Annotated in this window: 40 protein-coding genes and 1 tRNA gene; 12 read left to right on the top strand and 29 right to left on the bottom strand. The window is 62.5% G+C overall.

What is annotated here, in order from left to right; genetic code table 11:
• The 10 genes from rpoC to GSQ88_RS10290 all read right to left on the bottom strand — a co-directional run.
• Positions 1-3,294: DNA-directed RNA polymerase subunit beta' (gene rpoC / locus GSQ88_RS10335; protein WP_159007623.1), on the bottom strand; the 3,294-nt coding region annotated here is incomplete at its 3' end.
• A 154-nt stretch (positions 3,295-3,448) separates the two neighbouring features.
• Positions 3,449-7,570 carry a DNA-directed RNA polymerase subunit beta gene (rpoB, locus tag GSQ88_RS10330; RefSeq protein WP_159007622.1) on the bottom strand — a complete coding sequence of 1,374 codons (4,122 nt, stop codon included), beginning with the start codon at positions 7,568-7,570 and terminating at the stop codon, positions 3,449-3,451.
• A 502-nt stretch (positions 7,571-8,072) separates the two neighbouring features.
• Positions 8,073-8,444, bottom strand: a complete 372-nt coding sequence (gene rplL / locus GSQ88_RS10325) for a 50S ribosomal protein L7/L12 (protein WP_159007621.1) — start codon at positions 8,442-8,444, stop codon at positions 8,073-8,075.
• A gap of 55 nt (positions 8,445-8,499) precedes the next feature.
• The gene (rplJ, locus tag GSQ88_RS10320; RefSeq protein WP_159007647.1) at positions 8,500-9,018 is read right to left on the bottom strand and encodes a 50S ribosomal protein L10; all 519 of its coding nucleotides are present in this window, start codon (positions 9,016-9,018) and stop codon (positions 8,500-8,502) included.
• Positions 9,019-9,572: 554 nt separating this feature from the next.
• Positions 9,573-10,526, bottom strand: coding sequence for a 2-hydroxyacid dehydrogenase (locus GSQ88_RS10315; RefSeq protein ID WP_159007620.1), 954 nt, complete (start codon positions 10,524-10,526; stop codon positions 9,573-9,575).
• Between the two features lie 109 nt (positions 10,527-10,635).
• Positions 10,636-11,328 carry a 50S ribosomal protein L1 gene (gene rplA, locus GSQ88_RS10310; RefSeq protein ID WP_159007619.1) on the bottom strand — a complete coding sequence of 231 codons (693 nt, stop codon included), beginning with the start codon at positions 11,326-11,328 and terminating at the stop codon, positions 10,636-10,638.
• Positions 11,329-11,333: 5 nt separating this feature from the next.
• Positions 11,334-11,762 carry a 50S ribosomal protein L11 gene (gene rplK, locus GSQ88_RS10305; RefSeq protein WP_159007618.1) on the bottom strand — a complete coding sequence of 143 codons (429 nt, stop codon included), beginning with the start codon at positions 11,760-11,762 and terminating at the stop codon, positions 11,334-11,336.
• A 136-nt stretch (positions 11,763-11,898) separates the two neighbouring features.
• A complete protein-coding gene (nusG, locus tag GSQ88_RS10300; protein WP_159007617.1) occupies positions 11,899-12,429 on the bottom strand; it encodes a transcription termination/antitermination protein NusG in 531 nt (176 codons plus the stop codon).
• Entirely contained in the window at positions 12,429-12,620 is a 192-nt protein-coding gene (gene secE / locus GSQ88_RS10295; protein ID WP_079603871.1) for a preprotein translocase subunit SecE, read from the bottom strand. The genes nusG and secE overlap by 1 nt, the downstream gene beginning before the upstream one ends.
• A 738-nt stretch (positions 12,621-13,358) precedes the next feature.
• Positions 13,359-13,434: transfer RNA gene (locus GSQ88_RS10290), tRNA-Trp, on the bottom strand.
• Between the two features lie 216 nt (positions 13,435-13,650).
• Between GSQ88_RS10290 and GSQ88_RS10285 the strand changes: the two genes are divergently transcribed.
• Positions 13,651-14,889 (top strand): serine hydrolase domain-containing protein, encoded by a 1,239-nt coding sequence (locus tag GSQ88_RS10285; RefSeq protein ID WP_159007616.1) that lies wholly within the window; start codon positions 13,651-13,653, stop codon positions 14,887-14,889.
• A gap of 38 nt (positions 14,890-14,927) precedes the next feature.
• Here GSQ88_RS10285 and GSQ88_RS10280 read toward each other — a convergent pair whose 3' ends face one another.
• From GSQ88_RS10280 to GSQ88_RS10270, 3 genes are all read right to left on the bottom strand, one after another.
• On the bottom strand, positions 14,928-16,913 hold the full coding sequence (locus GSQ88_RS10280) for an AI-2E family transporter (protein WP_159007615.1): 1,986 nt from the start codon (positions 16,911-16,913) through the stop codon (positions 14,928-14,930).
• A 126-nt stretch (positions 16,914-17,039) separates the two neighbouring features.
• A complete protein-coding gene (locus tag GSQ88_RS10275; RefSeq protein WP_159007614.1) occupies positions 17,040-17,807 on the bottom strand; it encodes an SDR family NAD(P)-dependent oxidoreductase in 768 nt (255 codons plus the stop codon).
• A gap of 117 nt (positions 17,808-17,924) precedes the next feature.
• Positions 17,925-18,644 carry a histidine phosphatase family protein gene (locus tag GSQ88_RS10270; protein ID WP_159007613.1) on the bottom strand — a complete coding sequence of 240 codons (720 nt, stop codon included), beginning with the start codon at positions 18,642-18,644 and terminating at the stop codon, positions 17,925-17,927.
• 179 nt (positions 18,645-18,823) lie between these two features.
• On the opposite strand from GSQ88_RS10270, the gene GSQ88_RS10265 reads away from it, so the two are divergent.
• Complete coding sequence (locus GSQ88_RS10265) at positions 18,824-19,609, top strand: SDR family NAD(P)-dependent oxidoreductase (protein WP_159007612.1); 786 nt, start codon at positions 18,824-18,826, stop codon at positions 19,607-19,609.
• Positions 19,610-19,736: 127 nt separating this feature from the next.
• On the opposite strand, the gene GSQ88_RS10260 is transcribed toward GSQ88_RS10265, so the two are convergent.
• Both GSQ88_RS10260 and GSQ88_RS10255 read right to left on the bottom strand, forming a co-directional pair.
• Entirely contained in the window at positions 19,737-20,795 is a 1,059-nt protein-coding gene (locus tag GSQ88_RS10260) for a phosphotransferase family protein (RefSeq protein WP_159007611.1), read from the bottom strand.
• A gap of 51 nt (positions 20,796-20,846) precedes the next feature.
• Entirely contained in the window at positions 20,847-22,085 is a 1,239-nt protein-coding gene (locus GSQ88_RS10255) for an acyl-CoA dehydrogenase family protein (protein WP_159007610.1), read from the bottom strand.
• A gap of 188 nt (positions 22,086-22,273) precedes the next feature.
• Between GSQ88_RS10255 and GSQ88_RS10250 the strand changes: the two genes are divergently transcribed.
• On the top strand, positions 22,274-22,942 hold the full coding sequence (locus GSQ88_RS10250) for a TetR/AcrR family transcriptional regulator (RefSeq protein ID WP_159007609.1): 669 nt from the start codon (positions 22,274-22,276) through the stop codon (positions 22,940-22,942).
• An 804-nt stretch (positions 22,943-23,746) separates the two neighbouring features.
• On the opposite strand, the gene GSQ88_RS10245 is transcribed toward GSQ88_RS10250, so the two are convergent.
• Together GSQ88_RS10245 and GSQ88_RS10240 are read right to left on the bottom strand one after the other, a co-directional pair.
• Positions 23,747-25,654, bottom strand: a complete 1,908-nt coding sequence (locus GSQ88_RS10245; RefSeq protein ID WP_159007608.1) for a sulfotransferase — start codon at positions 25,652-25,654, stop codon at positions 23,747-23,749.
• A 424-nt stretch (positions 25,655-26,078) separates the two neighbouring features.
• The gene (locus GSQ88_RS10240; RefSeq protein WP_159007607.1) at positions 26,079-26,471 is read right to left on the bottom strand and encodes a RidA family protein; all 393 of its coding nucleotides are present in this window, start codon (positions 26,469-26,471) and stop codon (positions 26,079-26,081) included.
• 191 nt (positions 26,472-26,662) lie between these two features.
• On the opposite strand from GSQ88_RS10240, the gene GSQ88_RS10235 reads away from it, so the two are divergent.
• Complete coding sequence (locus GSQ88_RS10235) at positions 26,663-26,908, top strand: hypothetical protein (RefSeq protein ID WP_502706715.1); 246 nt, start codon at positions 26,663-26,665, stop codon at positions 26,906-26,908.
• Here the strand turns inward: GSQ88_RS10235 and GSQ88_RS10230 are convergent.
• Positions 26,881-28,161, bottom strand: coding sequence for an FAD-dependent monooxygenase (locus GSQ88_RS10230; RefSeq protein ID WP_159007605.1), 1,281 nt, complete (start codon positions 28,159-28,161; stop codon positions 26,881-26,883). The two genes, GSQ88_RS10235 and GSQ88_RS10230, sit on opposite strands and share 28 nt — an antisense overlap.
• Before the next feature lie 109 nt (positions 28,162-28,270).
• Here GSQ88_RS10230 and GSQ88_RS10225 point away from each other — a divergent pair, with 109 nt between their 5' ends.
• Together GSQ88_RS10225 and GSQ88_RS10220 are read left to right on the top strand one after the other, a co-directional pair.
• Complete coding sequence (locus GSQ88_RS10225; RefSeq protein ID WP_159007604.1) at positions 28,271-28,849, top strand: TetR/AcrR family transcriptional regulator; 579 nt, start codon at positions 28,271-28,273, stop codon at positions 28,847-28,849.
• A 136-nt stretch (positions 28,850-28,985) separates the two neighbouring features.
• On the top strand, positions 28,986-30,398 hold the full coding sequence (locus GSQ88_RS10220; protein ID WP_159007603.1) for an amidase: 1,413 nt from the start codon (positions 28,986-28,988) through the stop codon (positions 30,396-30,398).
• Positions 30,399-30,419: 21 nt separating this feature from the next.
• Here the strand turns inward: GSQ88_RS10220 and GSQ88_RS10215 are convergent, their stop codons facing one another.
• Genes GSQ88_RS10215 through GSQ88_RS10205 form a run of 3 tightly spaced genes read right to left on the bottom strand, consistent with a single transcriptional unit; the run spans position 30,420 to position 34,262 of the window.
• Positions 30,420-32,690, bottom strand: coding sequence for a xanthine dehydrogenase family protein molybdopterin-binding subunit (locus GSQ88_RS10215; RefSeq protein ID WP_159007602.1), 2,271 nt, complete (start codon positions 32,688-32,690; stop codon positions 30,420-30,422).
• Positions 32,680-33,738, bottom strand: coding sequence for an FAD binding domain-containing protein (locus GSQ88_RS10210; RefSeq protein WP_159007601.1), 1,059 nt, complete (start codon positions 33,736-33,738; stop codon positions 32,680-32,682). Before GSQ88_RS10210 ends, GSQ88_RS10215 begins: the two co-directional genes overlap by 11 nt.
• A complete protein-coding gene (locus GSQ88_RS10205; RefSeq protein WP_159007600.1) occupies positions 33,735-34,262 on the bottom strand; it encodes a (2Fe-2S)-binding protein in 528 nt (175 codons plus the stop codon). Before GSQ88_RS10205 ends, GSQ88_RS10210 begins: the two co-directional genes overlap by 4 nt.
• A 155-nt stretch (positions 34,263-34,417) precedes the next feature.
• Here GSQ88_RS10205 and GSQ88_RS10200 point away from each other — a divergent pair, with 155 nt between their 5' ends.
• On the top strand, positions 34,418-35,056 hold the full coding sequence (locus GSQ88_RS10200) for a TetR/AcrR family transcriptional regulator (RefSeq protein ID WP_159007599.1): 639 nt from the start codon (positions 34,418-34,420) through the stop codon (positions 35,054-35,056).
• A gap of 5 nt (positions 35,057-35,061) precedes the next feature.
• On the opposite strand, the gene GSQ88_RS10195 is transcribed toward GSQ88_RS10200, so the two are convergent.
• Positions 35,062-36,021, bottom strand: coding sequence for an aldo/keto reductase (locus GSQ88_RS10195; protein WP_159007598.1), 960 nt, complete (start codon positions 36,019-36,021; stop codon positions 35,062-35,064).
• Positions 36,022-36,174: 153 nt separating this feature from the next.
• Here GSQ88_RS10195 and GSQ88_RS10190 point away from each other — a divergent pair, with 153 nt between their 5' ends.
• Positions 36,175-36,474, top strand: a complete 300-nt coding sequence (locus GSQ88_RS10190; protein ID WP_349628212.1) for a winged helix-turn-helix transcriptional regulator — start codon at positions 36,175-36,177, stop codon at positions 36,472-36,474.
• On the opposite strand, the gene GSQ88_RS10185 is transcribed toward GSQ88_RS10190, so the two are convergent.
• On the bottom strand, positions 36,458-37,168 hold the full coding sequence (locus tag GSQ88_RS10185) for an NUDIX hydrolase (RefSeq protein ID WP_246735197.1): 711 nt from the start codon (positions 37,166-37,168) through the stop codon (positions 36,458-36,460). The two genes, GSQ88_RS10190 and GSQ88_RS10185, sit on opposite strands and share 17 nt — an antisense overlap.
• A 118-nt stretch (positions 37,169-37,286) precedes the next feature.
• Here GSQ88_RS10185 and GSQ88_RS10180 point away from each other — a divergent pair, with 118 nt between their 5' ends.
• Together GSQ88_RS10180 and GSQ88_RS10175 are read left to right on the top strand one after the other, a co-directional pair.
• The gene (locus GSQ88_RS10180; protein ID WP_159007595.1) at positions 37,287-38,333 is read left to right on the top strand and encodes an SPFH domain-containing protein; all 1,047 of its coding nucleotides are present in this window, start codon (positions 37,287-37,289) and stop codon (positions 38,331-38,333) included.
• The gene (locus GSQ88_RS10175) at positions 38,317-39,252 is read left to right on the top strand and encodes a diacylglycerol kinase catalytic domain-containing protein (protein ID WP_159007594.1); all 936 of its coding nucleotides are present in this window, start codon (positions 38,317-38,319) and stop codon (positions 39,250-39,252) included. The genes GSQ88_RS10180 and GSQ88_RS10175 overlap by 17 nt, the downstream gene beginning before the upstream one ends.
• A 32-nt stretch (positions 39,253-39,284) precedes the next feature.
• Here the strand turns inward: GSQ88_RS10175 and GSQ88_RS10170 are convergent, their stop codons facing one another.
• The gene (locus GSQ88_RS10170; RefSeq protein ID WP_159007593.1) at positions 39,285-40,532 is read right to left on the bottom strand and encodes an amidohydrolase family protein; all 1,248 of its coding nucleotides are present in this window, start codon (positions 40,530-40,532) and stop codon (positions 39,285-39,287) included.
• Positions 40,533-40,610: 78 nt separating this feature from the next.
• The gene (locus tag GSQ88_RS10165) at positions 40,611-41,507 is read right to left on the bottom strand and encodes an AraC family transcriptional regulator (RefSeq protein WP_159007592.1); all 897 of its coding nucleotides are present in this window, start codon (positions 41,505-41,507) and stop codon (positions 40,611-40,613) included.
• 106 nt (positions 41,508-41,613) lie between these two features.
• Between GSQ88_RS10165 and GSQ88_RS10160 the strand changes: the two genes are divergently transcribed.
• The gene (locus GSQ88_RS10160) at positions 41,614-42,990 is read left to right on the top strand and encodes a cytochrome P450 (protein WP_159007591.1); all 1,377 of its coding nucleotides are present in this window, start codon (positions 41,614-41,616) and stop codon (positions 42,988-42,990) included.
• 15 nt (positions 42,991-43,005) lie between these two features.
• On the opposite strand, the gene GSQ88_RS10155 is transcribed toward GSQ88_RS10160, so the two are convergent.
• The 3 genes from GSQ88_RS10155 to GSQ88_RS10145 all read right to left on the bottom strand — a co-directional run bounded on the left by GSQ88_RS10155 (position 43,006) and on the right by GSQ88_RS10145 (position 47,494).
• Positions 43,006-43,890, bottom strand: coding sequence for a beta-keto acid cleavage family enzyme (locus GSQ88_RS10155; RefSeq protein ID WP_159007590.1), 885 nt, complete (start codon positions 43,888-43,890; stop codon positions 43,006-43,008).
• Positions 43,890-45,119 (bottom strand): CaiB/BaiF CoA transferase family protein, encoded by a 1,230-nt coding sequence (locus tag GSQ88_RS10150; RefSeq protein WP_159007589.1) that lies wholly within the window; start codon positions 45,117-45,119, stop codon positions 43,890-43,892. Before GSQ88_RS10150 ends, GSQ88_RS10155 begins: the two co-directional genes overlap by 1 nt.
• A 680-nt stretch (positions 45,120-45,799) precedes the next feature.
• Positions 45,800-47,494 carry a porin gene (locus GSQ88_RS10145; protein WP_159007588.1) on the bottom strand — a complete coding sequence of 565 codons (1,695 nt, stop codon included), beginning with the start codon at positions 47,492-47,494 and terminating at the stop codon, positions 45,800-45,802.
• Between the two features lie 442 nt (positions 47,495-47,936).
• Between GSQ88_RS10145 and GSQ88_RS10140 the strand changes: the two genes are divergently transcribed.
• Positions 47,937-48,419 carry a MarR family winged helix-turn-helix transcriptional regulator gene (locus GSQ88_RS10140; protein ID WP_159007587.1) on the top strand — a complete coding sequence of 161 codons (483 nt, stop codon included), beginning with the start codon at positions 47,937-47,939 and terminating at the stop codon, positions 48,417-48,419.
• A 70-nt stretch (positions 48,420-48,489) separates the two neighbouring features.
• On the opposite strand, the gene GSQ88_RS10135 is transcribed toward GSQ88_RS10140, so the two are convergent.
• Entirely contained in the window at positions 48,490-49,713 is a 1,224-nt protein-coding gene (locus GSQ88_RS10135; protein WP_246735195.1) for an alpha/beta hydrolase family protein, read from the bottom strand.
• Positions 49,714-50,161 lie beyond the last annotated feature (448 nt).

Genomic DNA, 50,161 nt, shown 5'->3' with positions numbered 1-50,161 from the left:
CGCGTCGACCGAAAGCATGTAGCGGGCATCACCGCCGCGCGCGAGCTTGAGGATCTTGCCATCCTTGCCCTTGACGACGATGGCCGGGCGCAGATCCGCCCCGCCCCGCGACGACCGCCAGTCGATGACGACGCGCTTGGCGATACCGGTGGATTCGTCGAGCGTCTCCGAGATCGACTGGCCCTCGACCAGATCCTCGAACCCGATCGAGCCTTCAACCTCGGTCAGAACGGGCCGTGAATACGGATCCCATTCCGCGATCCGCTGGCCACGCTTGATCATATCGCCTTCGTCGACGTGCATGCGCGCGCCGTACTGAATGCGATGCGTCGCCCGCTCGGTGCCATCGGCATCGGTGATCGCAACCACCATGTTGCGAACCATCGCGGCCAGATGACCGTCGCTGTTCTTCGAGATCGCCTTGTTCTTGATCGTCACCTTGCCGTCGAAATTCGACTCGATGAACGACTGCTCGTTGATCTGCGCTGCGCCGCCGATGTGGAAGGTACGCATCGTCAGCTGGGTGCCGGGCTCACCGATCGACTGCGCGGCGATGACGCCGACAGCTTCACCGTGGTTGACCGGCGTGCCGCGGGCCAGATCGCGGCCGTAGCACTTGCCGCAGATGCCGTTGACCAGTTCGCAGGTCAGCGCCGAGCGGATCTTCACTTCCTGGATGCCGGCCTGCTGGATGGCGTCGACATGCGTCTCTTCCATCAGCGTGCCGCGCTTGACCACGACCTTGTTGGTCGCGGGATCGCGCAGATCCTCGCCCGCGGTGCGGCCGAGAATGCGCGAGGCCAGCGATGCCACGACCGTGCCGGCATCGATGATGGCGCGCATCTTGATGCCGAGCTTGGTGTTGCAATCGTCCTGCGTGATGATGCAGTCCTGCGCCACGTCGACCAGACGACGGGTCAAATAACCCGAGTTCGCCGTCTTCAACGCGGTGTCGGCGAGACCCTTGCGGGCGCCGTGGGTCGAGTTGAAGTACTCGAGAACCGACAGACCTTCCTTGAAGTTGGAAATGATCGGCGTCTCGATGATCTCACCCGACGGCTTGGCCATCAGGCCGCGCATACCGGCGAGCTGACGCATCTGCGCCGGCGAACCGCGCGCACCCGAATGCGCCATCATGTAGATCGAGTTGATCTCCGATTCGACGCCCTTGGCGGACTTCTTGGTCGAGGAGATTTCCTTCATCATCTCCTTGGCGATTTCTTCCGTGGCCTTCGACCAGGCGTCGACCACCTTGTTGTACTTCTCGCCGTGGGTGATCAGACCGTCATTGTACTGCTGCTCGAAATCCTTCGCCAGCGCACGCGTGTTGTCGACGATCTTCCACTTGCCGTGCGGCACCACCATGTCGTCCTTGCCGAACGAGATGCCGGCCTTGAACGCATTGTAGAAGCCGAGCGCCATGATCCGGTCGCAGAAGATCACCGTCTCCTTCTGACCGCAGTGACGATAGACCTGGTCGATCACGCCCGAGATTTCGCGCTTGGTCATCAGCTTGTTGATGACGTCGTACGAAATCTTCGGCGATTTCGGCAGCACGTTGCCGAGCATCACGCGACCAGCAGTGGTCTCGATCCAGCGCTTGGAGATCTTGCCGGTTTCGTCGATGCCTTCCCAGCGATACCTGATCTTGGTGTGGAGGTGGATGACCTTCGAGTGCAACGCATGCTCGAGCTCGGCCATGTCGCCGAAGATCTTGCCTTCGCCGTGCAGGCCTTCGCGAACGATCGAGAGATAATACAGACCGAGCACGATGTCCTGCGACGGCACGATGATCGGCTGACCATTGGCCGGATGCAGGATGTTGTTGGTCGACATCATCAGCACGCGCGCTTCGAGCTGCGCTTCGAGCGACAGCGGAACGTGCACGGCCATCTGGTCGCCGTCGAAGTCGGCGTTGAACGCCGCGCAAACCAGCGGATGCAGCTGGATCGCCTTGCCTTCGATCAACACCGGCTCGAACGCCTGGATGCCCAGGCGATGCAGCGTCGGCGCGCGGTTCAACAGCACGGGATGCTCGCGGATCACCTCGTCGAGGATATCCCAGACCTCCGGACGCTCTTTTTCGACCAGCTTCTTGGCCTGCTTCACCGTGGTGGACAGACCCTTGGCGTCGAGCCGCGAATAGATGAACGGCTTGAACAGCTCGAGCGCCATCTTCTTCGGCAGGCCGCACTGATGCAGCCGCAGTTCGGGACCGACCACGATCACCGAACGGCCGGAATAGTCGACGCGCTTGCCGAGCAAGTTCTGCCGGAAGCGGCCCTGCTTGCCCTTGAGCATGTCGGCCAGCGACTTCAGCGGACGCTTGTTGGCGCCGGTGATGACGCGGCCACGGCGGCCGTTGTCGAACAGCGCGTCGACGGCCTCCTGCAGCATGCGCTTTTCGTTGCGGATGATGATGTCCGGCGCGCGCAGCTCCATCAGCCGCTTCAAGCGGTTGTTGCGGTTGATGACGCGGCGGTAGAGGTCGTTGAGATCCGAGGTGGCAAAACGGCCGCCGTCGAGCGGCACCAGCGGCCGCAGGTCCGGCGGAATCACCGGCACCACGGTCAGGATCATCCACTCCGGCTTGTTGCCGGAATAGCGGAAGGCCTCGACGATCTTCAGGCGCTTGGCGAGCTTCTTGTGCTTGATGTCGGATTCAGTCTCCTGCATCTCGACACGCAGCTGCGCATCGAGCTTTTCAAGCTCGAGGCCCTTCAGCAGTTCGCGGATCGCCTCGGCGCCGATCATGGCGGTGAAGCTGTCCTGGCCGTATTCGTCCTGCGCCTTCAGATACTCGTCTTCCGACAAGAGCTGACGGTCCTTGAGCGCGGTGAGGCCCGGCTCGAGCACGACGTAATATTCAAAGTAGAGAATCCGCTCGAGGTCTTTCAGCGTCATGTCGAGCAACTGGCCGATGCGCGACGGCAGCGACTTCAGGAACCAGATGTGCGCAACCGGAGCCGCCAGTTCGATATGGCCCATGCGCTCGCGCCGGACCCGCGACAGCGTCACTTCGACCGAGCACTTTTCGCAGATGATGCCCTTGTACTTCATCCGCTTGTACTTGCCGCACAGGCACTCGTAATCCTTGATCGGCCCGAAGATGCGGGCGCAGAACAGGCCGTCGCGCTCGGGCTTGAAGGTACGGTAGTTGATGGTCTCCGGCTTCTTGATCTCGCCGTAGGACCACGACAGAATCTTTTCCGGTGACGCGATCGAAATCCGGATCTGGTCGAAGACCTGAGCCGGCGTCGTCGGATTGAAGAGATTCATAATTTCTTGGTTCATGGTCTTCTCCTCGCGTGCCGATCGTCATCGGCAGCAAATTCGAAATTCTTTTAGGTGCCACACACCTTGCTCAACGTCCGGGCGAGGCGTGGATACCCGGCCATCCGCATGAAGGCGCGCTTCATGCTTTTGGCCGGGCATTGGATCTTTCGCGTTACTCGGCCGCCTCGGATGTCGTGCCGCCGACCTTGGAATTGTGCAGGTCGACGTTGAGGCCGAGCGAGCGCATTTCCTTGACCAGCACGTTGAACGATTCCGGGATACCCGCTTCGAACGTGTCGTCGCCACGCACGATCGCCTCGTACACCTTGGTACGGCCGGCGACGTCGTCCGACTTCACGGTCAGCATTTCCTGGAGCGTGTACGCCGCGCCGTAAGCCTCGAGCGCCCACACTTCCATTTCGCCGAACCGCTGGCCACCGAACTGCGCCTTGCCACCCAGCGGCTGCTGGGTCACGAGCGAGTACGGACCGATCGAACGTGCATGGATCTTGTCGTCGACGAGATGGTGCAGCTTGAGCATGTAGATATACCCAACCGTCACCTTGCGGTCGAAGGTGTCGCCGGTACGGCCGTCATAGACGGTCGATTGTCCGGAGGCATCGAGGCCCGCAAGCTTCAGCATCTCTTCGATGTCGGCTTCCTTGGCACCATCGAACACCGGCGTCGCGATCGGCACGCCGTGGCTCAGATTGCGCCCGAGTTCCATCAACTCGGTGTCGTTGAGCGACTTGATGGTCTCGTCGTCGCCGTAGATCTTCTTCAAGGTCTCCTTCAGCGGCTTGAGGTCCTGCTTGGCGGTGGCAAGGTAGGCATCGACCGTCTGGCCGATCCGCTTGCCGAGGCCCGCGCAGGCCCAGCCGAGATGGGTTTCGAGAATCTGACCGACGTTCATGCGGCTCGGCACACCCAGCGGGTTGAGCACGATATCCGCATGGGTGCCGTCTTCAAGGAACGGCATGTCTTCGATCGGAACGATCTTGGACACCACGCCCTTGTTACCGTGACGGCCGGCCATCTTGTCGCCGGGCTGGATCTTGCGCTTCACCGCGACGAAGACCTTGACCATCTTCATCACGCCGGGCGGCAATTCGTCGCCACGCTGCAGCTTCTCGACCTTGTCGAGGAAGCGCTGTTCAAGGCCCTTCTTCGATTCGTCGTACTGCTTCCGCATCGCCTCGATTTCAGCCATCAGCTTGTCGTTGGGCGAGGCAAACATCCACCACTGCGAGCGCGGATGCTCGTCGAGCACGGCACGCGTGATCTTGGTGTCCTTTTTGAAGCCCTTCGGGCCGGCGATGCCCTGGCGGTTTTCCAAGAGCTCGGCGAGGCGGTTGTAGACGTTGCGGTCCAAAATCGCCTGCTCGTCGTCGCGGTCCTTGGCCAGACGCTCGATCTCTTCCCGCTCGATCGCCAGAGCACGCTCGTCCTTGTCGACGCCGTGCCGGTTGAAGACGCGAACTTCGACGATGGTGCCCTGCACGCCCGGAGGCACGCGGAGCGAGGTATCGCGAACGTCGGAGGCCTTTTCACCGAAGATGGCGCGCAACAGCTTCTCTTCCGGCGTCATCGGGCTTTCGCCCTTCGGCGTGATCTTGCCGACCAGGATGTCGCCGGCGCGGACTTCGGCGCCGATGTAGACGATGCCGGCTTCGTCGAGGTTCTTCAGCGCTTCTTCCGAAACGTTCGGAATGTCGCGGGTGATTTCCTCCGGACCAAGCTTGGTGTCGCGGGCCATCACTTCGAATTCCTCGATGTGGATCGAGGTGAAGACGTCGTCCTTCACGATCCGCTCGGAGAGCAGGATCGAATCTTCGAAGTTGTAGCCATTCCACGGCATGAACGCGACCAGCACGTTGCGGCCGAGCGCAAGCTCGCCGAGATCGGTCGAGGGACCGTCGGCAATGATGTCGCCCTTGGCCACCTGGTCGCCAACCTTCACCAGCGGACGCTGGTTGATGCAGGTCGACTGGTTGGAGCGCTGGTACTTCATCAGCCGGTAGATATCGACGCCCGACTTGGTCGGATCGAGATCGTCGGTGGCGCGGATCACGATACGGGTGGCGTCGATCTGGTCGATCACGCCGGTGCGGCGGGCGGCGATCGCAGCGCCCGAGTCACGGGCGACCACGCCTTCCATGCCGGTGCCGACGAACGGCGCTTCGGCGCGCACCAGCGGCACGGCCTGACGTTGCATGTTCGAGCCCATCAGCGCGCGGTTGGCGTCGTCGTTCTCGAGGAACGGGATCAAGGCTGCGGCGACCGAAACCAACTGCTTCGGCGACACGTCCATGTAGTCGACCTTGTCCGGCGTGATCGGCAGCACTTCGCCGGCGTGACGGCAGACGATCAGGTCTTCGGTGAAGCGGCCCTTGGGGTCGAGCGGCACGTTGGCTTGCGCCACGCGATAACGGCCCTCTTCCATCGCCGACAGATACACCACCTCGTCGGTGACGCGGCCGTCCTTGACCTTGCGATAGGGTGTTTCGACGAAGCCGTATTTGTTCACGCGCGCGAACGTCGCAAGCGAGTTGATCAGGCCGATGTTCGGGCCTTCCGGCGTTTCGATCGGGCAGATGCGGCCGTAATGCGTCGGATGCACGTCGCGCACCTCGAAGCCGGCGCGCTCGCGGGTCAGACCGCCCGGCCCAAGCGCCGAAAGGCGACGCTTGTGGGTGATCTCCGACAGCGGGTTGGTCTGGTCCATGAACTGCGACAGCTGCGACGAGCCGAAGAACTCGCGCACCGCGGCGGCCGCCGGCTTGGCGTTGATCAGGTCCTGCGGCATCACAGTGTCGATATCGACGCTGGACATCCGCTCCTTGATCGCGCGCTCCATGCGCAGCAGGCCGATGCGGTACTGGTTCTCCATCAACTCACCGACCGAGCGCACCCGGCGGTTGCCGAGATGGTCGATGTCGTCGATCTCGCCCTTGCCGTCGCGCAGGTCGACCAGCGTCTTGATCACCGCCAGGATGTCTTCCTTGCGCAGCGTGCGATGGGTGTCGGGCGCATCGAGTTCGAGGCGCATGTTCATCTTGACGCGGCCGACCGCGGACAGGTCGTAGCGCTCGCTGTCGAAAAACAGCGACTGGAACATGGTCTGGGCCGAGTCGATGGTCGGCGGTTCGCCGGGACGCATCACGCGGTAGATGTCGAACAGCGCGTCTTCACGCGTCATGTTCTTGTCGGCATGCAGCGTGTTGCGGATGTAGGCGCCGACATTGACGTGGTCGATGTCGAGCAGCGGCAGTTCCTTGTAGCCCTGCTCGTTGAGCGCCTTCAGCGACTTTTCGGTAAGTTCCTCGCCGGCTTCGGCGTAGATTTCGCCGGTCTTCGGGTTGACGAGGTCCTCGGCGAGATAATTGCCGACCAATTCCTCGTCCGACAGCCGCAGCGCCTTGAGGCCCTTTTCCTGCATTTGACGCGCACCGCGCACGGTCAGCTTCTTGCCGGCTTCGAGCACCACCTTGCCGGTGTCGGCGTCGATCAGGTCGTTGATGGTGCTGTAGCCGCGGAAACGGGAGGCGTCGAACGGCACGCGCCAGCCTTCCTTGGTCCGCTTGTAGCCGATCTTCTTGTAGAACGTCGACAGGATGGTTTCGCCATCGAGACCCAGCGCGAACATCAGCGAGGTCACCGGAATCTTGCGGCGACGGTCGATACGCGCGAACACGATGTCCTTGGCGTCGAACTCGATGTCGAGCCAGGAACCGCGATAGGGGATGACGCGCGCAGCGAACAATAGCTTGCCCGACGAATGGGTCTTGCCCTTGTCGTGATCGAAGAACACGCCGGGCGAACGGTGCATCTGCGAGACGATGACGCGCTCGGTGCCGTTGACGACGAAGGTGCCGTTCATGGTCATGAGCGGGATATCGCCCATGTAGACGTCCTGCTCCTTGATGTCCTTGACCGACTTGGCGCCGGTTTCCTCGTCGATATCGAACACGATCAGGCGCAGCGTCACCTTGAGCGGCGCAGCATAGGTCATGCCGCGCTGGCGGCACTCATCGACGTCGTATTTCGGCGGCTCGAACTCATAGCGGACGAATTCGAGCATCGAGGTGCCCGAGAAATCCGAGATCGGGAACACCGACCGGAACACCGCCTGCAAGCCTTCGTCCAGCCGGCCTCCGGCAGGTTCATCGACCATCAGAAACTGGTCATAGGACGCCTTCTGAACCTCAATGAGGTTCGGCATCTCCGCGACTTCCTTGATGTGTCCGAAGAACTTGCGAACGCGTTTGCGACCGGTGAATGTCTGCTGCGCCATCGTGGCCTCTCATTTCGTCGCCCGTCACGGGCGAACCTTCCGAAGCGCGATTGGCATCGCCCCCGGGTTGAATTTCGATTCGCTCCGAAACCCGGAACGCCCATTTCAGGAATTAAGTCCTGAACCGACGCTCCAGACCTTCAAAACGCAAAACGACGCGCGGAGCGCTTCACGCACCCGCCCGTCCAACTGTTTTTGGTCACGGACTGAAAAAGCCCGAAATTGTCTATCTCCCAACGGCTTACGCAGAAACGTCGCCGTTCCCGCCGTCAACCGTGTTTTCCTGCTGCCGCCCCGATATGGGATGGCAATCGTGGAAATTCGAGGGGTAAGTTCCCGAATCCCCACACATTCCTGTGTATAACGTGGCCCGGCCGGAACCCGGCCACGTCTTTGTTAGATATCCCGGGTTTTGGCGCGGCCGTGCCGCGCTTACCCCGAGAAGAAATCGATCCCGGGTCGAGCTGGGCTCGCCCGGGATTTCGCTTCGGTAACCTTGAGGTTACTTGAGCTCAACCTTGGCGCCAGCCTTCTCGAGCTGGGCCTTGATCTTCTCGGATTCGTCCTTGTTGACGCCTTCCTTGACGGCCTTCGGCGCGCCTTCGACGAGGTCCTTGGCTTCCTTGAGGCCGAGGCCCGTGATGGCACGGACTTCCTTGATGACTTCGATTTTCTTTTCGCCGGCGGCGACCAGAATGACCGAGAACTCGGTCTTTTCTTCAGCCGGAGCAGCGGCGGCAGCGGCGGGACCGGCAACCGCAACGGCGGCCGCGGCGGACACGCCCCACTTTTCTTCGAGCATCTTGGCGAGGTCGGCCGCTTCGAGCACGGTGAGGGTCGAGAGTTCGTCAACAATCTTCTGTAAATCAGCCATTGATCTGTTTCCTTAAGCGTATTTGGTTCGAACCAGGTTTAAGTTGTGAAGGGCGTCAGGCCGCTTCGCTCTTTGAGGCATAGGCATGGACGACGCGCGCGAGCTTGGCCGCGGGCGCGGTCGAGAGCTGAGCAATCTTGGTCGCCGGCGCCACCAGGAGGCCGAGGATCTTTGCGCGCAACTCATCGAGTGAGGGCAGCGAGGCAAGTGCCTTCACGCCGTTCACATCCAGGACGGTTTTACCCATCGAGCCGCCGAGAATGACGAACTGTTCGTTCGCCTTGGCGAATTCGATGGCAACCTTCGGCGCCGCTACCGGATCGTTTGAAGTCGCGATCACGGTCGGCCCCTTCAGCAGGGAACCGATGGCAACGACGTCCGTGCCTTCAAGAGCAATTTTGGCGAGACGGTTCTTCGAGACCTTCACCGACGCACCCGCCAGCTTCATCTGCATGCGCAGCTTCTGCATCTGGGCCACGGTGAGGCCGGAATAATGGGCGACGACTGCGACGCTGGTGGTCTTGAAAAGACCGTTCAGCGATTCAACCGCGTCCTTTTTAGCCGCTCTTTCCACAGCAAGCTCTCTCCGGTTGGCGGTCTGTGCCTCAAGGCAGGACCGCCGGGTTACACCCATCGTCCCGCCTGAACCTGACCTCGAGACCTTTCAGTCTCAGGACATTTCGGGGCAGCACGACATATGAAAAGCCTGCCCGCCCGAGCCTCACGGCGCGGGGTGTCGAGGTTCGAACCAAACTGGCTTTAGCGCCGCAGGAAGCGGCGCAAAGCGAAAATCCGGTCTTCACCCGTCTATGCAGGCCATACGATTAAGCCGTTGAAGAAACACGAAGTCTCTACTCGGGCGCCTGCAGTCTTGGACAGGATCAAGGCCATCCGGCACGCCGGAAAACCCCTGCCCGCATCCCCCAAAAGCGACGGCCCCTTTCCTTTCAAGCAATCCATGCGGATGTCCTGAAAGGAATGGTCTCCTATCAAATCTGGTTTTCGGAATGCGTGCACAGACGAGCCAGCAACCGCCAGCACGTCCGGAGGACGCTTGTCTAACGAGTCTTGGCCGGCTTGCCAAGGGCAAAATCACCCCAATTTTCACCGGCAGGCCTCGCCGGATCGTCAGGCCTCGCGGACCGCGTAAGGCAGGGCCATTCCGGCGAAAAACGCTTCCAGATTGGCGATCACGCAATCCTGCATCGCGGTGTGGGATTCCAGGGTATGGCCGCCGATATGCGGGGTCAGCACGACATTCGGAAAAGCGGTCAACGCATCCGGCGGATGCGGTTCCGTCGCATAGACGTCGAGACCGGCGCCCGCGATGACCTTGGCTTCGAGCGCCGCGATCAAGGCCGACTGGTCGATCACCGACCCTCGCGCGATGTTGACGACATAGCCGTCCGCGCCGAGTTTTTGCAGGATTTTGCCATCGACGGCGTGGTGGGTGTCAGCGCCGGCGCGAACCGCGATCACCAGCACGCTGCACCAATCCGCCAGCGCTTCCAGGCTCGGCAAATAATGATAGGGCACGTCGTGCTGGCTACGGCTGAAATAGCCCACTTCGGTCTCGAAGGACGCGACGCGCGCGGCGATCTTGCGGCCGATTTCGCCCATGCCGTAGACGCCGACCTTGCGCCCGCGCATGCCCGCTTGCGGCCGCATCATCGGCGACGGTTTTGTCGCCGCCCAGTCGCCGCTGCGCACATAATGGTCGGCGACGGTGAGCCGCCGGGTCGCCGCCAACATCAAGGTCACCGCGATATCGGCAACCGACGACGCATTGGCGCCCGGACTGTGGCCGACCGCGATTCCGCGCGTGGCCGCGGCCGCCAGATCGACGCCGTCATACCCGGTGCCGTAACAGACGATCGCTTTGAGGTCCGGCATCATGTCCATCATCGCTCCGGGAAGCGGCGTGCCGCCCGCCGTGATCATCGCCCTGACGCCTGTGAGCTGATCCGCCGCGAATACCTCGCGCGGTGCCTTGCCGCCGGCGTCCATCAACTCAAAGCGCTCGCCGATGCGCAGCATCAAGGCTTTGGGAAAGCGCGAATAGATCAGGACTTTTTCCGGCATCTTGTTTTTCTTTCCCGTCATGCGCGCGGCAGATCAAGGCTCGGATTCAACAAAAAGGGCGGAATCGGTTGCCCAATTCCGCCCTGTTTTCTTGTTCGCTCAGAGAACCCTAACCGAGCAGCGTGCCCGGCTCAACCTTGACGCCCGGGCCCATGGTGGAGGAAACCGCCACGCGCTGGATGTAGGTGCCCTTGGAGCCCGCCGGCTTCGCCTTGGAAACCGCATCCGCGAGTGCCTTGACGTTCTGCACGAGCTTCTCTTCGGAGAACGAGGCCTTGCCGATACCGGCCTGCAGGATGCCGGCCTTCTCGACGCGGAACTCAACCGAGCCGCCCTTGGCGCCCTTGACCGCACTGGTGACGTCCATGGTCACGGTGCCGATCTTCGGGTTCGGCATCATGCCGCGCGGGCCGAGCACCTTACCGAGGCGACCGACCAGCGGCATCATGTCCGGGGTGGCGATACAACGATCGAAATCGATCTGACCGCCCTGGACCTTCTCGACCAGGTCTTCGGCGCCGACGACGTCGGCACCCGCCGCCTTGGCTTCTTCAGCCTTGGCGCCACGCGCGAACACGCCGACCCGCAAGGTGCGGCCGGTGCCGTTCGGCAGGTTGACGACGCCACGGACCATCTGGTCGGCGTGACGGGGATCGACGCCGAGATTGATCGCGATCTCGATGGTCTCGTCGAACTTCGACTTGGCGCGTTCCTTGACCATCTTGATGGCATCCGCGAGCGGATAGAGCTTCTCGCGGTCGACACCCTCGCGGGCCTTGCTCAAACGTTTTCCGATTGCCATGACCGTTACCCCGCTACCTCGACGCCCATCGAACGGGCTGAGCCCTCGACCATCTTCATGGCCGACTCGATGGAGTCGCAATTCAAGTCCTTCATCTTTGCTTCGGCGATCTCGCGCACCTGCGCTTTGGTCACCGCGCCGGCCTTGTCGCGGCCTGGCAGCTTCGAGCCAGACGTCAGCTTGGCCGCCTTCTTGATGAAGAAGGACATCGGGGGGGTCTTCATCTCGAAGGTGAACGAACGATCGGCGTAGATCGTGATCACCACCGGGATTGGGGTGTTCTTTTCTTCCTTCTGCGTCTGGGCGTTGAAATTCTTGCAGAATTCCATGATGTTGAGTCCGCGCTGACCAAGCGCGGGACCGATCGGGGGCGAAGGGTTCGCCGCACCGGCCGGCACCTGCAATTTCAGGTATCCGGTCACTTTCTTTGCCATACGTCACTCCTGTTGCGCCGGTCGAAACCGGCTGTTTCAGGTTTCGTGGTTCGGATCGGGACAGTTGGCGACTGCCCTACCCTCCCACGGCCTCTCCAACGCCAAGACGCACCGAAATGCGTTTTGGCTTTTCCGATCAGACCTTCTCGACCTGACCGAATTCCAGTTCGACCGGCGTCGCACGTCCGAAGATCGACACAGCGACCTTCACGCGCGAGCGCGCCTCGTCGATTTCCTCGACCACGCCCGAGAACGACGCGAACGGGCCATCGGCCACCCGCACGTTCTCGCCGATCTCGAAGGAGACCGACGCCTTCGGGCGTTCGACGCCTTCCTGCACCTGGTGCAGGATCCGCATGGCTTCGGCTTCCGAGATCGGCATCGGCTTGTTTTCCGCGCCGAGGAAGCCCGTCACCTTCGGGGTGTTCTTGATCAGATGAAACGCCTCGTCGGTCAGCTGCATCTTGACCAGGACGTAGCCCGGGAAAAACTTGCGCTCGGCGTCGATCTTGCGGCCGCGGCGCACTTCGGTGACCTTTTCGACGGGCACCAGTACCTGCTCGAACAGATCCTCAAGCCCACGCTGCTTGGCCTGCTCGCGGATCGACTCCGAGACCTTCTTTTCGAAGTTCGAATAGGCGTGAACGATATACCAGCGCTTGTCCATTAGTGGATGCCGAGCAAAAAGGTGACGAGATAGCGGATAATCTGATCCGCGGCGAAAAAGAAAATCGAAGCCAGCGCAACCATCACGAACACCATGATCGTGGTGATCGTGGTCTCGCGGCGGGTCGGCCAGGTGACCTTGTTGGTCTCCGAGCGCACTTCCTGCAGGAATTTGAACGGGCTGAAAGCCATCGCTTGTGATCCGCGTCCGTCGTGGGACGATACTTCAAGAGTTCTAGGAAATCCGAACAGCCCTCTAGCGCCCAGCCCTCTTTTGAAGGATGAGCCGCCAAGCGGGCTCGATTGTTCGGGGGAATTCAAAGCCGCGCCGGATATCCGTCGAAGCGGGCCGGCAGCAGGTGCCGGTTATTTACTGCGGGAGGGCCCGAAGGTCAAGGTATGGGTATGCCGAAGCCGCGACCGGATTTCCGTCCAACCGGAGCCGGTTCGATCCGAATACCGCCCGACATCTGAGGCGCCGGCAAGGTCCGGTCAGCGCCCCACCGCTGGGCGCCTACTTATTGACGCATATATATCCCCTGATCGGCTACCTGTGATTTGGCAACGGAGCGGGAAATCGTGATGGCGTCGCATCGGATCTGTTACGGGGGTGCGGCGGCCGCATTCTTTATTCTGCTCCAGACAGCCGCCTTCGCTCAGGGAACCCAGGAGCAGCGCGACGCCTGCACCCCGGACGCGTTTCGGCTGTGCGCGGCCTATATGCCGGACGCCGGTCGGGTCGAGGCGTGTCTTCGCGCCAGCGGGCCGAACCTGAGTCGGCCTTGCTACGATGTGTTCTTTCCGCCGCAACAAGCCCCGGACCCGCAGCCGGCGGGCCGGCAGCGACGCCCCAACAATCCACCGATACAGCTACAACCGCGGCCGCCCGCAGACGACGACGAATAAGCGAGATCAAATCAACGCGTTAAATGGCAGGGGCGGCAGGGCTCGAACCTGCGACAACCGGTTTTGGAGACCGGTACTCTACCAACTGAGCTACACCCCTACAGGGAACCTGCGTCGCGGCGGGTTCGCGCCGTTTCAACCATAAACACCGCCTCGAATGCAAGGGCGAAGCGGTTAACGCTGTGCGATCCGCACAACCGTACCTGGCTGGCGACCGACGTGTCCTTTGCGGGAAATGCCCTGTTCAATCCACGGGTTCTGCGCCAAACTTCAGCCTGCACCCATAACCAACGACAAGAACAACACGGGAGAGACCATGACCGCGCAGACCGCCGCCAAGCCTGCCGCCGCCAAGCCCGCCACCGCCCCGCAGACCCCGTCTTTGCCCCAGGCCAAACCGGAATCGCTTGGACTGTCATCCGTCAGGCTGCAGCGCCTATCCGACGCCTTCAAGCGCGAGATCGACAAGAGCACCCTGCCGGGCGCAACGGTCATGGTGGCGCGGCGCGGCCAGATCGGCTGGTTCGACGCGCTCGGCAAGCAGAGCCCGGCGGCAGCCGCGCCGATGGCGCATGACAGCCTGTTCCGCATCTTCTCCATGACCAAGCCGATCGTCTCGGTCGGCATCATGATGCTGGTCGAGGACGGCCATTTTATCCTTGGCGATCCCGTCGCCAAGTTCATTCCGGAGTTCGCCAACCAGAAGGTTGGTGTCGAGAACAACGGCAAGCTCGACCTGGTCCCGCTGACGCGGCCGATGACGGTGCAGGACCTGTTGCGCCACACCTCCGGCATCACTTACGACCACACCGGCAACAGCCTGGTGCAGCAACAATACCAGCAGTCGCGCCTGCGCAGCCGCAAGATCAGCAATGCCGAGCATGCCGCTTTGGTCGCGAGCCTGCCATTGATGTCCCAGCCCGGCGCGGAATGGAACTACAGCCGTTCCACCGACATCCTCGGCCGCATCATCGAAGTCGTCTCCGGCAAGAGCCTGAGCGCGTTCCTGACCGAGCGCATCCTGGCGCCGTTGCAGATGGCCGAGACCGCGTTCCACACCGGCGAAGAAAACGCCGGCCGCCTCGCCGAGCCGTTCCCGACCGATCCCTGGACCGGCGAGAAGGTGCAGTTGTTCAACATGCTGGAGAAGCCGGTGATGGAATCCGGCGGCGGCGGTCTGGTATCGACCACAATGGACTACGCGCGGTTCTGCCAGATGCTGCTTGGCGGCGGCACGCTCGACGGCACCAGGATCATCGGCCGCAAGACGCTGGAACTGATGGCGTCCAATCATCTCGCCCCCCACGTCAAGGTCGACTCACCCCTGATGCCGGCCGGTCACGGCTTTGGGCTCGGCTTCGCGGTGCGCACCCATCAAGGCATGGCGCCGTTCTCGGGCTCGCTCGGTCAGTTCTTCTGGAGCGGGATGGCCGGTACGTTCTTCTTCATCGATCCGGCCGAACAGCTGTTCACGGTGTTCATGATGCAGGGCCCCGGCCAGCGCGAATATATCCGCTCGGTGCTGCGCGACCTCGTGTACGCCGCGGTGGAGTGATCGCTGGAGGCTGCCGCGCTTGCTCCAGGCACGGCAGGTCACGCGCTGACCAGCAACGGCTTGTCCGCCAAGTCTTTGTCCGCCAGGCCTGGGACGGTATTGCCGTTTGCCGAAGCCACGCACATTCGCGTCGCTTCCCGCAACGATGATGCGAAGAAATCCACGTTGGTGGCCTCGCGGAGTTGCCCTGCCGGTCCGCCGTCATCGGTCCAGCACCCGACCATGATTTTGGCGTGCGGGACCTTGCGGCGAAGGCGCCGTACCGCGTAACGCATGTGCGCGGGATTGCGGGTACCCAGATAACAAAGGCAAATCAGAGCCACGTCCGCAGTTTCCAGGCGAAAGATGTTGGCGGTCGAAAGCACTTCTGGTCCTTCAACGCGCGCCGTCAAACCATGCGCGCTGCAAAGCTGCGCAAAGAGGACGGCCGCCGCTTCATCCAGCTGCGAGCGGCCGCCGATACACAACACGGGATGATCGCCACGCCATTCGGGAGCCAAGTCCGTCTTCGCAAGCGAGGGAACGTCCGGATAGTCGCGGTTCGCTGGTATGCCTTCAACCGCGGCCGCAGCCTCCGCATCATCGGTCGAGCCTTCGCCGACCGGCTCTCGGTCTGCCTGATCGGGGAGATCGGCGGCGAATTCGATCACGGTGTCGCGGATCTTGATCAACCGTGATGGATCAAGTGCCCCGCGATCGAGGTCCGACTGGGCGAGTTGCAAGCCCTTGAGGGCGACCTCCTCATGGTAGGAGGACAGCGATCGCTCCTTGAGAAACTCTTCCGCCTTCTCCGCCGCCTCGGTCGGATCTCCGGCAAGCATGCGCTGATAAAATATTTCAGGGGGCGAAAGTGCGGGCCGGTCACCAAACATCACGTCCAAAAATGAAAGCCGTTCAACGTGGCGGCCAAGTACCACCAGGCATACGGTCAGCGGCGTCGCCAGCACGAGACCGATCGGCCCCCATAATGCGGTCCAGAAAGTGGCCGACACCACTACCGCGACCGGAGACAATCCGGTGCTTCGCCCATAGACCATGGGCTCGATCACCTGCCCTATCCCCGGCTGGATGACGAAAAAGACAATTGCTGTCCACGCCAGCATGGACCAACCCGGGTCAACGGCGACCGCCAGCGCCAACGGAAACGCCGCCGAAATGACCAATCCGATATAAGGAACGAAGCGCAACACCGCCGCCAGAATACCCCAGAGAATTGCCGTCGGGATCCCGATCAACCACAGCCCGGTGCCGATCAGGATGCCGAAGCCGGTATTGATCAAAAGCTGGTTGAGAAACAGCCGGCTGAGCCGGGCGGCGGCATCGTCGAGCGCCGCGGTGGTGCGTTGAAGGTCATGCGATCCCGCCAACCTGATAAACCGATTTCGAAGATCTTCGCGCTGGATCAAAATGAAGATCACGAAGATCACGATGATGCCGGTGGTCGCAAGCGGCGAGATCAGCGGCGCAATCAACGATCTCAGACTTTCCAGTGCGCCCGGATCCGGCTGTAGCACCTGCACGGGAATAGGCTTGACCACTGACGAACCGATAGGGCTGTTAAGAATAGGGCTGGTCGGCGGTGTCGAGGCGTCGATTTTTGGTTTGTCCAACTCCTTGCCTAGATCCTGCAGCATGCCGGCGGCGCGCTCGAGGGTAGAGCTGCCTCCGGCCACGCCGCGAACGGACTGAATCTTGGATTGGATGGTTGTCTGATATCGCGGCAGATCTCCTGCCAGTCCGTTCAGTTGGGTCGCAATCAAGCTACCCAGCGCGAAGATGACCGCAAACGCAATGACGACCACACCGACCACGGCTGCCCCACGCGGGACATGCAGCCGCTGAACCGCGCGCGCCGGCGCGGCCAGCACGAAACTCAGGAGAATGGCCAGAGCTACCGGTACGAAGATGTCCCGGCCGACGTAGAGCGCTGTAACGATAATGACCGCCAAAACCGTGACCGCGACGCCGCCGATGAGCGAGGCGACATCGTCGGCCGTTTGCCGCTTTGCCAATTTCGGGATCATGAGTTGGGTCCTGCCGGTGCCAACTTCCGCACCGTCGGCAAGACCCAACCAATCGGCCGAGTGATTGTTCCGCCGACCATCTGAAACCGCTTTCTCAGCGGCTGCGGCGAGGATGATACAGACGCCTCAGCTAATCGTGGCGCCGCCATCGATGACGATGGTCTGCCCGGTCATGAAGTTGCCGGCGGCCGATCCCATGAAGACGGCGGCACCGGCGATTTCGTCGGGGATGCCGATGCGCAGCAGCGGCGAGCGCGCGGTGGAGGCCTTTAGGGTCTCTGGATTGTCCCACAGCGCCTTGGCGAAGTCAGTCTTGATCAGGCCGGGCGCGATGCAGTTGACGCGAATATTGTGCTGGCCGTATTCGCAGGCCAGGTTGCGCGCGAGCTGCATGTCGGCGGCCTTCGAAATCGCATAGGCGCCGAGCACCGTCGAGCCCTTCAAGCCGCCGATCGACGACACGATGATCACCGAGCCGTCCTTGCGCTCGATCATCTGCGGCACCACCATGCTGGTCAGCCAGTTGTTGGCGACGATGTTGTTGTCGAGGATCTTGCGGAACTGCTCGTCCGAAATACCGCCGAGCGGTCCGTAATAAGGATTGGACGCGGCGTTGCACACCAGCACGTCGATCTTGCCGAAGGCGCGGTTGGATTCGTCGACCAGATGCTGGAGATTTTCCTTGCTGGAAATATTGGCGGCGATCGCCACCGCCGTTGCCTTGCCGAATTTGTCGTTGATCTCCTTGGTCACGGCATCGCAGACATCCTGCTTGCGCGAGGAGACCACCACTTTGGCGCCGTGCTCGGCCATCCGCTCGGCGATGGCGCGGCCGATGCCGCGGGTCGAGCCGGTGATGACGGCGACTTTTCCCGACATGTCGAACAGGGTCATGTGTCTCTCCCAGATGTGATCCGGCGATCGCTGCGCAGATCTTGTTTTTCGAGTTGAGCTTTGTTTTCGAGTTGAGCTAAGCAGTCTTTATAATCTTCGACAACCAGCCAGCGCGGGTCACGCTAGCTTGGTTTCCTTGACCTCCGGCCCGGCCGGCTGATGCATCGCGGCGTGCGCGGCATCCGCGATCCACGGCTGCTGGTTGACCATGGGAAGCCGCCAGTTCGCGTGGCCTGCGCTTGCGAAATGATCGAGCCGCGTCACCGAGCAATTGTCGATGTCGAAGGCGAGACCCTTGTCGGGTAGCCCCCCGAGCGCGAGACCGACCGCCGCCTTGATCGTGCCGCCATGCGCCACCACGATGATATCCTGGCCGGCGTGTTCGCCACCGATGCGCTCGATCGCGCCGCGCACGCGGTTATAGAGATCCATGAAGCTTTCGCCGCCCGGCGCGGGCTCGTCGATCGCGGCGAACCAGTGGCTGCCGACCGGCCGGCTGGCAAGGAACGCCGCGCGGTTCATGCCCTGCCATTCGCCAAGATGCTGCTCGGCGAAAGCTTGCTCATGCGGCATCGTTGCGGGCTTGGGAAATCCGGCGGCCCAGATCGCGTCCGCGGTCTGGTGGGTGCGCTTCAGATTGCTGGAAAACCAGACCGCGTTGCGCGGCAGGATTTTTCCGACCGCGGCGAATACCGGGCGATCGCTGGTGTCGCAGCCGAGATCCTTTTGCCCATAGATGCGCCCGCCGTCCTCGCGCACCGGCGCGTGGCGCACCCACCACCACCGCGTCGCAACCACGCCGTTCTGGGCGGCAACCGATTTGTCGGTGTTGGACATCGCGAGAGCCTTTCAATTCTTTGCAACGGTCTCTGCAATAGTGTTTGCAAAAGCCTTTGACGTCGCTGTACGTCAGAGCAGGGATCGCCTCAAGTCACTTGAGCGTTTGAAATCTTGTTTGAAATTCCGCGCAGCGGCAAGCACGGCATCACATCAATCAGATCACAAGGGAGAAACTCATGGGCCGCCTCGAAGGCAAATCCGTCATCATCACCGGCGCGGGAAGCGGCATCGGGCGCGCGGCCTCGCTGCTGTTCACCAAGGAAGGCGCGAAACTCATCGCGGTCGATCGCAGCGAAGGCGTCAAGGAGACGGTGGAACTGGTGCGCCAGGCCGGCGGCACCGCGGAAGCCGTGATCGCCGACGCCGGTTCGGAGCAGGACGTCATCGCCTTTATCGCCAAGGCAGTGTCGAGCTACGGACGGCTCGATGCGATCTGGGCCAATGCCGGTATCAGCGGCGGGCTGGTGCCGCTCGCCGAGCAGACCGTGGAACATTGGCAGGAAATCCTGCGCATCAATTTGATCGGCCCGTTCCTGGCGATCAAACATTCGATGCCGCACATGATCAAACAAAAATATGGCTCCATCGTCTGCACCGCCTCGGTGGCGGGCTTGAAATCGGGCGCCAGCGGTCATCCCTACGCCTCGAGCAAGGCCGGCGTCATCAGCCTGGTGCAGACCACGGCCTATTCGCTGTCCGGCACCGGCGTGCGCATCAACGCGGTGTGTCCCGGCCTGATCGAGACCGGCATGACCAAGCCGGTGTTCGATCGCGCCAAGGACCGCGGCACCGCCGACAAGATCGGGCAGCTCAATCCCTTGAAGCGCGCCGGCCAGCCGCACGAACTCGCCGCGATGGGACTTTTTCTCGCCAGCGACGATGCATCTTACGTCAACGGCCAGGCGATCCCGGTCGATGGCGGCCTCACCGCATCGATGCCGTATGCGGGCAAGCCGATTTAGGTTACGAACCGTCATGGCCGGGCTTGACCCGGCCATCCTTCCTCTTCGCAAGATTCATGCGAAGGAAGCAGATGGATACGCGGGTCAAGCCCGCGTATGACGGTTTACTTGGTAGCGACGCTCCGTCCTACTTCGCGCCCGCCTTCTGCGCATACTCCCACGACGCCTGCGACAGCGGCACGGTGCGCTTGGCGGATTCCAGGGCCTTGGCGTTGGCGGCGGTGCCGTCGCGAATGCGGCCGGCGATACCCTGCGTGATGCCGGCAAGGCGGAACAGATTGTAGGAGAAATACCAGTTCAGGTCAGGAACAGTGGTTCCGGTGACGTTGCAATAGATTTGCGCCGCCTCTTCCAGGCTCGGAATGTTCAACGCCTTGAGATCGGCGCCGGCAAGACCCGGCATGGTCCATTGCATCAACAGATAGGTGAAGTCGGCCATCGGATCGCCGAGCGTCGACAATTCCCAGTCCAGTACCGCCTGCACGCGAGGTTCGGTGGTATGGAAGATCATGTTGTCGAGGCGATAGTCGCCATGCACGATCGACACCCGCGCCTGCGGCGGCACGGTTTTCGGCAGCCACTCGGCGACCTTTTCGAATTCCGGAATGTGCTGGGTCTCGGACGCCCGATATTGCTTGGTCCAGCGATCGACCTGGCGCGCGAAATAATTTCCCGGCTTGCCAAAATCTCCAAGCCCGATCGCGTCGGGCTCATAGGTATGCAGTTTCGCCAGCGTCTCGATCTTGCTGGTGAAGATCGCACGCCGCGCCTCCGGCGTCTGGCTCGGCAGCGTCGGATCCCAGAACACGCGGCCCTCTTCCATCGACATGATGTAGAAGGCCGAGCCGATCACCGCATCGTCGGTGCACAGGGCATAGGCTCTCGCAACCGGGAACCCCTGCTTGCTGAGCGCTGCGATGACCTTGAACTCGCGGTCCACCGCATGCGCCGACGGCAGCAATTTGCCGAACGGCTTGCGCCGCATCACATAGGATCGCCCTGATGTGTCGAGCCGGTAGGTCGGGTTCGACTGGCCGCCCTTGAATTGCAGGACGACCAGCGGTCCCTGATAGCCCTCGACATGCTCGCGCATCCAGCCGTCGAGCCGCAGCTCGTCGATCCGATGCCGCTCCTCGACCGGCTTGGTACCCGAGAACTCTTCGTCTTTTCTGACGCCGTCAGCCACGATGACGCTCCCTTTTTAGTTTCTTCGAGAGAGCGTCAACGCTCTCATGCTTTAGTGATTGGTGGGAGAATTTGCATACTTCCGAAGTTCAAGTCTGGCAATGGCGCGATTATGCACCTCGTCCGGACCGTCCGCCAGCCGCATCGTGCGCATCGAGGCATAGTCCCGCGCGAGCCCAGCGTCGTCGGAAACACCGGCGGCGCCGTAAGCCTGAATCGCCTGATCAATGATCTTCAATGCCATGTTGGGCGCGGCCACCTTGATCATGGCGATTTCGAGCTGCGCGCTCTTGTTGCCGACCTTGTCCATCATGTCGGCGGCCTTGAGGCACAACAGGCGGTTCATCTCGATATCGGTGCGGGCTTCGGCGATGCGCTGTTCCCAGATCGAAAATTCGATGATCTTCTTGCCGAACGCGGTACGCGACGACAGCCGCTTGACCATTTTCTCCAGCGCCTCTTCGGCCTTGCCGATGGTGCGCATGCAGTGATGGATGCGGCCCGGGCCGAGACGGCCCTGCGCGATCTCAAAACCCCTGCCCTCGCCGAGCAGGATATTTTCGGCCGGCACGCGCACGTTCTCCAGCAGCACCTGGGCGTGGCCGTGCGGCGCATCGTCGAAGCCGAACACCGGCAGCATCTTCTCGACCGTGATGCCCTTGGTGTCGAGCGGCACCAGGATCTGCGATTGCTGCTGATGCCGCGCCAGCGAGGGATCGGTCTTGCCCATCAGGATCGCGATCTTGCAGCGCGGGTCGCCGACACCCGACGACCACCATTTGCGGCCGTTGATCACATAATGATCGCCGTCGCGCTTGATGCTGGTTTCGATGTTGGTCGCATCCGATGAGGCCACCGCCGGCTCCGTCATCAGGAATGCCGAACGGATTTCACCATCCATCAAAGGACGCAGCCATTTGCGCTTCTGCTCCTTCGAGCTGTAGCGCATGAACACTTCCATGTTGCCGGTATCGGGTGCCGAGCAGTTGAACACTTCGGAGGCCCAGCTGATGTGGCCCATCTCCTCGGCGAGCGGCGCGTATTCCAGATTGCTCAATCCCGCGCCGCGGAATTCGTCGTCTTCATGCGCGTTCGGCGGCATGAACATGTTCCAGAGGCCTTCGGCCTTCGCCTTCTTCTTCAGGTCCTCGAGGACCGGGATCACCTTCCAGCGCGCGCCCTCGGCGTCCTGCTGCTTGTAGACCGGCACCGCGGGGCGGACATGCTTGTGCATGAACGACTGCACGCGGTTGAGCCAATCCTTCTGGCGGTCTGACATATTGAAGTCCATGGCACACTCCTCACCTTGGTTTCTCTAAATTGTTTGGCGGCACTGTCTGCCCGCCACCGGTTCACCGCAAGCCTATTCATCGGCCCGATCGGCGGATTGACATTCCAGCCTTCAAACCATAGTTTCATACATGCGTTTGAAATGCAACGCCCCGCTGCACAGGGCCTCGAGCCGCATAGGGTGATGACATGCCGACGGACCACACCAGGAGTGCGATCCTGAGCGCCGCGGAGCGGCTCTATGCCGACCGCGGCTTTGCCGACGTCACGCTGCGCGACATCGTGGCGGCGGCCGACGTCAATCTCGCGGCGGTGAATTATCATTTCGGCTCCAAGGACGAACTGATCGCCGAATTGTTCGTCACCCGCAGCCTCGCCACCAACCGCGAGCGGCTCAACGAACTGAAAGAAGCGGAAGCCGTCGGCGGCGGCCGCGCCGATGTCGAAGCCATCCTCCGCGCGCTGGTCGGCCCCACCGTTCGCGGCTGCCTCGGCCCCAACAATGAACGCTCGACCGCCGCGCGCTTCATGATCCGCGCCTCGATCGAATCGGTGCCGCCGATCCGCCGGATCAAGAACCGCGAAATCGATCATCTGCGAAAATTCTCCGCCGCGATGCGACGCTCGCTGCCCGATCGCAGCGAGGTCGATCTGTATTGGGGCCTGCACTTCGCGCTGGCGATGGCGCACCAGACCATCCGCGACAGCGAGCGGCTGTCCAAATGGTCCGAAGGCACCTGCGACCTCAACGACGTCGAGGGCATCATCGACCGCGTCGTCGCGGTATCGGCGATGGCGCTGGCGGGAAGCGAGCCGGCAAAGGCATCGGCGAAACTGGTCGCGCGCGAGGCGCGGTGAAAAGACTCCCACGTCGTCCCGGCCTTGCGCCGGGACCCATCACCCCTTGATTGTAAAAGAAGGCATCTGCTCCAGTGCCGAAACGAGAACACACGGCGTATGGGTCCCGGCGCAAGGCCGGGACGACGTGGGTGGATGATCGCGATTTAATAAAGCTGACATAACTCCGCGTTCTCGCGACATCATTTGTCCGAGGTTTTCAAAATCTTTCCGCCCCAAAAGATAGAGGGCGCAGGGAAGACCGGGTGCGCGCTGCACCCGCGATCTCATGTGCAAAGGCAAAACAGGAAAACGCACATGAGCATACAGGTTCAGCGGAAGCAGTCCGGCCTTCCCCGCGCAATGGTTTTACAGCTTATATCGTGCTCTCCCCGGCGAGACCTGGCTTGTTTGTCACCGTCATTCCCAGGAGGCGTGAGCCTCCTAGGAATTTGACACCTGCCATCGGGGCGTCAGGACCACACGACTTTGCCGTCCGCGTCACGCGCTGTTCGTCAAAAGCGCATCGGCGTCCACCGCTCCCCGCACCAACGTTCGTGACGATCGCGAAACGCCCCTCTTCGAGGGCACGGGATGGCGAGGATACGAAGGTGATTTGGGTCAAGAGTCAAGGATAATTTCTGAAAATCAGAAATGCCATGGAGGTGTGAAAGGGGATGGACACAACATCGTGTGATTTGCCCCGTCGGGCAGAACCGCATGTGCTCACGTCATCCTGAGGTGCGCGCTCTTGCGCGCCTCGAAGGATGGCCGCGAGCACCGTGCTGAACACCATCCTTCGAGACGCGGCGAAGACGCCGCTCCTCAGGATGACGTCCAAGATAGCTTCATGGGCTCTCGGGATGCCGGTGCCGTTGCCGCCAGCGGCGGCAATTCCGCGAGAAGCGGTCCCAGCATCGATTGATAGGCACGCCGCCGTCCGACCGAACTGGCATAGATCGGCCTTCGCACCTGGGCTGCGCTCGCGGTGCGAACTATTCTTTCGGTGCTGTGGAAGTCGAGACAACGCGCGTCCCACGGCAGGCCGCAATGCGCCACGATGCGACGCGCCACGCCTTCGAGGTCGGCGACCGTGTCCTCATAGGCCACGTCGAGGATGCGCCCGGACGGCAAAACCTGTTGCCAATGCGCCATCAGGGCCTGGTAGTGCCGGTAATAACGTCCGAGTTCGGCGAGATCATAGCTGTGGAAATTGCCCTCGGTGAACAGCTTGGAAAAACAGGAGATGCAGGTATCGACCGGATCGCGCACGGTGTGAATGATAGCGGCATTGGGTAGCGCCAGATGGATCAGGCCGGCGAAGACAAAATTGGTCGGCATCTTGTCGGTGACGTGCGAGGCGGTGGGCGCCAACCGTTCGATCGCTGCAAGATAGCGGCCGCCCAGTTCCTGAAAATGCCCAGCCGACATCTGCGAGGCGATTTCGGGATGGCAAAAAGCTTCACCACAAGAGACTTGGCCACAAGAGATTTGGCCCATCGCAGATCGAACATCACCGATCGCGCGCTCGAACCATGTCAGCTCTCCGGCACCGAACATTTGGGGGTGGCTGGCGAGGATCTGTTCGACCAGCGTGGTGCCCGAGCGCGGCATTCCGATGATGAAAATCGGCTTGGCCGACGGCTCGCCGCAGCCGCGCTGCTTGCGGACGAATTCGGGTGAGAACACCTGCCGCATACGATCGAGTTCGCCCAGCACGGCCGCCTCTTCATAACGAACCATCGAACGCTTGAGCTTGTTGCCCGCCAATAGCCGTTCGAATTCGGCTTCCGGCCGGCCAATATCCGCGTAGGCCTTGGCCAGCGCAAAGTGCAGCTCGATCTGCTTTCCGACCGCAAGGTAAGCCTCGTCCCTCGACAGTGCTTCCAGCGCCGTCAGATACGGATCGCCGGCGACGTATTTTCGGATATCGCCCAACTGGCGAAAATACAGTGGATCGCGCGGCGCCAGCGCAATGGCGCGTTCGGCGGCCTCGCGGGCCTCGTCCAGGCGGCCGGATTGCATCAAAGCCAGGCTCAGATTGTGGTGGGCATCCGCCAATTGCGGATTGAGCGCAAGCGCACGCCGGATCACGGGCTCGGCTTCGTCCGACCTGTCCAGGTTGATCAGGGTGATGCCAAGATTATGCAGCGCCGCTACAGAATTCGGGTTGAGTGCGACGGCACGCCGAAACACGGCCTCGGCCTGATCGGGTTTACCGATATCGATCAGCAGACTGCCGAGATTGCAATGCGCTTCGACGCCGTTCGGCTTGAGCAGGATGGCGCGGCGAAACATCTCCTCGGCTTCCGGGATTCGATCGAGCCTTCGCATAATATTGCCGCGGCCGTTGTAGGCATCGGCCTCGCCGGGATTGAGCGCCAACGCCTTGTCATAACCGGCAAGCGCCTCGGCGACGCGGCCCAACTCATTGGCGACATTCGCGCGATTTGTCAGCACGATGGCCAGATCCGGCTTCAACGCCAGCGCCCTGTCGTAGCTCACAAGCGCTTGTTCGAGCCGGTTCATCTCTTTCAGGATCACGCCGCGATTATTCCAGGCCGGCAGAAAGCCCGAATCCAGAGCCAGAGCGCTGTCATAGCTCGACAGCGCCTCCTCGAAACGGCCCAGCGAGTTGAGGCTATTGCCGCGCGCATTGAAAGCCTCGACGGCGGCAGGATCGATCGGTTGATGGGCCGGCTTGGCATTGGCGCGACGTTGACGACGATTCATGGATATTTGCTGTGATATCTAGGCACACCGATATCCGTCGTGCCGCTCCATCATCGGGTGCCATTCGATGAAGAGTTCACGCGCCGGGACGGTGCATAAGGAAGCCGCTGGTCACTGTTGGGGAATCACGCGGGTACATGCAGAAAATGGCAGGCACGCGCGTCGGGTGACGAGTTAAATTCTGTTTAGATGTGTCGCATCAAAGACAGCGGGCGCTTTGGAAATAAAAAGATACTTTTGGAAACTGAGTAGACATAAATTCCGGGGAGCTTCGCGGAAAATTAGCTCGAGTTCGCGGAGCCGTAGGGTGGGCAAAGGCGCACTCGCGCCGTGCCCACCGCTCATCTCGGCTCATCATTGCGAATGGTGGGCACGGTGCAGATGCGCTTTTGCCCACCCTACGTTTTGCTTTCTTCTGCGAAGCTCAGACCATCGCGATGCAGTCGATTTCGATATCGAACGGGCCGGTCCATTCCGGAATGCAGACGAAGATGCGGGCCGGCGGGTTTTCCGGGAAATAGCGCGTGTAGATCGCGTTGACGGTCGCAAAATGCTTCGCCGACGTGCAGAAGATGTTGCACTTCATCACGTTGTCGAGCGAGGCCCCCGCCGCCTCGAGACAGCGTTTGAGCTGCGCCATCACCAGTTCGGTCTGGCGCTCGATCGGTACGGCGACGATCTCGCCGGTTTCCGGATCGAATGGCGGCAATCCGGATACGAACACCATGTTGCCGGCGCGCGTCACCGCGGAGGCCGGCGCCTTCCATCGCTCGAGCCAGGAGGAAATCGGTTCGACGCGGATCACTTCTCGTTTCATGGCATTGCCTTCGGTTCGGGTTGACGAAGGTCAACCTAACATCGGAAAGCGCCGGCATGCTACGAGCGTGATCGAAGTATCCGCGTAAAGCGGCCCATGAAAGTTGAACATGGCGGGAACCCGGTTCCGGCGGTTTTCAGTTAGAAGGCCAAGCTTCCGCCTTTATTGACGGTCGTATTGCCGGGGGGACTGTGGTGCACGCTGACGAGGCCGGATCATGGGACAAACCGTATGAGCGTTTCGAAGTCAAACGGACCGACCACCAAAAAGCCTGTGCTCTGGATGGTGCCTGCGCGAATGGGACGGAGGGGCTCTTCCGCGGTTTGCGGCGTGCTGAAATCGGCATCGACCCTCACCTTGCGGGCGCATACCTCCGCCGCCACGCGCAAGAGGGTTCAGGGCGTCAAGATCACGACCGTGTAACAGTGACGTCATAATCTTCCAGGGATAATGCGCTGCGGAAATCGACTGTCGGTGCCGCCGCGCTATCTGCGGTATCGATTGGGGCCATGTCGCCTGAAGTATTGTCGCTTGAAGTCATGTCGCTTGAAGTCATGTCGGCAAAAGATCGATTGCGCTCTTCCAATTGCTGTTGCGTGACCGGGATCAGCGTGGCGCGGCCTTGGTCTACTCTTGCCTGATTGAGCTCCACGAACGGGCGCAGCTTTCGATCATAGGCGGCAAAGGCTGCGGTGTGGTCGGCATGCGAGGCGAGTTCGCCGGCGAGCACATAGGCCCCGACCAGCGCGAGACTGGTGCCCTGGCCGGTCAGGAACGACGGCGCATGGGCGGCGTCTCCCACCAGCGCGACGCGGCCCCGCGACCACGACAGCATGCGGATCTGCTGAACCGTATCGAAATAAAAGTCGTCCGCGGCCAGCATGGCCTCGACCAGCTCAGCTGTCTTCCACCCGCCATCCGCGAAAGCCTCCGCCGTCAACCGGCGCTGCCGGTCGTGGTCGCGCGCCTCCTGCTCGGAGAGCCGCGGATGGGCGAAGGCCAGGAAGGCATGCACGGTTTCGGGGCGCTCGCCCACCGCATACAGCACGGCCACGCGGCCGGGCACATTGTAGCAGACCGCTTCGCGACTGAGCCCGAGCGTATTGGGGGTGAGAAAGCCAGCAAAGCAGAAACCGATCGGGTACTCGAACTGGCTCTCGGGTCCGAAGACGAGCGCGCGCGTGTTTGAATGCAGCCCGTCGGCGCCGATCACGACATCGAAGCTTTCGCGACCGCCATCGCTGAACGTCACCTCGACATCTTCGCCGCGATCGACCAGATGTTCGATCGAGGTGCCGAACCGATAGATGACGTCATCACGCGTCGACTCAACCAGCATTTTTGTCAGCACGCCGCGCGGCACTTCGACGTCGCGCCCGCCCGTCATCATTTCGGGCCCGATCTCGGCCAGCGCCCGCCCCTCGCCGTCGATGAAGGTCAGTCGCTTCGAGCCGATGTGGGCGACGCGCAGGCCGGGCAACAGCCCCATGCGCTCGACCACGTCGATCGCGGTGCCGCGGACGTCGATCGGATAGCCGCCGCTCCGCAACGCCGCGGCGCGCTCGACGATCGTCACCGCGAAGCCGTAGCGGTGCAGCCAAAACGCCAGCGCCGGGCCGGCAAAACTTGCACCCGAGATCAGAACGCGACGCCGAACCGGCGACGCATCACGCGCGAAATGGGTCGACATGTCCTGACCTCGCCATTAAGATGCATTGATGCATCTAGTCTCCGCATCTAGCCTTGCGCAGCGCCGGCGTCAAGATGCGGAAATGTATCTTATTAAATTGAGTGAGCACATGATGGAGAAGCGCCGCCGCGGCAACGATCTCGACAGCGCGATTCTGGACGCCGCATGGCTCGAACTCAGCGAACGGGGCTACGCCGGCCTGACCATGGAGGCGGTGGCCGCGCGCGCCGGCACCAGCCGCCCGGTGCTCAGCCGGCGCTGGGACGGACGCGCGGCGCTGACGGTCGCAGCCCTCCGTCATCAGATGCACAAGCATCCGCTGACGGTGAAGGATCGCGGTGACCTGCGAAAGGAACTGCTCGAACTGCTCGATCGTGCCGCCGATCGCGCGGCCGGCGTCGCCGTGGGGTTGGCGTTCTTTGCCAACGAATATTTCCAGCACACGCGCTCCTCGCCGCTCGAACTGCGCGCGCAATTGCTGCTGGGCGAAGCCAACGTCCTGACCCCGATCCTGGATCGCGCGGTGGCGCGCGGCGAGATCGACGCCAAGAAGCTGGTCCCGGAAGTCACGACGTTGCTGACCGATTTGTTCCGCCACCATGTGCTGATGACGTGGACCGCGCCGCCGCCCGCCATGCGCAAGATCTGGGTCGACGCGATATTCCTGCCGCTGGTCCGCGCACGCTGACTAAATCAACCCGAGACCGGTCACAGCTTCCAAGCGGCAGGCAAACGGCCTAACCTCGATGCCCCGCCATCGGCGAATTGCGGCCATGCAAGGTGCCGCGGTTCGTCTTCTTGATTGGATTGGATTGGAATTTCACATGAGCGAGATCTGGCAGCTTTCGGCGACTGAACTGGCGCAGCGCATTGCAAATCGGCAGTTGAGTTCAAAGGAGGTGGTCGAGGCCCATTTGTCCCGCATCGAGGCGGTAAATCCAGCGCTGAATGCTGTGGTGCTGGTGCTGGCGGACGACGCCCGCGCCGCAGCCCTCGAGGCCGACAAGCAATTGGCTGCGGGCGCGACCGTCGGCCCGCTACATGGCGTTCCCTTCACGGTGAAGGAGAACATCGACATGGCCGGCCTTCCGACCACCTGGGGCGTGACGGCGCTGGCCAAGGCGGTGGTGCCTGCCGATGCCCCGGTCGTCGAGCGCATGCGCGCCGCGGGCGCTATTCCGATCGGCCGCACCAACCTGCCCGACATGGCGCTGCGCATTCACACCACGAGTTCGCTGCATGGGCTGACGCGCAATCCCTGGCATCCCGGCCGCACCGCGGGCGGCTCCAGCGGCGGCGAGGCCGCGGCGCTGGCCAGCGGCATGAGTCCGATTGGCCTTGGCAACGACATCGGCGGTTCGCTGCGCAATCCGGCTAACGCCTGCGGCATCGCCTCGATCCGCCCGTCGGCGGGCCGCGTGCCCGATGCAGGCTATGTGCCGGCCGAAGACCGCTTGCTGGCCGTGCAACTGATGAACGTGCAGGGCCCGATGGCCCGGCGCGTTGCCGACGTGCGCCTTGGCCTGCGCGTATTGATGGGCGCGCACCCGCGCGATCCCTGGTCGATCGATGCGCCGTTCGATGGCCCGCCGATCGGCCGGCCGATCCGCGTCGCCGTGCTGCCCGAGCCGCCCGGTGGAAGCACCCATCCGGCGGTCGCGGCAACGGTACGGCGCGCCGCGCAGGCACTGGCCGACGCCGGTTATGTCGTGGAAGAAGTCTGCCCGCCGCGTTACGAGGACGCGATCAACTGCTGGCTGCGCCTGATCCTGGGCGACTTCGGATCGGTGCTGGAATCGCTGGCGCCGATGATGGGCGCCGATGCGACGGCCTTCCTGAACAACTTCAACCAGCTTACGCCGCCCTTGGCCGACGCGAAGGCATGGTCGCAGCTGATGGTCGAGCGCGACGGCATTGCGCGCGCGTGGTCGACCTTCATGGCGGACCGGCCGCTGCTGCTGTCGCCGACCTGGACGCAACTGCCGTTCGAGCATGGCTTCGATTCGGCGAGCGTGGCCGGCACGGCCGCCACCAGGGAGCTGATGCGACCGGTGGTCCCGGCAAACGTGCTGGGCTTGCCTTCGGCCTGCGTCCCCGCCGGCCGCGACGAGGCGACGGGATTGCCGATTGGCGTGCTCGTCACCGGTCGCCGGCTGCGCGACGACCTGTGCCTCGAAGCCGCCGAAGCGATCGAGTCCCGTCTTGGCCTGGCGACGCCGATCGATCCGGTGCGCTGAAACGCAGCCGGCGGATCTTCCTCAGTGTGACCGCGGCATCACCAGATCATCGAGCCCGATCGGAAACCGGCGTACGCGAACGCCGGTGGCGTGCCACACCGCGTTGGCGATCGCGCCGGCCGAACCGGTGATGCCGATTTCGCCGACGCCCTTGATGCCGAGCGCGTTGACGTGGGGATCGTGCTCCTCGATCATCAGCGCCTCCATCGACGGCACGTCGGCATTCACCGGGACCTGATACTCGGCGAAATTGGCGTTCAGCGTGCGGCCGGAACGCTTGTCCATGATGGCTTGCTCGTGCAGCGCAAAGGACATGCCCCAGATCATGCCGCCAAAAATCTGGCTGCGCACCATGCGGGGATTGATCACCCGTCCCGCGGCGAACGCCCCGACCAGGCGGGTGACGCGGATCTGGCCCAAATCACTATCGACCTTGACCTCGGCAAACACCGCGCCATGCGCATGCATCGCGTAGCTGGATTGCGCGGCGGGATCGGCCGCGCCCTTGCCACGGGCTTCGACCTGCGCGAGGCCGGCACGGCCAAGGATATCGGCGTAGCTGTCGCTGCGGGTCTCGTCGTCGCGACGGAACAGACGGCCGTCGCGCGCGATGACGCCGGCATTGCCGGCGCCGAACAAGGGCGAGCGCTGATCGTTGGTGGCGAGATCGGCGAGTTTTGCGATCACTGCCGCACCCGCATTGTGGATCGCCATGCCGGCGGTCGCGGTATGCGCCGAGCCGCCGGCGATGCCGGCGTCCGGCAAATCGGAGGTGCCGGCCTTGAACTCCATCCGATCGAGGTCGAGCCCGAGCGCATCCGCCGCGATCTGCGCAAACGCAGTCCACGCGCCCTGCCCCATGTCGTGTGCGCCGGTCTCCATCACGCCGCTGCCGTCGCCGCGCACCACCGCGCGCGCTTCGGCCGCGAACATCAGCGCCGGAAAGGTCGCGGTGCCCATGCCCCAGCCGATCAGCAAGCCGTTTTCGTCGCGCAATTGCCGCGGCGCCAGCGGGCGTTTCGACCAACCGAAATGCTCGGCGCCGCGCGCATAACATTCCCGCAGCGCCTTCGAGGAAAACGGCTTGCCGGAAATCGGTTCGACGTCGGCGTAGTTCTTGAGGCGGAACGCCAGCGGATCCATGCCGCAGGCATCCGCCATCTCGTCGATCGCGCTCTCCAGCGCAATCGATCCGGTCGCCTCGCCGGGCGCCCGCATGAACAGCGGGGTGCCGGTGTCCAGCCTGACAGCCTCGTGCGAGGTAGCGATGGCGGGGCTGGCGTACAGCGTATGCGAGGCGTCGGCGGCCGGCTCGAAGAAATCATCGAACGTGCTCGATGCCACCTTGGCGCGGTGATCGATCGCGGTCAAAAGGCCCTCGCCGTCGGCGCCGATGCGCAGCCGCTGGCGGCTCGCGGAACGATGACCGACCGGCCCATACAAATGTTCACGGCGCAGCACCAGCTTGACGGGCTTGCCGACCAACCGGGCGGCCAGGATGCCAAGCAGTTGCGGCCCCGAAATCAGGCCCTTCGAACCGAAACCGCCGCCCAAAAAGGGACTGCGGATATGGATGTTCTCCGGCGAGATGCCGAACAATCCGGCGATCCGCCCCTGCGCCATTGCGAGGCCCTGGCTCGGCGTATCGACCGACAGCGCATCGCCGTCCCACGCCGCCACGATCGCATGCGGCTCCATCGGGTTATGGTACTGCATCGGCGTCTCGTAGGTCGCATCGATGCGCCTTGCCGCCGCCGCGAGTCCCGCTTCGACATCGCCACGGTGCATCGCGGACGGATTGCCGACGCCGACGGCAGCGGGGACAAAACTCTCTGACGCATCGAGCCCGACCCGGGCCGGCTGCGTTTCATATTTGGGCGCCAGCAGCGCTACGCCTTCGGTCGCGGCTTCCAGCGTTTGCGCGATCACCACCGCGATCGCCTGGTTGGCATACCGCACCTCGTCGTTTTGCAGCAGTTCGAGCCGGAACATGAAGGGGTGCAGCTTGGCGTCGGGATCCTCGGCCAGCCGCGGACGGTTGGCCGGGGTCATCACCTCGACGACGCCGGGATGCGCCTTGGCGGCCTCGACGTCGAGGAAGCTAACGCGACCGCGCGCGATAGTGCTGACCGCGAGCACCGCATGCAACATCCCGGGCGGATGATTATCCGCGGCGTAACGCGCAGCACCAGTGACTTTCAGGACACCGTCGCGGCGGGTCAGCGGCTGGCCGATATTCGAACCGTGGCGGGCATGCGCGGGGACTGGCGTCAGGCTGATTTCAGGAGGCATGGAGTGCTCCGGCAACAGGGGCGAAGGGAGAACCAGGCAGCGCTGCGACGCGCTCGGCCGTTTCTGATATCGCGAGCGTCAAGGCGCGCACGATGATGCGTTTTGCCAATTCGATCTTGAAGGCATTGTCGCCGCAGGGCCTGGCGTCGGCGAGGGCTGCCTCCGCGGCGCGGCGGAAGGTGGCGGCATCGGGAACGCATCCTTCCACGATCTTCTCGGCGGCATGCGCACGCCACGGTTTCGGCGCAACGCCGCCGAGTGCGAGCCGCGCATCCCAGATCGTGCCCTGCTCGATCCGCAAGCCAACCGCGGCGGACACCACCGCGAAGGCAAAGGACGTGCGTTCGCGGACCTTCAGATAGCGCGCATGGTGGGAGAACGTCCGCGCTTCCTTCGGCAGCCGCACCGCGACGATGAGCTCGCCGGGCAGAAGTACGTTTTCCTGCTCGGGCGTATCGCCCGGCAGACGATGCAGCGCCTCGACCGTGACCTCGCGCCGGCCGGTTCGGCCCTCGATCTCCACCACCGCATCAAGGGCGGCCAATGGCACGCAAAAATCCGACGGATGGGTGGCGATGCAGGCCTCGCTCCAGCCGAGCACGGCGTGCAAGCGGTTCTCGCCGCCACGGGCATCGCAGCCGGTCCCCGGCTCGCGCTTGTTGCAGGCAGAGGCCGGATCGTAAAAATATCCGCAGCGCGTTCGCTGCAGCAGATTGCCGCCGACTGTCGCGGCGTTGCGAAGCTGTCCCGATGCGCCTGACAGCAGCGCCTCGGCGATCGCGGGATAGGATTTGGCGAATTCGCCATCGTGCGCGAGATCGGCGTTGCGCACCAGCGCGCCGATCCGTGTGCCGCCGTCGGGCAACCGTTCGATCCGGTCGAGCCCCGGCAGATGCGAGATATCGACCAGACGATTTGGACGCACGATGCCGCCCTTCATCAGGTCGAGCAGATTGGTGCCGCCAGCAAGATAGGCAGCTCCCGGCTCGGCCGCGGCTGCGACGGCTTCGGAAATCGTCGCTGGCCGGACATACTCAAAATTCTTCATGCCGCGCGCTCCTTGACGTGATCGGGTTTGGCAAGATCGGGTTTGTCGGGATTGGCCATCTTCCGCTGCGCTTCGAGCACCGCCTCGGTGATCCCGGCATAGGCGCCGCAGCGGCAGAGGTTTCCGCTCATGCCTTCGCGCACCCGCTCGGGATCGTCGCCGGCATGGCCTTCCATCACGAGGCCGATCGCGCTCATGATCTGGCCGGGCGTGCAGAATCCGCACTGCAAACCATCATGCGCGATGAAGGCGGCTTGCATCGGATGCAGTTCGTTGCCGCTGGCGACACCTTCGATGGTGAGGACGTCGGCGCCGTCGTGGCTCACCGCCAGGGTCAGGCACGAATTGATCCGCCGTCCGTCGAGAATGACGGTGCAGGCGCCGCACTGACCGCGGTCGCAGCCCTTCTTGGTGCCGGTGAGATGCAGACGCTCGCGCAAGAGATCGAGCAGCGTGACCCTGGGATCGTCGAGGTCGATGCTATGCGGCACACCGTTAACGGTCAGGGTGATAGGGAACTTCATGCAGTGCTCCGATCAATGCTATGGTCGACATTGAACCCCGGCCGCCGCTGTTGGTTCGGCGGGCCTGTCCAGGTTCGGTGCTGAAACGGCAAATATGGAGGCGCCCTCCGTTTACAAGGGGGCACGATATCAAAAAAGATACCTAAATTAGTCAGATGTCACATTCCGCAGAAACCGTCCGAAAGCCCCGCGCCGATGCGGTCCGCAATCGCGAGCGCGTGCTGGAGGCCGCCAAGGCCGTGTTCAGCGCCGGCGGTCCGGACGCGAGCCTGGAGGCCGTGGCCAAACGCGCCGGGGTCGGCATCGGCACGCTGTATCGCCACTTCCCGACCCGCGAGGATTTGTTCGAGGCGGTCTATCGGCGCGAAGTGCAGCAGCTCACCGAACTGGCGGAACAATTGAAAAGTGAAGCCGACCCGGTCGAGGCGCTGCGCCGCTGGCTGCAATCCTGTGTCACCTTCATAGCCACCAAGAAAGGCATGCTGGCGGCGCTGGCGCTCACGGTCGACGGCTCGTCAGAAATCTATGCCGGTACGTTCGAACGCCTGATCAACGCCGTCGGCGCGTTGCTCGCGCGCGCCATCGCCGCCGGCGATATCCGCGACGATATCAGCGCCGAGGACGTGCTGCGCGCCCTGATCGGCATGTGCTATCTGCACGACCGGCCGGGCTGGCAGGACAGCGTCATGCGGCTGGTCGACGTCTTCGTCGATGGTCTTCGCGTGCGAAGCAAGGTCGATAGCAACGCCGATAGACCGAAGAAGCCGGCGGCGCCGCCGCGACGCGCGAAATAGCGTCATTATTCCACCGGCATCAGCCGGTCGCGAACCTGCGACAGCACTTCGTAAGGCTGTCCGCGATACGGTTCGCTGCACGCATTCAGGCGCTCTATTTGCTCGGCGGACAGAGTCATCCTTCCTGCCGCTAAACCGTCGGCGAGCTGCGCTTCATTGCGAGGACCCAGGATCGGGATCATGCCTTTACTCTGTACCCACGCCAGCGCGACTGCGGAGAAATCGGCCTCCATCTCGGTGGAGACGTCCGCTAACGCAGACGCCAGAATGTCATTTTCGGATCGATTGCGCAGTCGTTGCGAAAGTCGCCCTCCACCCAACGGCGAATAGGCCATGATCCCGAGGCCCCGCGCCCGAGCCAATGGAAGATGCTCGCGATCGGCGTCCCGTTCCAACAGGCTGTACTCAAGCTGCACAGCCGCCAACGGCGCCCAATTCCGGCATTCGGCCAGCATGGCAGCCTCGGCGATGCGCCAGGCAGGGAAATTGGTCAGAGCGATGTGAACGATCTTGCCCGTTCGCACCAGATCGTCCAGCCCAGCCATGATCTCTTCGATCGAGGTGCGCCCGTCGTCAAAGTGCGGCATGTAGATATCGATCCGATCGGTCCGCAGCCGCCGCAGGCTACCCTCGAGGTCCGTCAACATCGCCTTGCGATGGCTGCCCACCAGCGACGGCACTGGCGCCGACTGGGCCGTACGACCATACTTCGAAGCGATAATGAAGCGGTCACGCCCGGCATCGGCCAGGAAGGTGCCAAGACGTTCCTCGGAGGCTCCGAGTTGATACGCGCTGGAGGTGTCGAACAAATCCCCACCAGCTTCGGCGAACGCTCGCAAGACACGCTGCGCGGCGTTGTCGTCGGTCGCTCCGTCGCGATCTATCCCGAGTCGACCCGTGCCGAGGGCGAGCGCAGATGCGGTCAATCCAGTATGCTTGCCGAGTAAGCGACGTTTCACGCTCATCCTCCTTCGCCCCCATTCCCTCAGGACGCTTCAATGTCTGGATCTAGAGAGATGACCGCAAGTACGTACCTTAAGGTGCCTGCCACCCCCTCCGCGGAAGCGTCTTGCCTGGGGCCGGGAGGCTCAGCGGCTATGGTCCGAAACACCGTCGCCATGCTTGATGGCCGTTGGAAGCTGGATATTTTATTCCGGCTGTTCGAACGGCCCGTGCTGAGGTTCGCCGAGTTGCAACGCAGCCTTTCGGGCGTTTCGCACAAGGTGCTGATCCAGCAGCTCCGTGACCTGGAGACCGATGGTCTTGTGTTGAGGACCGATCACGCCGAGGTCCCGCCTCACGTCGACTATCGGCTGACGCAAGGCGGCGAAGCCCTTCGTCCCGTTCTGGTGGCTCTGCGCGACTTCGCCAGAAGTCATTCCGCGATCGAGCCGTTGCCGGTCAGCCCGGCGGATTGAAGGTCCTGGCGAAATAGACCGGTGATTTTGCCTTCTTGAGCCGGTAAAGCTGCGCAGGCCGATTGGGTCCCTTGCGCATCCTTGCCAGCGGCTCGATCAGGTCCGCCGCGAGCATCCGCGCGCGGAACGCGCTCTTCTCCAACACCCGATCAAGCACGATCTCATAGACCCGCTGCAAATCCGGCAGCGTGAACTCTTGCGGCATCAAATAGGCCGGCAGCGACGTATACTCGACCTTGCTGCGCAGGCGCTGGATCGCGGCTTGGAGAATATCGCCGTGATCGAACGCGAGTTTCGGTTTGACCCTGCCCGCGGTCACCGCAAACCATTCGGCGTCGGCAGCGTGCTGGTCGCGCGTCGGCACCGCCGGCAATAGCGCAAAATAGGCATGCGTCGCGGACCAGCCGCGCGGATCCCGCGTGGCGCTGCCCCAGCTTCCCAATTGCTCGAGATACGGACTGACGACGCCGGTCTTTTCCTTCAGCTTGCGGATCGCACAGGCCTCCAAGCTGTTGTCCCTGACGGTGTCGACAAAACCTCCCGGCAAGGCCCAGGAACCCGGAAACGGTTCACCCTCGCCTGCCGCCCGCTGCACCAGCAGGACGTGAAGCGCATCGTCCCTGATCGCAAAAACGACCCCATCGACCGTGGTCAACGGTCGCGGAAAATCAAGTGATTCCTTCAACTTGGACATAGGCATAGACATCCCAAAGCTAGTCAGGTCATTTCCAATCTCGACGCTTGACAATAACACACTTAGTTGTACTGTCCAACTTAATTAGTTGTTCAGACACACTTAGTAGGAGGATTGCATGTTCGGGATCCGATTCCACAAGGCCCAGCCCACCACCTATCTGATGAAATACCGCGCCGGGAAAGTGACCCAGGAAGGCGCCGGCCTTTCCACGTTCTATTACGCACCGGTGACCTCGCTGGTCGCCGTGCCGATCGGCAGCCGCGACGCCGCCTTCATCTTCCAGCAGACCGCGCGCGACTTTCAGGCCCTCACCATCCAGGGCCACGTCACCTATCGCATCAGCGAACCCAAGCACGCCGCCTCGATGCTCAACTTCACCCTCAAGGCGGACGGCAAAACCTACGAGTCGGATGACCCGGAGAAACTGCCGCAGCGCATTTTGGGGACCGTGGAAGTTCTGGCGCAACAGGCCGTCAAGGAGCTGCCGCTCAAGGAGGCGCTGCAGGCTTCCGATCGCATCGCCAACATCATCGCAACCGGGCTCACCGGCCGCGCCGACATCGCATCGCTCGGCCTGGAGATCCTCGGGGTATCTATACGCGGCGTGAAGCCGACACCCGATACCGCCAAGGCGCTCGAAGCCGAGGCGCGTGAAGCGATCCTCAAGAACGCCGACGAGGCGATCTTTGCCCGGCGCAATTTCGCGGTGGAGCGCGAACGCGCCATTCGCGAAAGTGAGCTCGACACCGAAATCGCGGTCGAGCAGAAGAAACGATCGATCCGGGAAACCCAGATGGATGCGGAAGCCAGCGTCGTGGCCAAGAAGAACGAGCTGCGGGAAGCCGGAATGGTCGCGGACATTACCCTTGAGGGCAAGCGCAAGGATTTTGTCGAACTCAATGCCGGCAACACAAGGACGCTGGCCGACGCCGAGGCCTACCGGGTCGGCGCGCTGATGAAAATCTTCGAGGGCGTCGATACCAAGGTGATCCAGGCGCTGGCCGCCGCCGGCATGCAACCGGCCCAGTTGATCGCCCAGGCCTTTACCGGAATTGCCGAGCGCGCCGAACGGATCGGCCAGCTCAACGTGTCGCCGGACCTGCTTCAGACCCTGCTGGAAAAGCCGAAGCCTGCCGAGGTCGTCCATGCCCGCCGACCGTGATCGCAAGGTGGTGCTGGTCACCCGCAAGACCAGGCTCGAGGACCTGATCGCGAAATTCCTGACGGCGGATCAGGCCAGGTTTTATGTCGAGCATCTGGGCGCCGACTTCTCCGACTACCAGCGCGAGCACGACGTCTACCTGCAACAGCAGCAGCGCACCGTGCAAACGCTGGAGCAATGGGGCCGCTACCAGATCATCGAGCGCAGCTTCCTGCCGAACTTCATGTTCGGCCCCTCCGATATCGTGGTCGCGCTCGGTCAGGACGGCGTGGTCGCCAACACCATGAAGTATCTCGACGGCCACCCGTTGATCGGCCTCAACCCCGATGCGGCGCGCTATGACGGCATCCTGCTGCCGTTCGTGGCGGACGACCTGCCCGCGTTGTTGCGAGAGGTCGCGGCGGAGAAACGTCCCTTCAAGACGGTGACCATGGCCAAGGCCGCGCTGACCGACGGACAGGTGCTCTACGCCGTCAACGACGTCTTTATCGGCGCCCGCTCCCACACCTCCGCGATCTATGAAATTGCCGATGGCGAACGCAAGGAGACGCAGTCGTCGAGCGGGCTGATCGTATCCACCGGCCTCGGCTCGACCGCATGGTTCAAGAGCATCGTCACCGGCTCGCTCGCGATCGCCGGAGCGTTCGGCAGTGCCGCCGCGGGCCCTCCTTATTTGCCGCTGCCCTGGGACAGCCACCAATTGCGGTTCGCGGTCCGCGAGCCGTTTCCAAGCCGGACCTCCAAGACGACCCTCGTCTACGGCGAGCTGAAGCAGTCGGATCGGCTGCGTGTGCGTTCGCTGATGCCGGAAAACGGCGTCATCTTCAGCGACGGCATCGAAGCCGACCGCCTCGAATTCAATTCAGGGACCGAGGTGCAAATCACGGTCGCCGACCGAGAAGGCCGGCTGATCGTCTGACGTCTTGCGTCCTCATCCGCCAGCGGGCCCCGTCAGCGATCGAAATAACGCTGCCGCTCGACTTTGGCTTCGGCGATCAGACGACCTCTACGGATCACCCAGCGCCGCGGCGTTCGGGTCGTGAAGGCCTCACGCGCGTCGCGGGCGTCGAGCACGACCAGATCCGCGACGCCACCGACCGCGACGCCGAAATCGGCAACGCGCAGGGCCTTGGCGCCGTTGCCGGTGACCATATCCATCACGGTGAGAATTTCCGCAGGCTGGCTCATATGCGAGGCGTGGCAGAGCAGAAACGCGATCTCCAGCGGGTCGTTCTGGCCGAACGGATAAAACGTGTCGTGCACGCAGTCCTGGCCACAGGCGACATTGACGCCGGCGGCGAGCAGTTCCTTGACCTGGGTGACGCCGCGCCGCTTCGGATAATCGTCGAGCCGGCCTTGCAGCATCAGATTGGTGGCGGGGTTCGCGATCATGTTGACGTTGGCATCGCGAAGCCGGGCAATGACATGATCGGCATAGTCGCGCGGGTAGCCTGCGAGCGCACAGGTATGGCCGGCGGTCACCCGCCCCTGCCAGCCATGGCTGACGGTCAATTCCGCCACGATTTCCAGCGTGCGCGCCGCCGGGTCATCGGTCTCGTCGACATGCATGTCGATATCGGCGTCGAACTCGCGGGCGATGTCGAACACGATTTCGATGTGCCGGCGGCTATCCTGTGGCGAGGCTTCGTTGAACGGCATGCCGCCGACCACATCGACGCCGAGCCGCATCACCTGCCGCATCAGCGCTTCGGTTCCCGGCGATTTGACGATGCCTTCCTGCGGAAACGCGACGATCTGGATATCGATCAGATCGCGAAAGCGGTCGCGGGCGCGGATCACGCCTTCCGCCGGACGGGTACCTCCGATCGGATCGACGTCGACATGGCTGCGCAACCGCGACACGCCATTTTCGATGGCGCGCGTCAGCACGCGTGAGGCGCGGTCGGCGATTTCTTCAATTGTGTAATTGCGCTTGATCTCCCAGAGGATCTCGATCGCCTCGGTCAGCGTCCCCGAAACATTGACCGGCGCGCGCTCGGAGATCAGCGCCTTGTCGAGATGAATATGCGGCTCGACAAAACCGGGCACCGCCATCCGGCCATCGGCATCGAGCACCAGCGCGGCGGGCTGGGACAGGCTTTTTTCAATGCCGACGAAGCGTCCCTTGGCGATGCCGATATCGCGCAAGCCTTCGATATTCGCGAGGGCTACATTCTTGATCAGGATATCCAGGGACATGGCGGTGCTCGCGGGGCTTGAGGATCGGCCGTATCGAGCAAGCCCTGTGCCAATCCAGCAACGCGCCGAGCCGGCGGCCTACTCACCCTTCGGCTGCGCAAAATATTGTCCAAGCAGCCGATAACCCCAGAAGGCCTCGTCGTCTCTCGCGCTCTGGCGCAATTGCTCCGGCGTGAAGCCGGTATGCCGCCGCATCTGCCTGATCATATGCGCCTGGTCGGCAAATCCCGACGCCGCGGCTAGCCCGGCCCAGTCGACATCGCCGTTCTCGGTCGCCTCGTGCCATCTGGCATAGAGTTGCTCGGTGTGGCCAAGGCCGTGCAGGTCGCGCTGGTTGGCGCCGGTCCATGCTTTGACCCGCCGTGCGATTTGCCTTGTGCTGCGTCCAAGATCGGTGAGCGCAGCCCGGCGCACGAGGCTCGCGCTCCAGTCTTCGATCGATCGCATCGGCCTGGTCCCGGCAGGGCGCGTGCTCGCCCATAGGGTCTCGATGCTGTCTTCAAGCACCGAGAACGCGCGCTCGGCTCCGTCGCGCACGATCGAATCGAACAGCTCGCGGCAGGGCTCCAGAAGCGGTTGCGGCAAGACTTCTTCCGCCGGCACCATGCGTCCTGCGAACGGGCTCAGATCGAGCCCGGTCATCGCCGACAACGCGTCGGGGTAGAACGTGATCGTCATCGCGTAGGTCTCCCTTGGGTTCCAACTGGCGAGCGGACCGAGCTGCGGCCCAAAGAAGGCAAGCTTGGGCAGCCTTGCGCCAGTCCAGGGACGCTCGATCTGGTCCGGCCCGTCAATCAAATGGCAGTCACCGGCGAGCAGCCAGGCCACGCTGCACAGCGGCGACGCCGGGAAGAAATTGAATCGTTGGGCGTGATCGAGCGTGACGCCCCTTGTGTCCCGAATGATCCGGCAGAACATACAGCCCGCCATCCCCGGACGCGGCCACGCGATCTCCGAGGTGGTCGTCGAAACCATTGTCACGCCTCCCGCAACGGCGGATCATGTCCGAACCGTTCAATACACCGACACTCGACTTACCGCACATTGAAAACAATCCGGAATGATGACCGCGCGAGATCGCATGCTCGACACCCTTTCTCCTGTGATTCCACCTGCCCCGGCCGTCCATGCCAAGGACCTGCCTCCGGTCAAGCTTCTGCTCGGCAGTATCCGCAACAACCTTGCGATCTGGTCCGACAATGCGTTCGATACGGGGTTCAACCGGAACACGCTGTTCGGCGTCGAGAGCGTGCTGGTCAATGATCCCGCGGGCGTTCGCCACATGATGGCGACCAACGCGGCGAACTATGTTCGCCCGGCGATGACGCCCCGCATCTTGCGCCCCATGGTCGGCCACGGTGTATTCCTCGCGGAAGGTGGCGAATGGCGCAGGCAACGCCGCCTGCTGTCGCCCTCGTTCACGCCGAACCATGTGAACATCCTGCTTCCGCACTTCATCGCGGCCGCCAACGATCTGGTCGGCGAGCTCGAAGGGCAGTCGAGCGCCGATCTGTCCGATGCCTACCAGATCGCGGCTTTGAACGCTGTGCTTCGCGCGCTGTTCTCGATGCCCGATCGCGCCGAGCGCGACCGGATCGGCGACCTCGTCCGGCGATATGTCACCGGGCCAGGACGTCCGCAGATCTTCGATGCCTTTGCCAAATCCGAGAACTCGTTTGCCTTCGCGCTGGGAAAACGCCGCGCCTTCCAGAAGCGCTGGTTTTCAGCCGTCGATGCGATCGTCAGCGCGCGCCGGGACGCGACACGCGATACGGCGCATCACGATCTGCTCGATCTCCTGATCGCGGTGCGCGATCCGGAAACCGGCGCGTCGCTCGCGGCCGACGAGGTGCGCGATCAATGCGCGACGATGATCTTCGCCGGCTACGAGACCACGGCACGCCTGCTGTTCTGGGCTTCCTATCTGCTGACGCTCGATCAGGCTGAGCAGACGCGGCTGCGCGCCGAAGTGGCAGCCTTTCCACCCGAGCGCGTCGCAACGCTCGACGATCTCGGCCACTGGCCACGGCTGCGCCGCGTGCTGCTGGAGACAATGCGGCTCTACCCGCCAGTTCCCGTGCTGGTGCGCGAGCCGATCGAAGATGATGTGATCATGGGCGAACCGGTGCGGCGCGGCGTTCAGGTGTATGTCGCACCCTGGGTGCTGCATCGGCATCGCAAGCATTGGCAGCATCCGACGGCCTTCATGCCCGACAGATTTGCCGGACAGGCGTCACCGTGGACATCGGGTGGCGCTTATCTGCCGTTTGGCGCCGGTCCTCGTATTTGCATCGGCGCGGGTTTTGCCCTTGCCGAGGCCCAGATCATGCTCGCGACCGTGCTCCAGCGATACACGCTTGCCATCGGGAGCCAGCGACCGGTGATGCCAGTCGCGCGCCTGACGATCCAGCCGAGCTATGCTCCGATGTTCAAACTTGAGAGGACGCTATCGCCGTAGCGCGAGGTCTGCGCGCTACGACAATTTGAGCATCGCGCGGGCTTCCGCGGCCGAGGCGATCTCGGCGCCGAGATTGCGCAAAATATCCACCGCGCGCAAAACCAGTTCGGCGTTGGTCTTGGCCAACACGCCCTTCGACAGATAAAGATTATCCTCCATCCCGACCCGGACGTGGCCGCCGAGCAACCAGGCTTGCGCCACCATCGGAAACTCGGCGCGGCCGATGCCAAAGCCGGACCAGATCGCGCCCGGCGGCAACAGGCTGCGCGCGTAAAACATGGTCTCGGATGAGGCGTTGAAGCCGTATTTGACGCCAAGCACCAGCGAGAACAATCCCGGCCCCTGCAAGACGCCCTCGGCGAACAGGTCGCGCGCCAGATGGCAATCGCCGGAGTCGAACAATTCGATTTCCGGCAGAACGCCGACGGCCTTCATGCGCTCGGCCATCTTGCGGACGTTGCGCGGCGTATTGATCACGACCTCGCCGCCGGAATTCATGGTGTTGAGATCGAGCGTGCAGATATCCGGCCGCAGCAATTCGATATGCTCGACCCGGCGCTCCGGCGCGATCAAGGTGGTGCCGGGCCCGGCCACTTTTGGATCGGCCTCGGACGGCACGAAGCGGCCGCCGGGGCCGGTGGTCAGGTTGATGATCAGCTGCTTGTTGCGGGCGCGGATCCGATCCATCACGTCGCGATAGAGATCGATCGACATCGAGGGACGGCCGGTTTCGGGATCGCGCACGTGGATATGTGCGATCGCAGCTCCCGCCTCCGCCGCCTCCAGCGCGCTGTCGGCGATCTGCTGCGGGGTGATCGGCAGATGCGGCGACTGCTCCGGCCGCGTCAAATTGCCGGTGATGGCGCAGGTGAGGAACGTCTTCTGAACTGGTGCCCCCATCAGATAATCCCCTGTTTCTTCAGGCCGTCGAGCTTGGCATCGTCATAGCCGAGCGTGGACGACAGCACCTGCTTGGTGTCGGCGCCGAGCAACGGCGGCGCGCGATAATCCGTTACGGGGGTACCAGAGAACGTCAGCGGATTGCGGATCAGCGACAGCTCCGGCTCGAACGGATGATTGACCTTGATCCGCATGCCGCGCGCCTGAACGTGCGGGTCGGCGAACACCTGCTCGAAATTATTAATGGGACCGGAGGGCACGCCGGCCTTCTCGAGCTCGTCCAGCCAATGCTTGACCGAATTCTTCAGGAACAATCCAGCGAAGATCGCCATGATCTCCTTGCCGTGCACCACGCGGTCGTTGTTCCTGAGGAAGCGCGGATCGGTCGCGAGCTCGGCCGCGCCCAGCACCGCGCAGGTGCGGGAGAACTGCCCGTCATTGCCCACCACCAGCATCAGTTCGCCGTCGGTGCAGCGGAAAACGCCGGCGGGCATGCCGCCATTGCCCCAGGTACCGCGCCGCGGCGGCGTCTTGCCATTGACGAGATAGATTTGCAGCCAATGCGACAGCGAAGCGATCACGGTGTCGAACAGACAGACGTCGACATGCTGCCCCTCGCCGCCCTTGGCGTCGCGATTATAAAGCGCGGTGAGAATCCCGATCGAGGTGTTCATCCCCGTCATATAGTCGACGATCGAAGGACCGACCTTCATCGGGCCCTCCCCGGGCTCGCCGTCGATATGGCCGGTGACGCTCATCAGGCCACCCATCGCCTGCAGAATAGCGTCATAGCCCGCGCGCGGCGCGTAGGGTCCGGTCTGGCCGAAACCGGTCACCGAGCAATAGATGATGCCGGGGTTGATCGCCTTGATCGCTTCGTAATCGAGCCCATAGCGCTTGAGATCGCCGACCTTGTAATTTTCCATCATTACGTCGGCGGTCTTCGCCAGATCGCGGATGATCGCCTGTCCCTCGGGCTTGGCGATATTGATGGTGACCGATTTCTTGCCGCGGTTGGCGCAGAGATAGAACGAGTTGTTGTTGTTCTCCTTGCCTTCGGGATCGACCAGATAGGGCGGCCCGAACGCCCGCGCGTCGTCACCGGTGCCGGGACGTTCGATCTTGATCACCTCGGCGCCGAGATCGGCCAGCATCTGCGCCGACAGCGGACCCGCCAGCACGCGCGTCAGATCAAGAATTTTAATGCCCGAGAGCGGCAAATCCGACATGGATATTCCTCCGAAATTGCATTTATGCGCGGCAACCAATCCGCCGGCCGTCATTGCGACCAGCCGATACACTATTTTTCGGCGCCGAGCATTGCGTTCACGGCACGGAGGTCTGTCCGCCGCCGCGGGCATGCCTCGCGGTCGGCGTTGCACGGTTTGCAGGATCAAAAACCGGCCGGGCCCTCTCGCCGATCACGCGGGCCCGACGCCGGGCGATCGATTCGGCGTGTCAGGCCCGGAGAACGCGGCGCTTTGCCGTCCCAGAGCCAGTTCGGTTCTGATTGAATCAGAACCGGGCTCTAGATTCTTGTTTTGACGCGTTTTCTGCACGCGAACCGGCATCCACGGAGCCTGTCATCGGGCGCGCATTCGCGCGACCCGTTGGCTCGAAAACGCTATGGAAACGAAAAAACCTCCAGCAGGGCACTGCTGGAGGTTTTCGGAGGTCTTCATAAGGTAGGTTATGTCTCCTTGAGACAAGAGCCCGACGGACTGAAGTCGGTGCCACTGTTTAAATACATAAATAAATTACCTGAGTAAATAATGTTTCTGTCAAATAACGCGTATTTTATCGCCGCGACCGAGTTCACTGATCGGGACCGAATCCAAGAAAAACCCCCGGCAGTTTCCCGCCGAGGGTCTATTCTCAAACCGTTTCCGTCCTTGTGGGACGAACCCGATCAGAAGTTGCGCTGAGCGCGGAAGTTGACCGAAACCGTACCCTTGTCGCCAAAGATATAGGGCGAAGCTGCGGTACCCGACTGAACCGGGAACGCCGAGCTCGAGGTACCGATCGCGCCACCCGACATGTCGGTGTGGAGGTAGGCGTACAGCACTTCCGAGCTGAACGTCAGGTTCTTGACCGGAGTCCAACGGGTCGTGAGACCGATTTCGGACATCGTGAAGCCGGGGTTACAGGTCGAACCGGGGGTCAAGGTCGTGCCGGAGGCAACATAGCTTGCGCACCAGATCGCCTTGGAGGTGTTGTTGTAGCTCAGCTGGGCTGCGCCGCCGAACAAGCTCGACGACCATTCGGGGCTCCAGTTGTGGTTGAACGCACCACGGATACCCAGACCCTGGGTCAACTGCACCTGAGTGCCGCCGACGCCGCTGTTACCCGGACCACCCGAGTAAACACCGTCGCTGATCGCACCGATGGCAAGTTTACCCGCGCTTCCGGTCGGTCCATCACCAAACATGTAGAAGGAGCCGCCCAACGGGGCCGAGGTTCCCAACACATACTTCGACGCACCGAGCGACCAGCTGCCTTCGATCTTGAAGTCGTCGCCGACACCGGTCGGCAGGTTCTTGATCTGCAAGGCCACGTTCACCGCGCCGCCAACCTTCGAGTCCGGATGGCCGAGGTTCTGGGCATTGGTCTGGGCCTGGCCACCAAGGAAGTTACCATTGGTGAGCGTGTTGGCCGTGCTCCAATAGCCCGGATCGACGTCGTGCAGAGCGCCCGACACCTGGAAGACGCCCCAGGCCTGATCGATCCTGACGTTAGCGACGAGGTCAGGCAACTGCGTGCCGCCGTAAGCGGTGCCGAGGTTGGTACAGTTCGAGCTCGCGGCGCCGTACATCGCAAGGGCGCAGGAAGCCGTGTTGGCGGAGCTCGGCACGATCGTGTTGGCGGGCGCACTCGCCGCACCGGCGACCGCCGCGTTGACGATCTGGGTACGGTTGTAGTCGCTGGCGCTGCTGTCGTCGATGCCGATCGAGGCCGACACACCGTTGCCGAACTGGGCGGTGTACTGGACGTTGTTGATGCCGGTGATGGTGTCGTAACCGCCAACCAGATACGAGGTGTTGTTGCCCGGGTAGCCCTGCCACGGCGTGGTGAAGGCCGAAGCCGACTTACCGAAGGTGAAGCCCGCGAACTGAACGAACGCGTATTCGACACCGAGAACACCGTTACCGGCGTAGTTGTTCTGGGTGTTGCCGGTCAGCACGTTGCCGGTGGTCACGTTCGAGTTGGAGAGGCCGCCGCCGTAGCCCTGGGTACCGAACGAGAAGTCGGCCTGTCCGAAGGTGCGGACCACGCCGTATTCGGTCGCCGTGCGCGTATCGATCGTCAGCGCAAAACGGGAGAGGTCGCTATATTGGTTCTCGTAACGGGTGTTGACGCCACCGTCACCGCTCCAATAGGGCGCGTTGCCGTTGCCGCCGTGAATGTTGACCTCGGCGCGCAGATAGCCGCCGATCTTGACGCAGGTGTCGGTGCCCGGGATGTAGTAGAAGCCGGCACCATACAGGGAGCAGATCCTCACATATTCGACCGCTTTGGCCTTGACGGGAAGATCAGCCGCCTGTGCCCCGCTCATGGCGACGAGAGCCGCCGCTGAGCCGAGGACAAGGCTCTTAATTATCTTCATGTTTAACCTCCAAGTTGCTCTGAGGGCGAGATGCGGACCCTTGTTCCCCAAGGTCCCTTCCCCGCCCCTGAAAACCGCTCAGTCGCTTCGCGCTTTCGGACACCCCGCAAAACGCGAGAGACTTGAGCCAACGACCTTCAACGGGACGGCGAGAATCCCCCCTCCGTCGCCACAAGTATGGCGAAAGCCATTTGCGTAATCAAATTCGTTTATTAACTCATGTATTGTTTGCCAAAACCTGTGTCTTTTCGGCAACGACCAAAAGCGGCTAGATTAATCCCGTGTCTGGTCAACAACAGGGCCGCCGGGTACCCTAACCGCGGGATTACCGAACATAAGTGATTTACTTATGTTGTTTTCTGCCTAAGGCTGCTCGCAAATCATCCGGCCACAAGGATGAGCGCAATCATCGTATGGGCAAACAGGAGGCTGGGGATACTCGATGGGGGAGTCCGCCAAAAAGGATCAGGACGTCATCCGGCGGTTCTCGTGGGAGATCGCATCGATCGGGGTTTACCTCGAGGAGCTCCGGCAGTTCTGGGCGAAGACACTGGGGATCAGCGGCCCGCAATGGATGATCATCGTCGCCCTCGCAGACCATGACCAGGGCGATGGCGTCGCCGTCAACGTGGTTTCAAAGCTGCTGCACGTCGACCCTTCCTTCGTGACGACCCAATCGAAACTTCTCGAAAAGAAGGGTTTCGTCCGCCGCAAGACCGCGGTCGAGGATGCCAGGATCGTCAAGATGTCGCTGACCGACAAGACGACGAAGCACCTGGCCAACCTCGCTTCGCAACAGGAAGCCCTGAACCAGTTTATCTTCGCGGAGTTCGAGGATCACGACATGGCCGACCTGACCGGAAAACTGGCCGCCATCAAGCGAAGGCTGGAAAAGGCCCGCCTGAAAGTCGTCGCCGATTTCTAAAAGCGTCGGAGATTCGACAAATCGAACTTGCCGACGGACCAGCTTGCCGACGTACTGAAGTTGCGGTTGCCTATCCCAGGCGGGCCGCCAACCAATCAAAGATAAACTCGTTGGCCAATGTCGGGTTGTCGGCGTGGCCCTGCGTTGCCGCCGTCTCCGCGCTCTCAAAAATCTTCAGCGTGACGTCTTCGCGGCCTGCCTTGAGCCGGTCGACCAGTTCGGCGACCCGCTCCGGCTGCAGCCAGCCGCGCTCGCCGGCGGTAATCAGCAGCGGACAGCCAATGCTTCGCATGATGCGGCTGGTTCCCATGCACGGGAGAATCTCGCCACGCGCCGCGGCGCGCCTCATCAGGAAGGATCGCTCATGCGACTCCCAGATGCCGCCATCGCAAACCGCCGCCGCGAACCGCGAATCGGCAGCGACGCCTCGCGCGACAAACGAAGAGCTCCAGCCGTCGGCCATGATCGCGATACGGCGGTCATCGACATCGTCCCTGCCGGACAGGTAATCCATGAAACAACCGATCGCCGATTCGAGCTTGCGGCTTCCTATGATCGTTTCGAATGAGGTATTGGGCCGATCGCCGAGCATGTCGACGGCGAGCAGCGACATGCCGCGTTCGAAGGCATGCCGCGCCATCTTGAAGAGGTATTCTTCCTTGTGATGGCCGGGCTCGCCGATGCAAATCACGGCCGGGGCAGGTTTTGTGGTCGCTCGCGCCGGCAAATAATAGCCCTGGAGGGTGACTTCGCTTGTCCAGGGAATCGCGACGATTTCGCCTGACGGCTCACGGTGCCGCAGGTAGTTCGCGGCACATTGGCGCATCGCAGCGATCGAGGCTTGCCGATTTTGCTCCATCAGATCGAACGGATGCCCGGCCGCCTGATAATAGGTGATGGCGCGAAGCCAGTTGTTCCGCGCCGTCGGCAAATTGCCCTCGGCAAGTGCTGTGGCGCCCCGCTCGTGGTTGACGTCGGCCGTCCTGGCCCACTCCCGGTACCAGGAATTGTCGTCCGCGATGTCGATCCGGCTTGCGGTCAGCCAGCATTCGGAGACGGTTGATCCGCCGTCCTGGGCGGCGGCCAATACCCGCATGAATTCGAGCGAAAGGTCCTCCCGCTCGGGCCAATGGACTCCCCCCTCGCGGTTGAACTCAAATTTCATGGTGGAGGTTGCCGGCGCCCTGAAGATCTGATCCTGACCGGAGCGGTAGCGACCATCGAGGATCGCCTGCAAGGAATGGCGGGAACGATCGATCGAGTCCGCGCCACTCTCTAAAACGACCTTCCGCACGACGCGAACACTCCCCCAAAACGTCGCGGCGACATTGCCGCACGCCCGACAACGGTCGGGGTAACCATTCAAAATCTTTCTTATCGGCCTGGTCTCGAACAGCTTCCCCGCAAACCGCGCCCGCCGTAACAAGTCTCGCGAAGAATACTGTTCTTGCCGATACTTGCCGATAACACCATTTTCGAAAATCGAGCTCTGCGCTGGCGGCATGCGAGCATACCGTTTTCAGTTTTAGCGCCTTTCATAGGTATTTACGCACAGACATCGCGATGTTGTGATTGATTAAGCTCGTCTTCACGGCGCCGTGTTGCTTCGGTGACTTGCCGCTCTCATGCCGTTGGGCTTGTAGGCTGCCGCGTAACGCAGGCGCTTAGTCGCACCGTTCCGGGTTCGCGTATCGTCGCGGCGGTGGTGATTTCGGATGGTGCGGCGGGCAGATCTCTCGCGC

This window comes from Bradyrhizobium sp. S69 (assembly GCF_009766005.1).
Lineage (GTDB): Bacteria > Pseudomonadota > Alphaproteobacteria > Rhizobiales > Xanthobacteraceae > Bradyrhizobium.
Note: the sequence above shows the minus strand (reverse complement) of the source record. Positions and strands in the feature narration are given on the sequence as shown.

Bases quoted from the DNA above. Each gene is read 5' to 3' on its own strand.
- GSQ88_RS10215 (WP_159007602.1), bottom strand. From the start codon at position 32,690: ATGCCTCCTGAAATCAGCCTGACGCCAGTCCCCGCGCATGCCCGCCAC.
- GSQ88_RS10220 (WP_159007603.1), top strand. From the start codon at position 28,986: ATGAGCGAGATCTGGCAGCTTTCGGCGACTGAACTGGCGCAGCGCATT.
- GSQ88_RS10250 (WP_159007609.1), top strand. From the start codon at position 22,274: ATGCCGACGGACCACACCAGGAGTGCGATCCTGAGCGCCGCGGAGCGG.
- GSQ88_RS10255 (WP_159007610.1), bottom strand. From the start codon at position 22,085: ATGGACTTCAATATGTCAGACCGCCAGAAGGATTGGCTCAACCGCGTG.
- GSQ88_RS10200 (WP_159007599.1), top strand. From the start codon at position 34,418: ATGTCACATTCCGCAGAAACCGTCCGAAAGCCCCGCGCCGATGCGGTC.
- GSQ88_RS10170 (WP_159007593.1), bottom strand. From the start codon at position 40,532: ATGTCCCTGGATATCCTGATCAAGAATGTAGCCCTCGCGAATATCGAA.
- GSQ88_RS10275 (WP_159007614.1), bottom strand. From the start codon at position 17,807: ATGACCCTGTTCGACATGTCGGGAAAAGTCGCCGTCATCACCGGCTCG.
- GSQ88_RS10190 (WP_349628212.1), top strand. From the start codon at position 36,175: ATGCTTGATGGCCGTTGGAAGCTGGATATTTTATTCCGGCTGTTCGAA.
- GSQ88_RS10185 (WP_246735197.1), bottom strand. From the start codon at position 37,168: ATGTCCAAGTTGAAGGAATCACTTGATTTTCCGCGACCGTTGACCACG.
- GSQ88_RS10180 (WP_159007595.1), top strand. From the start codon at position 37,287: ATGTTCGGGATCCGATTCCACAAGGCCCAGCCCACCACCTATCTGATG.
- nusG (WP_159007617.1), bottom strand. From the start codon at position 12,429: ATGGACAAGCGCTGGTATATCGTTCACGCCTATTCGAACTTCGAAAAG.
- GSQ88_RS10145 (WP_159007588.1), bottom strand. From the start codon at position 47,494: ATGAAGATAATTAAGAGCCTTGTCCTCGGCTCAGCGGCGGCTCTCGTC.
- GSQ88_RS10270 (WP_159007613.1), bottom strand. From the start codon at position 18,644: ATGTCCAACACCGACAAATCGGTTGCCGCCCAGAACGGCGTGGTTGCG.
- GSQ88_RS10205 (WP_159007600.1), bottom strand. From the start codon at position 34,262: ATGAAGTTCCCTATCACCCTGACCGTTAACGGTGTGCCGCATAGCATC.
- GSQ88_RS10285 (WP_159007616.1), top strand. From the start codon at position 13,651: ATGACCGCGCAGACCGCCGCCAAGCCTGCCGCCGCCAAGCCCGCCACC.
- GSQ88_RS10165 (WP_159007592.1), bottom strand. From the start codon at position 41,507: ATGGTTTCGACGACCACCTCGGAGATCGCGTGGCCGCGTCCGGGGATG.
- rplA (WP_159007619.1), bottom strand. From the start codon at position 11,328: ATGGCAATCGGAAAACGTTTGAGCAAGGCCCGCGAGGGTGTCGACCGC.
- GSQ88_RS10175 (WP_159007594.1), top strand. From the start codon at position 38,317: ATGCCCGCCGACCGTGATCGCAAGGTGGTGCTGGTCACCCGCAAGACC.
- GSQ88_RS10280 (WP_159007615.1), bottom strand. From the start codon at position 16,913: ATGATCCCGAAATTGGCAAAGCGGCAAACGGCCGACGATGTCGCCTCG.
- GSQ88_RS10140 (WP_159007587.1), top strand. From the start codon at position 47,937: ATGGGGGAGTCCGCCAAAAAGGATCAGGACGTCATCCGGCGGTTCTCG.
- GSQ88_RS10150 (WP_159007589.1), bottom strand. From the start codon at position 45,119: ATGTCGGATTTGCCGCTCTCGGGCATTAAAATTCTTGATCTGACGCGC.
- secE (WP_079603871.1), bottom strand. From the start codon at position 12,620: ATGGCTTTCAGCCCGTTCAAATTCCTGCAGGAAGTGCGCTCGGAGACC.
- GSQ88_RS10240 (WP_159007607.1), bottom strand. From the start codon at position 26,471: ATGAAACGAGAAGTGATCCGCGTCGAACCGATTTCCTCCTGGCTCGAG.
- GSQ88_RS10315 (WP_159007620.1), bottom strand. From the start codon at position 10,526: ATGCCGGAAAAAGTCCTGATCTATTCGCGCTTTCCCAAAGCCTTGATG.
- GSQ88_RS10155 (WP_159007590.1), bottom strand. From the start codon at position 43,890: ATGGGGGCACCAGTTCAGAAGACGTTCCTCACCTGCGCCATCACCGGC.
- GSQ88_RS10160 (WP_159007591.1), top strand. From the start codon at position 41,614: ATGCTCGACACCCTTTCTCCTGTGATTCCACCTGCCCCGGCCGTCCAT.
- rplL (WP_159007621.1), bottom strand. From the start codon at position 8,444: ATGGCTGATTTACAGAAGATTGTTGACGAACTCTCGACCCTCACCGTG.
- GSQ88_RS10195 (WP_159007598.1), bottom strand. From the start codon at position 36,021: ATGAGCGTGAAACGTCGCTTACTCGGCAAGCATACTGGATTGACCGCA.
- rplK (WP_159007618.1), bottom strand. From the start codon at position 11,762: ATGGCAAAGAAAGTGACCGGATACCTGAAATTGCAGGTGCCGGCCGGT.
- GSQ88_RS10210 (WP_159007601.1), bottom strand. From the start codon at position 33,738: ATGAAGAATTTTGAGTATGTCCGGCCAGCGACGATTTCCGAAGCCGTC.
- GSQ88_RS10245 (WP_159007608.1), bottom strand. From the start codon at position 25,654: ATGAATCGTCGTCAACGTCGCGCCAATGCCAAGCCGGCCCATCAACCG.
- GSQ88_RS10265 (WP_159007612.1), top strand. From the start codon at position 18,824: ATGGGCCGCCTCGAAGGCAAATCCGTCATCATCACCGGCGCGGGAAGC.
- GSQ88_RS10225 (WP_159007604.1), top strand. From the start codon at position 28,271: ATGATGGAGAAGCGCCGCCGCGGCAACGATCTCGACAGCGCGATTCTG.
- GSQ88_RS10230 (WP_159007605.1), bottom strand. From the start codon at position 28,161: ATGTCGACCCATTTCGCGCGTGATGCGTCGCCGGTTCGGCGTCGCGTT.
- rpoB (WP_159007622.1), bottom strand. From the start codon at position 7,570: ATGGCGCAGCAGACATTCACCGGTCGCAAACGCGTTCGCAAGTTCTTC.